At 62.4% G+C, this 55,385-nt stretch carries 39 protein-coding genes and 1 tRNA gene; 23 read left to right on the forward strand and 17 right to left on the reverse strand.

All coding sequences use genetic code 11. The features are described 5' to 3' along the window. Positions 1-1,962, forward strand: a 1,962-nt coding sequence (locus Q0367_RS13910) for a multiheme c-type cytochrome (RefSeq protein ID WP_298982933.1), incomplete at its 5' end; no start/stop codon positions are given. A 20-nt stretch (positions 1,963-1,982) separates the two neighbouring features. Here the strand turns inward: Q0367_RS13910 and mscL are convergent. Continuing rightward, a complete protein-coding gene (gene mscL, locus Q0367_RS13915) occupies positions 1,983-2,366 on the reverse strand; it encodes a large-conductance mechanosensitive channel protein MscL (protein WP_297640947.1) in 384 nt (127 codons plus the stop codon). 233 nt (positions 2,367-2,599) lie between these two features. Further along, complete coding sequence (locus Q0367_RS13920) at positions 2,600-3,787, reverse strand: polysaccharide deacetylase family protein (protein ID WP_298982935.1); 1,188 nt, start codon at positions 3,785-3,787, stop codon at positions 2,600-2,602. 626 nt (positions 3,788-4,413) lie between these two features. Between Q0367_RS13920 and Q0367_RS13925 the strand changes: the two genes are divergently transcribed. Both Q0367_RS13925 and Q0367_RS13930 read left to right on the forward strand, forming a co-directional pair. Continuing rightward, entirely contained in the window at positions 4,414-5,016 is a 603-nt protein-coding gene (locus Q0367_RS13925; RefSeq protein WP_297640951.1) for a CDP-alcohol phosphatidyltransferase family protein, read from the forward strand. Further along, on the forward strand, positions 5,013-5,582 hold the full coding sequence (locus Q0367_RS13930) for a dual specificity protein phosphatase family protein (RefSeq protein WP_297640952.1): 570 nt from the start codon (positions 5,013-5,015) through the stop codon (positions 5,580-5,582). Before Q0367_RS13925 ends, Q0367_RS13930 begins: the two co-directional genes overlap by 4 nt. Before the next feature lie 178 nt (positions 5,583-5,760). Here Q0367_RS13930 and Q0367_RS13935 read toward each other — a convergent pair whose 3' ends face one another. After that, entirely contained in the window at positions 5,761-10,182 is a 4,422-nt protein-coding gene (locus tag Q0367_RS13935) for a flippase (protein WP_298982938.1), read from the reverse strand. Positions 10,183-10,211: 29 nt separating this feature from the next. Then, the gene (locus Q0367_RS13940; RefSeq protein WP_298982940.1) at positions 10,212-11,087 is read right to left on the reverse strand and encodes a polyprenol monophosphomannose synthase; all 876 of its coding nucleotides are present in this window, start codon (positions 11,085-11,087) and stop codon (positions 10,212-10,214) included. A 288-nt stretch (positions 11,088-11,375) separates the two neighbouring features. Here Q0367_RS13940 and Q0367_RS13945 point away from each other — a divergent pair, with 288 nt between their 5' ends. Further along, on the forward strand, positions 11,376-11,717 hold the full coding sequence (locus tag Q0367_RS13945) for an ATP-dependent Clp protease adaptor ClpS (RefSeq protein WP_298982942.1): 342 nt from the start codon (positions 11,376-11,378) through the stop codon (positions 11,715-11,717). Continuing rightward, positions 11,714-12,220 carry a molybdopterin-dependent oxidoreductase gene (locus Q0367_RS13950; protein WP_298982944.1) on the forward strand — a complete coding sequence of 169 codons (507 nt, stop codon included), beginning with the start codon at positions 11,714-11,716 and terminating at the stop codon, positions 12,218-12,220. Before Q0367_RS13945 ends, Q0367_RS13950 begins: the two co-directional genes overlap by 4 nt. A 208-nt stretch (positions 12,221-12,428) precedes the next feature. Here Q0367_RS13950 and Q0367_RS13955 read toward each other — a convergent pair whose 3' ends face one another. Next, positions 12,429-12,758, reverse strand: a complete 330-nt coding sequence (locus tag Q0367_RS13955; protein WP_297640959.1) for a translation initiation factor — start codon at positions 12,756-12,758, stop codon at positions 12,429-12,431. A gap of 24 nt (positions 12,759-12,782) precedes the next feature. Next, positions 12,783-13,832 carry an alpha/beta hydrolase gene (locus Q0367_RS13960; protein WP_298982947.1) on the reverse strand — a complete coding sequence of 350 codons (1,050 nt, stop codon included), beginning with the start codon at positions 13,830-13,832 and terminating at the stop codon, positions 12,783-12,785. Between the two features lie 38 nt (positions 13,833-13,870). On the opposite strand from Q0367_RS13960, the gene Q0367_RS13965 reads away from it, so the two are divergent. Then, complete coding sequence (locus Q0367_RS13965) at positions 13,871-14,746, forward strand: sugar phosphate isomerase/epimerase (protein ID WP_298982949.1); 876 nt, start codon at positions 13,871-13,873, stop codon at positions 14,744-14,746. 26 nt (positions 14,747-14,772) lie between these two features. Here the strand turns inward: Q0367_RS13965 and Q0367_RS13970 are convergent, their stop codons facing one another. From Q0367_RS13970 to Q0367_RS13995, 6 genes are all read right to left on the reverse strand, one after another. Then, a complete protein-coding gene (locus tag Q0367_RS13970) occupies positions 14,773-16,170 on the reverse strand; it encodes an FAD-dependent oxidoreductase (RefSeq protein WP_298982951.1) in 1,398 nt (465 codons plus the stop codon). A 32-nt stretch (positions 16,171-16,202) separates the two neighbouring features. Continuing rightward, a complete protein-coding gene (locus Q0367_RS13975) occupies positions 16,203-16,415 on the reverse strand; it encodes a hypothetical protein (RefSeq protein WP_297640968.1) in 213 nt (70 codons plus the stop codon). Then, complete coding sequence (locus Q0367_RS13980) at positions 16,412-16,726, reverse strand: hypothetical protein (protein ID WP_297640970.1); 315 nt, start codon at positions 16,724-16,726, stop codon at positions 16,412-16,414. The genes Q0367_RS13975 and Q0367_RS13980 overlap by 4 nt, the downstream gene beginning before the upstream one ends. 89 nt (positions 16,727-16,815) lie before the next feature. Then, positions 16,816-19,530: a CBS domain-containing protein gene (locus Q0367_RS13985; RefSeq protein WP_297640972.1), complete on the reverse strand. Its 2,715-nt coding sequence runs from the start codon at positions 19,528-19,530 to the stop codon at positions 16,816-16,818. A 282-nt stretch (positions 19,531-19,812) separates the two neighbouring features. Further along, on the reverse strand, positions 19,813-20,910 hold the full coding sequence (locus Q0367_RS13990) for a LysM peptidoglycan-binding domain-containing protein (RefSeq protein WP_297640973.1): 1,098 nt from the start codon (positions 20,908-20,910) through the stop codon (positions 19,813-19,815). Between the two features lie 38 nt (positions 20,911-20,948). Beyond that, positions 20,949-21,029, reverse strand: a tRNA-Leu gene (locus tag Q0367_RS13995). A 135-nt stretch (positions 21,030-21,164) separates the two neighbouring features. On the opposite strand from Q0367_RS13995, the gene Q0367_RS14000 reads away from it, so the two are divergent. Together Q0367_RS14000 and Q0367_RS14005 are read left to right on the forward strand one after the other, a co-directional pair. Then, complete coding sequence (locus tag Q0367_RS14000; protein WP_297640974.1) at positions 21,165-21,950, forward strand: nitroreductase family protein; 786 nt, start codon at positions 21,165-21,167, stop codon at positions 21,948-21,950. Continuing rightward, a complete protein-coding gene (locus Q0367_RS14005) occupies positions 21,932-23,662 on the forward strand; it encodes an NFACT family protein (RefSeq protein ID WP_298982967.1) in 1,731 nt (576 codons plus the stop codon). The genes Q0367_RS14000 and Q0367_RS14005 overlap by 19 nt, the downstream gene beginning before the upstream one ends. Before the next feature lie 10 nt (positions 23,663-23,672). Here the strand turns inward: Q0367_RS14005 and Q0367_RS14010 are convergent, their stop codons facing one another. Then, a complete protein-coding gene (locus Q0367_RS14010; RefSeq protein ID WP_298982969.1) occupies positions 23,673-24,953 on the reverse strand; it encodes a site-2 protease family protein in 1,281 nt (426 codons plus the stop codon). An 81-nt stretch (positions 24,954-25,034) separates the two neighbouring features. Here Q0367_RS14010 and Q0367_RS14015 point away from each other — a divergent pair, with 81 nt between their 5' ends. From Q0367_RS14015 to Q0367_RS14040, 6 genes are all read left to right on the forward strand, one after another. Next, a complete protein-coding gene (locus Q0367_RS14015) occupies positions 25,035-26,120 on the forward strand; it encodes a hypothetical protein (RefSeq protein ID WP_297640978.1) in 1,086 nt (361 codons plus the stop codon). Between the two features lie 97 nt (positions 26,121-26,217). Continuing rightward, positions 26,218-26,997, forward strand: a complete 780-nt coding sequence (locus tag Q0367_RS14020; protein WP_297640980.1) for an alpha/beta hydrolase family protein — start codon at positions 26,218-26,220, stop codon at positions 26,995-26,997. Continuing rightward, positions 26,994-28,247: an MFS transporter gene (locus tag Q0367_RS14025; protein WP_297640982.1), complete on the forward strand. Its 1,254-nt coding sequence runs from the start codon at positions 26,994-26,996 to the stop codon at positions 28,245-28,247. The genes Q0367_RS14020 and Q0367_RS14025 overlap by 4 nt, the downstream gene beginning before the upstream one ends. A 44-nt stretch (positions 28,248-28,291) precedes the next feature. Continuing rightward, positions 28,292-29,659, forward strand: coding sequence for a methylenetetrahydrofolate--tRNA-(uracil(54)-C(5))-methyltransferase (FADH(2)-oxidizing) TrmFO (gene trmFO / locus Q0367_RS14030; RefSeq protein ID WP_297640984.1), 1,368 nt, complete (start codon positions 28,292-28,294; stop codon positions 29,657-29,659). Positions 29,660-29,666: 7 nt separating this feature from the next. Then, the gene (locus tag Q0367_RS14035) at positions 29,667-30,515 is read left to right on the forward strand and encodes an amino acid ABC transporter permease (RefSeq protein ID WP_297640986.1); all 849 of its coding nucleotides are present in this window, start codon (positions 29,667-29,669) and stop codon (positions 30,513-30,515) included. 501 nt (positions 30,516-31,016) lie between these two features. Next, positions 31,017-34,556, forward strand: a complete 3,540-nt coding sequence (locus Q0367_RS14040; protein ID WP_298982971.1) for an META domain-containing protein — start codon at positions 31,017-31,019, stop codon at positions 34,554-34,556. A gap of 155 nt (positions 34,557-34,711) precedes the next feature. Here the strand turns inward: Q0367_RS14040 and Q0367_RS14045 are convergent, their stop codons facing one another. Genes Q0367_RS14045 through Q0367_RS14055 form a run of 3 tightly spaced genes read right to left on the reverse strand, consistent with a single transcriptional unit; the run spans position 34,712 to position 36,921 of the window. Beyond that, entirely contained in the window at positions 34,712-35,965 is a 1,254-nt protein-coding gene (locus Q0367_RS14045; protein ID WP_298982973.1) for a cytochrome-c peroxidase, read from the reverse strand. A gap of 7 nt (positions 35,966-35,972) precedes the next feature. Beyond that, on the reverse strand, positions 35,973-36,416 hold the full coding sequence (locus tag Q0367_RS14050; protein WP_298982975.1) for a FixH family protein: 444 nt from the start codon (positions 36,414-36,416) through the stop codon (positions 35,973-35,975). Between the two features lie 58 nt (positions 36,417-36,474). Beyond that, positions 36,475-36,921 (reverse strand): rhodanese-like domain-containing protein, encoded by a 447-nt coding sequence (locus Q0367_RS14055; RefSeq protein WP_298982977.1) that lies wholly within the window; start codon positions 36,919-36,921, stop codon positions 36,475-36,477. A 463-nt stretch (positions 36,922-37,384) separates the two neighbouring features. On the opposite strand from Q0367_RS14055, the gene Q0367_RS14060 reads away from it, so the two are divergent. The 4 genes from Q0367_RS14060 to Q0367_RS14075 all read left to right on the forward strand — a co-directional run bounded on the left by Q0367_RS14060 (position 37,385) and on the right by Q0367_RS14075 (position 44,130). Beyond that, positions 37,385-38,308, forward strand: coding sequence for a 4Fe-4S dicluster domain-containing protein (locus Q0367_RS14060; RefSeq protein ID WP_298982979.1), 924 nt, complete (start codon positions 37,385-37,387; stop codon positions 38,306-38,308). 84 nt (positions 38,309-38,392) lie between these two features. Next, positions 38,393-39,604: an NrfD/PsrC family molybdoenzyme membrane anchor subunit gene (gene nrfD, locus Q0367_RS14065; protein WP_298982982.1), complete on the forward strand. Its 1,212-nt coding sequence runs from the start codon at positions 38,393-38,395 to the stop codon at positions 39,602-39,604. A gap of 23 nt (positions 39,605-39,627) precedes the next feature. Further along, the gene (locus Q0367_RS14070) at positions 39,628-42,837 is read left to right on the forward strand and encodes a molybdopterin-dependent oxidoreductase (protein ID WP_298982984.1); all 3,210 of its coding nucleotides are present in this window, start codon (positions 39,628-39,630) and stop codon (positions 42,835-42,837) included. Between the two features lie 231 nt (positions 42,838-43,068). Further along, a complete protein-coding gene (locus tag Q0367_RS14075; protein WP_298982986.1) occupies positions 43,069-44,130 on the forward strand; it encodes a trans-acting enoyl reductase family protein in 1,062 nt (353 codons plus the stop codon). A 53-nt stretch (positions 44,131-44,183) separates the two neighbouring features. On the opposite strand, the gene Q0367_RS14080 is transcribed toward Q0367_RS14075, so the two are convergent. Next, complete coding sequence (locus Q0367_RS14080) at positions 44,184-44,960, reverse strand: LUD domain-containing protein (RefSeq protein ID WP_298982988.1); 777 nt, start codon at positions 44,958-44,960, stop codon at positions 44,184-44,186. Positions 44,961-45,398: 438 nt separating this feature from the next. Between Q0367_RS14080 and Q0367_RS14085 the strand changes: the two genes are divergently transcribed. From Q0367_RS14085 to Q0367_RS14105, 5 genes are all read left to right on the forward strand, one after another. Further along, the gene (locus Q0367_RS14085) at positions 45,399-46,733 is read left to right on the forward strand and encodes an amylo-alpha-1,6-glucosidase (RefSeq protein WP_298982990.1); all 1,335 of its coding nucleotides are present in this window, start codon (positions 45,399-45,401) and stop codon (positions 46,731-46,733) included. A 141-nt stretch (positions 46,734-46,874) separates the two neighbouring features. Then, the gene (locus Q0367_RS14090) at positions 46,875-47,708 is read left to right on the forward strand and encodes a PEP-CTERM sorting domain-containing protein (RefSeq protein ID WP_298982992.1); all 834 of its coding nucleotides are present in this window, start codon (positions 46,875-46,877) and stop codon (positions 47,706-47,708) included. A gap of 371 nt (positions 47,709-48,079) precedes the next feature. Continuing rightward, the gene (locus Q0367_RS14095; RefSeq protein WP_298982994.1) at positions 48,080-51,058 is read left to right on the forward strand and encodes a C25 family cysteine peptidase; all 2,979 of its coding nucleotides are present in this window, start codon (positions 48,080-48,082) and stop codon (positions 51,056-51,058) included. A gap of 370 nt (positions 51,059-51,428) precedes the next feature. Beyond that, entirely contained in the window at positions 51,429-53,867 is a 2,439-nt protein-coding gene (locus tag Q0367_RS14100; protein WP_298982997.1) for a 3-hydroxyacyl-CoA dehydrogenase/enoyl-CoA hydratase family protein, read from the forward strand. Between the two features lie 58 nt (positions 53,868-53,925). After that, the gene (locus Q0367_RS14105; RefSeq protein ID WP_298983000.1) at positions 53,926-55,101 is read left to right on the forward strand and encodes an acetyl-CoA C-acyltransferase; all 1,176 of its coding nucleotides are present in this window, start codon (positions 53,926-53,928) and stop codon (positions 55,099-55,101) included. The last annotated feature ends 284 nt before the right edge of the window (positions 55,102-55,385 follow it).

The raw sequence follows: 55,385 nt of genomic DNA on the forward strand, positions 1-55,385 counted from the left end.
GTCCCCGGCGATGTGGTCACCTATCATCTGACGTTGCGCAACAGCGGCGGCGCAATCAACGGAACCGTGCAAGCCGATATCTCCGTCCCCAGCGCTTTGACCTATCTCCCGCGATCCTTGCAGGCGACTGCGGGCGCCGTCGATGACGCAGCTGCGCCGCTGCTGCGCTGGCAAGGAGCGATCGGGGCCGGCCAGGTTGTGACTGTCGCCTATCAAATCACGGTGAACAGCGGCGTCTCTGGCGTGGCGACGACGACTGCACAGGTGAACGCGCCGAATCTGCCAGCCTTGACGCGCAGCGCCTTGCTCACGATTCGCACCTCTGGCGGCGGCGTCGCCGACCCGGACTTTTTCCTGCCGGGCACACAGCCCGAGCACCTGATCGACCCGATCGTCGACCCGACAAGCTGCCAGAGCTGTCATACGACGCCGATCTACGGCGCCTGGCGCGGAAGCATGAAGAGCCAGGCCGGCCGCGACCCGCTCTTCTGGGCGGCGCTGCACATCGCCAACCAGGACGTGGAGAACGCCGGCGATTTCTGTCTGCGCTGTCACACCCCTCGCGGCTGGTTCGGCGGGCGCAGCCATCCCGCCGACGGCAGCGCGTTAGAAAGCTCCGATCTTTCGGCGGGCGTTGCCTGCGAGACCTGCCATCGCATGGTCGATCCGGAGCCGAGCGGCGGCGACGCGGCCGCCGTGGCGCGAGACGCCGCCATCCGCAGCGTCCTCTCCCCCACCCTGCCGGCCGATCATGTCGGTTCGGCCATGCTCATCCTCGATCCAGAGGACAATCGCCGCGGCCCCTTCTCCATTTCACCCGCGCCTCCGCACCCCAAGGCGACGTGGCGCACCGATCTGCTCGGTCAAGGCGGCGATCCGGTGACCGAGGCGCGCGTCTGCGGCGTCTGTCATAACCTCGACAACCCAACGCTGAGCTGGAATCCTCTCACCAACCGTTATGAGCCCAACGCCGAAGACGCTCCTGCGCCCTCCTTTGCCAAAGGCGAGCTGTTCCCGATTGAGCGCACCTTCGACGAATGGCTTTACAGCGCCTACGCCACGGCGGAGGGCGTCTATGCGCCGCAGTTCGCCGGCGCCAAGCCGGACGGCGTCGTGCGCACCTGCCAGGACTGTCACATGCCGCGGACAACCGGCGTCGCCGCCACAGGCGGCGTGCAGCGCGATTGCGTCAGCAACGGCTGCCTGCCGGAGCACAGCTTCGCCGGGGCCAACACCTGGGCGCCCCAGTTGCTGCAAGACCCGCGCTGGCGGCTCAACGCCGCCGGAGATGCGCTGCATCTGAACGCAACTGTCGAGTCGGCGCGCTCAATGTTGCGCCGCGCCGCCACGCTGACGATTGAGTTCGACCCGAACGTCACGCCCAAGCAAGCGCGTGTGCGCGTCATCAATGAAACCGGCCACAAGCTGCCGACCGGCTATCCGGAAGGCCGACGCATCTGGCTCAACGTGCGCGCCTACGACGCCGCCGGCCGTCTCATTTTCGAGTCAGGGGCCTATGATCCGCTCACCGGCGTTTTGCAGCAGGACCCGCAGATCAAAGTCTACGAAGCGAAACTGGGCATTGATGACGGCGCCACCGTCACCGAGAGCTTCCACTTTATCCGTAACAATACGGTGCTCAAGGACAATCGCATCCCGCCGCGCGGCTACACAGTCGCCGCCTACGACCAGCCTGGGCTGCGTCCTGTGGGCGCCGTGTATGTTGACGGCCAGCACTGGGATGAGACGCTCTACGCGCTGCCGGACGAGGCCGCCTCCGTGGTTGCCGTCCTCTACTATCAGACGGCGTCCAAAGAATATATTGACTTTCTCCGCACGCGCGGAGGCGCGGACGGCGCTGTGCTCGGCCAGATGTGGGACGACCTCAAAAGCCCTCCGGAAGCGATGGCGACAGCGATGGCTCCGGCGCGAAAACAGTATTTCCCGCTGATCGTGCGCTGAAGCGCCGTGCGACCGGCGATTCACCTCGTAGACTGCTCTTTCAGGAGGTCTCGAATTTCGCTCAGCAGCTGCACCTCAGGCGAAGGCGCAGGCGGGGGCGCCGGCGTTTCCTGCTTCTGTCTCATCATGGCGTTGGCGCTTTTCACCACAAAGAAGAGCGCCGCTGCAATGATCAGAAAATTGACGATCGCCTGAATGAAGTTGCCGTACTGAATGCGCGCGTCGCCCACCGTGATCGCCAGGCCGGTGAAGTCCAGACCGCCGATGATGACGCCGATGATGGGCATGAGAATGTCGTTGACGAGAGAGTTGACAATTGCGCCGAACGCGCCGCCGATGACGACCGCCACGGCCAAGTCGAGCACATTGCCGCGGCTGATGAATTGTTTGAATTCGTTCCACATAGAGGATGCTCCTTGATCTGTGCGCTGATGAACCGATGCTGGGAAGTTGCAAGTCGGGCGAGGCGCCTCGCCTTCGACTTGAACGATACACGGACGAGAGAGAGACGTCAAGGGCGCTTGAAGCGGCCTGAGAAGAGCAATGTTGAGGCGAGGGTAGAAAACGCGTCAAGGCGGCGCCGATCCTCCCGGCGCCGCCCCTATAGAGTGCTATCGCTGACCGCAGCCGATCCGCTTCACTGGCCGAGGATATTCAAGAACCGATACCCTCTGGCCGAAAGTTCGCTCAAGATGATTTCCAGCGCCGCCACGGTTTGGGAGCGTTCGCCGCCGCCGTCATGTAAAAGCACGATGGCACCTGGGAACACATGGTTCAGGACATGGCCGGCGATCGCATCGACGCCGGGGCGTCGCCAGTCCTGTGGATCAATGTCCCAAAGCACGGAAGTGAGCCCCATCTCCGCCAGCCACTGGCGATTTTCTGCACTGATGGCGCCGTAGGGGGGGCGCACATAGAATACATCGCCGTCGAGCGTAAAGAGGTCTCCGGCTGCGTTGACCAACTCGTTGCGCGTGCGTTGCACCTGGTCGTAGAACTCCTCGCGGCTGATCTGATCCAAATAGACGTGATCCCAGGTGTGGTTGGCGATGTAATGGCCGTCTGCAGCTGCGCTGCGCACCAGATCGACGCCGTCGCGCACCTGGCGCCCCACCACGAAAAAGGTGGCGCGAGCGTTGTACTGCCTCAGCAACTCCAGAGTCCGTTGGGTGTAGTCGCCGTTTGGGCCGTCGTCAAAGGTCAGGTACACGATGGGCGCGCCGTCAGGCGTGGTGGCGGGAAGATTGTCCAACAGCGGCTGAGCGGCGGTCGCAGCCGTTGGCTCCGGCGGCAGCTCTTCAGAGGGCACGATGCGCACCAGGCCCAGCTCACCGCTGATTGCGCCCAGGTCGCTGCGAATCCAGGCGACGCCGCCGTCCAGGCAACAGACCTGCAGCCAAATGTTGCGCGGCGCCCCGACGCCGATGCGACCGATGACCTCTAGCGTGTCGCCACGATAGACGCGATAGAGCACAGGATAATTGGTGCTAGGGCCGCTCCGCGCGTTGATCGCATCGCCGGCCACCGTGAATTGAACGCGGCTCAAATCCAGGCGCGCACGCGTCGGCGTCGCCAATGCCAACAGCGTGCGCAGGTCGATCAAACCGGTGGGCATGAGGCCTTCCGCCGCCTGGAAACGACTGACGCTTCTGCGCACATTTTCTGAATACAAGCGATCGTCCGCCGGAGAGGCGTAGTTCAGGTAAGGAATTTGGGAGAGCAACCCATTCACCTCCCGCACCAGGGGATGACGTTGACCGGCGCCGAGCGTCAGCTCCAGGTCTTCTCGATCGTAGCTCAGCTGGTTTAGCCCGACTGAAGTCATGGAGAACTCTCCATTCTGGATGATCCCCTCAAGCAAGATGGTTTGCGTCAAAGCAACGCCGTTTTCATCCATCGTGAGACGAATTGTAATAAGATCGCCCCCTTGCGTCCACAGGCCGCTCCAACTTCGCACCATCTCAGAGTCGGGAGGAGCGGTTTCTATCAATCTTGCATATCCGTTCGGACGCAAAACGAGCTGAAATGCGCCGCCCTGAACGGGGAGAAGCCGATCTTCGGACTGGGTCTGCACACTCTGCGCAAGGGCCCGGTTGGGAGCTGCGCCTACAACGCTCATCGCCAGCAGCCATGCTCCCAAGATGAACAAAAAGACAAAAGCGGGTTGCAACCTTGATCTGTTCACGGTTCATCCCTTTCTGTTGGAGCACAGTTTACACCCACAACGTCGTCGCGTCGCCGCCGGTTCCCTGTCCAGCCGATCACCAGCGTCTTCCCAGGCTTCCCTCGTCCGCCCCTGCAAGGAGCTTCCTGGGAGTTGCGCGAGGCGATGCTCCTGGTTTCACCATGTATTTCCTTCAGACTTCACCGTCTGATTTTTGGTTTCCAGTCTGCTGGTCGATAATCCTTGTAACATCGATTGATTCCTCATGACAAATTCGGAGCAACACGATGAATCTGGCAAACTGGATTACGCTGGCCCGATTCCCGTTGCTCATTCTCCTGGTGGGGGTGATCTACTTCGGAGATGCAACAGGACGTTTTCTGGTCGTGCCAGGCGTATTGTTGTTGATTGCGCTCGACGCTGTAGACGGCATCGTCGCACGGCGGCGAGAAGAAACGACGCTGCTCGGCAGCGTGCTCGACATCGCCGCCGATCGCGCCGTGGAGCTGGTGCTGTGGGTAGTCTTCGCCAATCTGGCGCTAATTTCGCTGGCAATTCCTATCACTTTCATCATCCGCGGGGCGCTCACCGACTCGGTGCGCGAGCTGGGGTACGCTGGCGGCAAGACGGCGCACGACCAGATGAACAGCGACTGGGGCTACTGGCTGGTCGCCGGCCGACCGATGCGCGCCGGCTACGGCGCCGCCAAGGCGATCGCCTTTGCGCTTCTCGCCCTGACGCTGGCGCTGCAGACCGCCGCTTCGCCTGCGCTGCAGCCAGTCTGGATCGCCGCCGTGACGATGAGCTGGATCGCCACGGTGCTTTGCGTGGTGCGCGGCGCGCCTGTGGTCATTGAGGCGTTTCGCGGGGAAGAGAAAGGAAGACCATGAAGCTGCTCGACGAGATTCGCAAAGGTTGGCGCATCTTCTGGCGGCGTCTGCGCAAGCAAGGCGCATGGGTGACGCTGCAATGGATGTGGGGCCGCGGTCTTTCTTACATCACCGGCGTGCCGATGCTGCGTTACAGTCGGGTGACGCCCCAGCTTTACGTCGGCCCTCAGTTCAATCGGCTCGGCAAGCGCCGCCTGGAAAAGGAGGGGGTCACCGCCGTGGTCAATTTGCGCACCGAGTTCGACGACGCGGCGCACGGCCTCGCCTTCCCCCAATATTGCTATTTGCCCACCGTCGACGATGAGGCGCCCAGCGTCGAGCACTTTCAAAAAGGCGTCGATTTCATTCATTCGGTGATCGAGCAAGGCGGCAAGGTGTACATCCACTGCAAGGCGGGCGTGGGTCGGGCGCCCACGCTGGCCGCCGCCTATCTCATTTCACGCGGCCACAGCCTCGACGACGCGCTGGCCTTGATCGAGCGCGCGCGCCCCTTCATCGCCATCACCCCGCCGCAGATGGAGGCGCTGCGGAAGTATGAGAGGGCGCGTGAGGGCGGGAGAGGGTGAGAGCGGGAGAGGGTGAGGGCGGGAGAGGGGGAGAGCGGGAGAGGGTGAGGGCGGGAGAGGGTGAGAGCGGGAGAGGGTGAGAGCGGGAGAGGGTGAGAGCGGGAGAGGGTGAGAGCGGGAGAGATGGATTTTCCACGTTGCACTTGATTTGCAGCGTGCTGGAGCTTCCCCCTTGTTTTTATCCCGTGGGCAGCAGCCGTCGCAACGGGCCAACGGGCAGCGAACGCACAATCACCGCCATATCTTCTCCACGGAAGGCGCCGGTCAACGGCAGGCTGACCATGTAGACCAGCAGGCCAATTCCCACCGCAGGCCATGCGTTGACGCCGGCCTGGATGAGAGCGTAGGCGACGGCGCCCATCGCCGCAGTGGAGAGCAGCGGCGGCGCATAGACCTGCAGCCACGGCACAACGCCCACATGACGCCGCACGATCCAGTAGAAAGGGATGAGCAGGCTGAACTCGCTTAGGATGGTGGCGACGGCGGCGCCGACGTACCCAAAGCCGGGGATCAAGATCAAATTGCCCACAATGTTGAAGACGACGCCCAGCACAAAGGCGCGCGTGAGGGTGCGCTGCTGATTGACGGCGATCAACACATACTGTGTGACGCTGTTGACGAAGCCGATCGGGATGCTCCAGATGATCACGCGAAAGGCGAGGTCGGCGCCGCCAACGTAAGGGACGGTCTGTCCGAAGAAGCGAAATTCCCCGGCCACGCTGAGATATTGCGCGCCGCCCACCAGGTAGACCAGCGGCGAGGCCAAAAACGTCACACCCATGGCAATGGGCAGGCTGACCATCGTGAGCAGGCGCAGACTGATGACGTAGGAACGCAGCAGGTTGTTGCTGTCGCTGCGCGCAAAGCGGCTCATCAACGGGAAGACCGCCATCGTGAACATGCTGGGGATGATGTTGAGGCCGTCCAGATACTTCAGGCCGATGCTGTAGAGGCCAACCGCCGCCGCGCCGGCGATCGGGCGCAGAATCCACACGTCGATGCGCCAGAAGATTGTCGCCAGCAGATGGTTGAGCATCAACGGCCCGCTGGTGGCGACCATCCACCGCTGCAGCGACCAATCCCAATGCCACTGCGGCTTAAAGAGCGTCGAACGCAAGAGTGCATAGAGCCAGAGCACCTGCAGGATGTTGACGAGCAGCGCCACTGCGGCCAGCCCCACGTAGCCCCACCCCAGCAGCAGCGCCAGCGCGCCCAATGTCACCTTGAGCAGCGCCACGGCATTGGTCAGACCGGCCGGATATTCCATCTTCTCAAAGGCCATGAACATGCTGCTCAGCGCGTCGGCGTAATTGGCGAAAAGCATCGCCAGCGCCAGCAGAATCAACGCCTGCACCTCCTGGACGTTGATCGACTGCAGCTCCGGCCAGACGGCGCCGACGGTCCAGTAGCCGGCCACGACCAGCCCCATCAGCGGCAGGCTTGCGGCCCAGAGCAGCGTGCGCAGCGCCAACACGTTGGTCAAATAGCGACTGGACTGATTTTTGTCGGCGGCGACGTCGCGCGTGAGCAGGGTGCCCAGTCCGTAGCGGCTGATAATCTCGAAAAAGCCGTAGATCGCCACCACAAAATACCATTCGCCCGTGCCCGCCGGCCCCAGCAGGCGCACGTACAGCATGGCGAAGGCGAAATCCACCGCCTTGTTGAAGAGGCTCAACCCCATCGGCACCAGCGAATTCTTGGCCACGCGCTTGACGTCGTGCTCCTCGATCTCCGGTCGATAGTAGCGCCCCCACGCCCAGAAGATCAGCAGCATCAACAGCGTCATCGCCGAGAGAAAGCTGACGTACAGCCCGAGTTTGAAACTCATCGGGCTGTAGACAAAACGCACCGTCCACTGGCCGTCCCTGGGCAGATAGACGGCGCGGAAGGCGCTGTTGGCGCGCAGCAGCTCCAGCTCGATCTCGTCGCTCTCGTCGCCGCCGAAGGGGCGCAGATACGCCTTCCAGCCGGGAAAGTAAGCGTCGGTGAAAAGCAGCCAGCCGCGGTCGCTGATGTTGACGTCGACGAACGCTTCATTGGCCGTATAGCGGCTGAGGCGCGCCTCGCGCAGCTGCGGGCTGGCCGGAATGAGCGCATTCGGGTCGGAGGGCGGCTGCTCGATGAAGAGCACCTGACGGAGATCGACCTCCGTGAGCGGCTGCTCCGCCGGCGCGGCGACGCGCGCCTCCGGCACGATCGAGACCCGCGGGATGACTTCCAGATTCTCGTAGACGCGCACGGCGTCATCTTGGTAGATTTCTCGCCAGCCCGGGTTGGGGACGGCGTGCTCGGTGATCAAGTATTTGACGTTGAGGAGGTCGAGCAGCGGATTGTCGAGCGCGGCGTAGACGTCGCCGCCCACCTGCGCGTAGATGGGCGCAATGCGGTTGTAGAGCAGCTCATTCTCCTGCGGCTGGATGCGGTCCATGAATTCGACGTACTGCCGCGGGATGATCGAGTCGTAGCCGCGCACGTCGTGCCAGCCGTAGTACATGCCGACGTTGGCGTTGAAGGTCTTCTCTCCCGGCGCGTTGAAGGTCGTGAAGCGCCAATCCGGGGCAAGCGTCGCCGCACGCGCGGGGTCGAAGCCTTCGCGCGCGTGGATGAACTTCACCACGGGCGGCGTCCCTTCCTCCGTCCACGGGGAAAGCGCCGGATCGCTGGCCGGGTTGAACTGGCCGTGCGCCAGGTGGAGATCGAGCGCCGTGACGCCGATCAGAAGCAGCGGCAGCAGGTGACGACGGAAATGGAGAACAGAGAAAGAAGTAGGGGACGGTGCAAGCGAAAACGACTCCTGCTCTCTGCCTCTCCTCATCTCCCGGCCCCTCCTGGCCATCGCCCAGAGGATCAGCCCGGCAAGAAGCCCGATGGCGCCGAAGTGCACGAGGTTGGCGGCCTGATAGCTCCAGAACATGCGCCCGTCGGCGAAGGCCATGCGCGCCAGGTCGCTGCCGTCCACAATGCGCTGGCCGAACGCAATGAACGGCGCTGGGACGAGCACGCTGACGAACACGAGCAGCAGCGCCATGAAACCCGCTGTCGCCAGCAGAAGACTGAGAACCCGTGCGAGGAAGGGAAGAGGAAGTCTGAAACCGGCGCCCTCTTCTTTCCCCTTTTCTCTCCAGCGCAGCAGGCTATTCAACCCGATGGCGCTCAGGGTCGCCATGCTCAACGTGAAGGGAAAGACCCAGCGAAACGGGCTGTGAAGCTGGTTCCAGCCCGGCAGCCCATAGAACAAGAGCGCGTAGAGCGGCGTGCCAAAGGCGAAGAGCAGCGAAATCACCGCCAAGCCGGTGAAAAACAAAGTGTGGAGCCAGGGGGGCGCCTGCCCCGGAGAAGGCGCAACCGGCTGCGAATCGCCGGCTTCCGCAACGTTTGTCTCTCGACGCCCCGCCCGTTTCTTTAGAACGATCCACGTCGCCTCCACGACCGCGATAGCCGCCAGCAGCCAGGTCGCCAGGCCGAGGTAGTTGCCGCCTTCGACGTAGTTCTTGATCCCCCAGAAGATGGTGTGCGTAGACTCTCCCAGGGCGTTGACGGTCGCCGGCGTCCAGGTGCGCGTCCAGATGTCGAACCATGCATGATGGCTGGGGTTGCCGAAGACGTTGGGCAAGACGAAGGTCAAAACGTGCCGGGCGGGCCATGCCCAGCCCAACACCTGCGCCAGCGAAGCGGAGCCTTCTCGAAAGTTAAGCGGCAGCAGCTCGAGCATCGGGATCAGCTGCACAGCGCCCAACCCGACGCCCAACGCCGCCATCGCCAGCAGCCAGCCGCCCAGCTTCAGGGTGCGCAGCAGCGGCGTCCCATGTTTCGTCCTGGCGGAGCCGTTGGCTGCGCCGCGCATGCGAAGATAGAGGGCGATCAGCCGCGCCAGCGTAAATGCGCCGGCCGTGAGCATCGTGTAGTAGATCAGCTCCGGGTGGCCGGCCAGCGCCACCAGTCCGATGACGCCGGCGCCGACCAGCACGTAGGGAATCGGTCGGAAGCTGCGCGCGCCCTTTTCCTCCTGCTTGCGGACGATGAACTCGATCACCGCCAGCAACAACGGCAGCCAGGGGACGGCGGCCACAAACATGGTGAAAACCACGCTGACGATCAGAAAGCCGCTGAACATGTACACAACGGCGCCGTACAGCGCCGCCAGGGGACGCAGACGCAACACGCGGGCGAAAAGATACATGTTGACGCCGGCGACGGCGATCTGCAACGCCGTAAACCAGCCATACGCCAGGTCGAGCGGCAACGCGTAGAACAGAACGTTGAGCGGATAAAAGGTGCTGGCCTGACCGGCGGCTAAAAACGGAATGCCGGTGAGGATCTTCGGGTTCCACAGCGGGAACTCGCCGACCGCGAACGCCTCGCGAATATGCGCTTTCCAGACGGCGTTCTCCAACACCAGGTCGGAGAGCAGGTCGTTGTGGGGGATCAGGCCGGGCTGCAAGGAGCGCCACGGCTCGAAAGTGTACAGGTTGTCATAGGGCAGCAACGTCGCCCGCGTCAGGCCGGGCGCCAGCACCGGTGCAAACCAGAGCAACGCCAGCAGCGCTATCGCCAGCAACGCCAGAAGGTCGGAGCGAAAATCACGAAGTCGCGATCGCATGAGCAGTCAATCCAGCCGAAGGGCGGCGGTCACCCGCGGCCATCTGCGTTCATCTGCGATTCTCGCCACAGCAGCGGCGTGCGGCCGCGCTGCTGCAGATGGCGGTAACGCCAGCGAATTTGCCAGGTGCGCCACGCCGACTCCAGCTTGACCGGAATATCCAGCTTGCTCTGGCCGATGCGCCGATCCTCAAAGTGGATGGGGATCTCGATCAGGTGAAAGCCCAGTTTCTCACACAAATAGGCCATTTCGACTTGAAAGCTGTAGCCGTTGCTGCGGATGGCTTCCAGGTCGATCGCCTCCAGCGCAGTGCGACGCCACATCTTGAAACCGGCGGTCATGTCGCGAATGCGCAGTCCCAGGATGGCGCGACTGTAGAGATTGGCCCACCAGCTCAACAGGCGACGACTCCACTCCCATCGTTCGTCGAGCGTGCCGCCCGGCACGTACCGGCTTCCGATCACCACGTCGGCGCCCGTCGCCAGCATCACGCCCAACATCTGTGGAATGTAGCGCGGCGAATGGCTGAAATCGGCGTCCATCTGCACGATAAAATCGGCGCCTTCTTCAAGCGCCCGCCGCATCCCTGCTACGTACGCTGTGCCCAGCCCCCCTTTGCCGGCGCGATGAATCACCGTCATGCGCCGATGCACCGGCGGCGTGGCGGAGGAAATCGTTTCCGACGCCGCCTGATTGTAACGAGCAGCCAGTTCATCGGCGATGCGCCCGGTGCCATCGGGCGAATTGTCGTCAACCACCAGCAGATGAAGCGAAGGCAGAGGCAAGGCGAAGAGCGCCTCCGCCATGGCGGGAAGATTGTCCGCCTCATTGTAGGTGGGGATCACGACCGTGATCTGGGCGTTGTCCGCCTGCGCCTTCCAACTGTCGCTAATTGCCTGAGCCATAACCCAAACTCTCTTCGGTTTGAAGCGGCCAACCGGCGCGCCGACACGCCATTGTAGCACGGGGCGAACGAAGCGTGTAATCTGAAAGGCGCTGCAACATCCTGAGCCTTCTACACCTGTCTGCAAAAATTCTCGTTTTTCCACTTTGAACTTTGTAGCATAGCTTGTATAACTCGAAGAATCTGTATAGTATAAGTATAAGAAAAACGCTTTGAATACAATCAGTGTGCCGATCCTGGAGCGTCATCTTCTGACAACAGATGAAGCTGGACGGAGAGAAGCGCAATTATGAGTGATGTGACGCAGGAAGCCCAAGTTGTGGAAGCGCCTACAGCGCCCATCGAAAAAGAGAGTGGAAGGGAGCAGCTGAGCCAGGAGCCGCGCTGGCGCGTGCTCATCCACAACGATGACGTAACGCCTTTCGACTATGTGATCCGCATCCTGTTGCATTTCTTTTTGGTCTCGGAGGAGATCGCCGAGCACATTGCACAGGTGGCGCATAACGAAGGGCAGGCTGTGGTCGTCGTGCGGCCGCGCACCGAGGCTGAACGATTGGTGAAGGTCGCGCGCGCCCGGGCGCGGCTCGATGGCTATCCCTTGACATTCAGCATGGAGCCGGAAGGGCAATGACGCCTGCCCACCCCGAGGCAACACAGGAGCCTGCATGGGTGCATGGCCATCCTCATGAGCCGAATCCAACGCCTCCGCCCGGAGACGGCGTCTTCCTGTTGCTCTCCCCCAAGGGAACGCAGGAATGGATTGCAGTGGAAAGGCTGCGGACGCTGCCCTACACGGAGGTGGCGGAATGTTACATCGTGAGCACCGGACACGGAAAATCCGGGCCGTTTGTCTTCGGCGGGGTGGCGCTCCACGATCTCTTGAGCGCCTGTCTGCCGAAAGCCGAGCGGTGGCGTCACATCGACGTCATCAGCGCCGATGGCTTTGGCGCCCGCCTGCAACCTGAAGAGGTGCTCACCGCTCCTCCCCAGCGTCCCATCTTGCTGGCCTACGCCAGGGACGGCGCCCTGATGACCCGACAGGCCGGCCTTGTTCGCCTCATCGTTCCGTCAGAAACCAACGACGCGCTGAAGCAGGTGAAATGGATCGAGCGCATCGTCGTAGCCCCTCTATGATCGCTGCGATGCACTTTAACAAGAGAAACGCTGCGCAGCCCTCCGGGGATCGATGTCTTTTTACAGCAGAATCCGGCAATGATGGTAGCTGCAGCTCGCAGCCGCAGTAGCCGTAGGTTTGACATCCGGTCGCGTCACGCCAGAGGCGATGATCGATACGCGCAACCGTGGGTTCAGCCTCCAGCCAGACGCTTCGGGTCGAACAGCCTCATCCTCCGGCTTTTTTAGCCTGATAGCCCATCTCCTGCAGAAGGGCAACAATCTTGTCTCGCTGATCGCCCTGGATTTCGATGACGGCGCCCTTCACAGCGCCGCCTGCGCCGAGCCGATTTTTCAACGTCTTGCAGAGCGCTTCCAGTTCGGCCGGCGCAGCGACGACGCCGGTGATCACCGAGACGCTTTTGCCTCCGCGGCCTTTGCGCTCCAACGCCACGCGCACCTGTTGCTGTCGTGGCGGCGGCGACTTGGGACGGGGCTGGGGGGCGGGTTCTGGTTCAGGCTCCGTCGAGTAGACGAGGCGACGATTGCGGTCCGTCATCTCTGCTCCTTGACCAGGATGGTTTCAATGGACAAGCGCATGCGCCTGGCGCGCGGCGGCGACGCGCTCTCGCACAAAGCGGCCCACCTGGCGAAGCGCCTGCCGCGCTTGGGGTTCAATCAGCCAGGTGAAGTGCCAGACGTGCACCATGTTTTCCCAGATTTCCAACCGGACATCGACGCCGGCGGCGCAGGCGCGTTCGGCGAAGCGACGGCTGTCGTCGAGCAACATCTCCGCCGAACCGACCTGAATCAACAGCGGCGGCAGCCCGCTCAAGTCGGCGTAGAGCGGCGAGATCAGCGGGTGACGCGGGTCATAGCCGTCGCAGTACATGCGGGCGGCCGTGCGCAGCACGTCAAGGTTCAGGAAATCGGTCGGCGCATTCGTGCGCAGCGTCTCGCCGGAGAGGGCGAGGTCGAGCCAGGGGGAGAGGCCCACGCCGCCTGCAGGCAAAGGGACATGGGCGTCGCGCAGGGCGAGCAACAGAGCCATCGTCAAGCCGCCGCCCGCAGAGTCGCCGGCGACGACGATCTGCGCCGGGCTGTAGCCCTGTTCGGTGATCAGCCACCAGTAGGCGGCCCACGCATCCTCGATCTGCGCCGGGAATGGATGCTCGGGCGCCAGACGATAATCCAGGGCGAAGAGCCGCGCTCGCGCCTCATGCGCCAGCCGCGTCGTCACAGCCAGATGGGTCCTGGGAGAGCCGGACACATAGCCGCCGCCGTGCAGGTAGAGAATGAGACGTTCGTCCGTCGAGGCTCGCGTTGCGACCCACTCCCCGCGGAAGGGGGTTCTGTTCACCGGCGTGCGTTTGACGCCGAACGGGCGCATCACATGGGTGAGTCGGTCCAGAGGACGGCGAATCTCGTCGGCGCTCTGGATCGAGCCGCCGGGCGTGCCCAGCGTCATCATTTCGACGATGCTCTCATAGGCAAGCGACCACCCGGGCGCGCGCGGGGAACGACGAACGCGATGCGCAACGGCGCGCAGGCCGCCGCGCATCAGGATGCGGTTGATCTCCCAATAAGTGCGCGTACGTTGTGTGAGATTGGTGAGGGGAAGCCCCGGCGCCATTGCGACAACTCCTGTGACCGTGCGAAAGGAAGCAAACGATGCTTGCGCTGACCAGCGATTACGTGACCGATCGCGGCGATCCTGAACCTTATCTACGCAGGATGGCGGAGGCGGGTTTCACTCACGTGCATTGGTGCCATCATTGGCGCTCCGACTTTCTCTACGCCGACAGTGAGATGATGCAGATCGGCCGCTGGCTCGATGCATACAACCTGCGGCTTATCGATGTGCACGGCTCCGAAGGCGTCGAAAAATTCTGGTATGCGCCGCAGGAATACGCCCGGCTGGCGGGCGTGGAGTTGGTGAAAAATCGCATCGACCTTGCGGCCCGCCTGGGCGGCGACGCCGTCGTGATGCACGTCTACCCGCCGACGCAGCATCCTGACTTCGCCCGCTTCAACGAATTTCTCTTCGACCAGATCCGCCGCTCGCTCGACGACCTCGAGGCCTACGCTCGGGCGCGCAATATTCGCATTGCGCTCGAGAATCTGATCGATTTCCCCGCCATCGAAGCAGGCGTCGTCGAAGCAACGCACGCCGCCGACAACGCTGAACTGATTGGAAGGCTGCTGGCGACCTATGCACCGGACTTCCTCGGCTTCTGCTTTGATTCAGGCCACGCCATGCTTGGCCAGGATCGCGTCGAGCGCTTTGCGCCTTTCTTCGAGCGTCTGGTTGCGCTGCATCTCAACGACAACGACGGCGCCAGCGACCAACATCTTCCTCTTTATATGGGCGTCGTCGATTGGGAGCGCATTGCACAACTGATCGCCGCCTCCCCCTACGCCAAACCGCTCAGTTTCGAGCTGTCAATCCGTCACACCGCTTTTCAGGCGCCCGAGCCCTTTTTGCGTTACAGCGTCGAAGGCTGTCGCCGGTTCGCCGAACGCGTGCGGACGCTGCGCAGTCCGTGATGCAGGTTTTCAGCGCTCAGGCGTCGTCAGGATGCGCCGTTGAGCAGCGCCAGCATGGCCTCGCGTTCTACAATCTTGACGCGTGGCCTGCAGCGCGCTTTGCCTTCCTCGATCTCCTTGGCGTCGATGAGCTTCCACTCGTCTTTGGTCACGTAGCGGACGCCGCGCGCTTTCAAAAGCGCCGGTGTGGCATCGGGGTCTGGCTCCGGCGCCGGCGTGAGCTTCCCTTTCTGCAGGTCCTCGAACATGCTGTTGACCGACTCGATGGCGTCCGGCTTGTTGGTGCCGATGACGCCTGTGGGGCCGCGCTTGATCCAACCGGCGACATACTCGCCTGTCACGACCTTTCCGGTCTCCGGGTCGATCACGCGTCCGACTTCATTGGGGATGACGCCGCTGCGCTTGTCGAAGGGCACGCCCTCGATCGGCACACCCTTGTAACCGACGGAGCGCAGCACCAGCCCCGCCTCGATCGTTTCATATTTGCCTGTGCCCGTGGCCTTGATGTCGCCGCTGACCGAGGGGCGCAGCTCATTTTTCTCCATTTTGACGGCGACGATCTTCCCATCTTGACCGATAATTTCGACCGGAGAGAGCAGGAAGCGGAAATGCACGCGGCGAGGTTTGCCGGTGGCGCCGATCTCCGCATAGGCGCGCAGGTAGTCAAGATTCTTTTGCATGGCGATGTCGCCCTCGATGGCGGCGCTGCTGGCGCGATCGAGCTTCAACTCCTGCTCAAGCACGATCGGATCGGCGATCTCTAGATGCCCCATCTCACGGATCTCGGCGTTCGTGAATTTCACCTGCGCCGGCCCGCGTCGCGCGATGATGTAGATGTCTTTGATGTTGCTCTTCGCCAGCGCCGCCAACGCATGGTCGGCGATGTCGGTGCATTCCAGCTCCTTGACCGACTTGGCCAGAATGCGCGCCACGTCCATCGCCACGTTGCCGACGCCGACCACGATCGCCGCTTCACAGCTTAGATCGACCGGAAGATCCTTAAAATCTGGATGGCCGTTGTACCAGGCCACGAATTCAGTGGCGGAGAGGCTGTTGGGCAAATCCTCGCCGGGGATGCCAAGCCTGCGGTCCGACTGGGCGCCGGTGGCGTAGAAGATGACGTCGTAGTGGCGCTTCAGCTCATCGTGCGTGATGTCTTTGCCCACTTCGACGTTGCCAAAATAGCGAACGGCGGGATTTGCAACCGTGCGGTCGTAGACTTTGGACACCGCTTTGATGTTCTGGTGGTCCGGCGCCACGCCGTAGCGCACCAGGCCATGGGGTGCAATCAGCCGCTCGAAGATGTCGATTGTGACGACATAGCCTTCTTTCAACATGGCTTCGGCGGCGTAGAAACCGGCTGGCCCGGCTCCGATGACGGCGACGCGCAGCGGGCGCTCTGCAGTTCCCAGCTTTTCTGACATCGGGACGCTCCTTTGCGGGGTGAATAAGTAATTTACGATTTATGCAACATGCCGCCGAACTGGCGCGCCAGGTTCAGGATGGCGATGCCGAGCGCAAAATAATCCATCGGGCCGAGGCGTTTGAGCGCAGTGACGGCGTCGACTTCTCCGTCTGCGTCGGCGTCGCTGGCGACCCAGGCGAAGGCCGCGCCCAACAGCGCGCCGGCGACGGCGCCAATCAACAGCGAGCGCATGCGATGGCTCATTGCAAGGACTCCTTCGTTTGATCAGTGGGTGGGTGACCCGGTCGCAGGGCGCGCGTCACTGCAACCCCGCGGGCGAACTGGGCGTGCATCCGAATCAGCGGCGTTGCGGCTTTGTCGGCGAGTTGGAGGCTCCGGTCGTGGGCGACGCCGACATATTTACGCGCAAGCTGAACGCCGCCGGTCGCCTTCCGGCGCATGGCGACGACTGCGCGCAGAAGAAAGTAGAGCGCAAGCGCCATGAGCAACGTGACGATCAGTTGCATCGTGAGCAGATAAAAGAGCGACAGATCGCGCCAGAATGCCAGGTCCATCGATCCCATTTCCTTTACAAAGCTCCGTCAATCGCTATGTCATTGTAACAAATCGACGGTTGTGCAAACGAACGCAACTTCGTCGCAGATCACATTATCGCCGCAAGCTGCTTCGCCAGTTCTCTCTCTTCCTCCAGCGTATGAAGCTCGCCATCGATGCGCGCCATGCGCAACGCCATGAGAATCTGGCGATAGAGCGGGCCGCGTGGGACGCCCATGCGCCGCAGGTCATCGCCGGTCAGCAGGGGGCGTATCTGGCTCCATTCAGTGCGATAGCGCTGCACGCGCTCGAGCGCCGTCGCATCGCGCGAGACAATGGGAAAGAGCGCCAGACAAACCGGCGGAACCTGATCGAGAATCTGCGCCACCTGGCTGGGTTTGGCGCCTGGGTCGGAAAGCGTCGGCAGATGACGGTGCAAGATCGCCATTCCGCTCAGAATCCGCTGCGTTTCCTGGCGCAGCCCCAGTCGTTCTTTCAGCGCGTCGAGCTCCTCCTGGCTGAGGCCATATGTCAGAATCGCCAGATAGAGACGCTCTACAGGCTCTTTGCGCAGCAGCGGATCGGCGTCTTCCGCCTGCAGCGCCTCGCGCAGCGCCGCAAACTGGCGCGCAATCTCTTGCGTCATGCAGAGCGAAGGATGAATCTTGCGCAGGATGCCCAGCTCGTCGAGACGCAACATCGCCTTTTCCGGCTTTTCCTCCTGAAGGATACGCTCCAGCTCGTGGCGGATGCGCGCCGGCGTGACGCGATCGAGCAGGTCCAGCGCGTCGAGCAGCAGCTCCAGCGTGCGCGGTTCAATGGTGAAATCGAAGCGCTGTTCGTAGCGCACGGCGCGCAAGATGCGCGTGGGGTCATCGACGAAACTGAGGCTGTGCAACACGCGCACCAGCCCGGCGCGCAAGTCGGCGAGACCGCCCCACGCATCGAGCAGTTCGCCCCAGCGGTCGGGGTTGAGGCAGAGCGCCAGCGTGTTGATGGTGAAATCGCGGCGATGGAGATCGAGCTTGATGCTGCTCTGTTGCACCGTCGGCAGGACGGTCGGCGCCGTGTAGAACTCCGTGCGCGCGGTCACGAAGTCGAGATGGGGCGGCAAGTCGGCGGGGTTGGCGCCTTCGAGGCCGGCCAGCAGCTTATCGACGTCGACCGGCGCGTCTCGGCGCGTAAGCAGCCATTTGGCGGTGCCGAAACGCTTATGTTCGACGACGCGCCCGCCATATTTTTCCTGCATGCGCCGCGCAAAGGCGATAGCGTCGCCCTCAATGACGATGTCGACGTCGAGCGTGAGCGCGCGTTTGCTTGCAACGCCCAGCATCAGGTCGCGCACGAAGCCGCCGACGACGTAGACGTTGTAGTTCATGGCGTCGACCTCGCGACCGATCAGCGCCAGCAGATGGAGCTGCACCGGCGTCAGCGTCTGGCGGAGCCGCGCCGCCAGTTCATTGCTGCGACGGCCGGGCAGATTGGCGTCGTCCCAAAGCTTGATCAGATCGGTGCGCGTGACGATGCCGACGATGTTCCCCTCGTTGTCGACGACCGGGATCTGCCCCCAGTTGCTCTCGATCATGCGACGACGCAAGACGGTGATCGAGTCGTCGGGGCGCACGGTGAACTGACCGGCGCGCATAAAGCGGCGCACAGGCTGGTCGCCCATGCCATGGCCCAGCGCTTTATCCACCTCGCGGCGCGTCAGGACGCCCAGCAGCACGTCCTTCCCGTGTTCGTCGGTCGTCACCACCGGGAAGCCTTCGTGACCGTAACGACGCATCAGGGCGTCGGCCTCGGCGATCGTCATATCGGGCTGGAGCATGTGCGGGCGACCTGCGCTCATAATCTGGCCGACGGTGACCGCCACGCGCGCGTAAGTGCGCACCAAATGCTCGATGCGGGCGCGCACGGCACTCAGGCTGACGTCGCGCAGATGCGCCGCCGCCGCGCGACTGTGGCCGCCGCCGCCCAGCGCGTGGGCGATGCGGCCCACGTCGATGGCCTCCGTGGTGCTGCGGGCCACGACCTGAATCATGTCGCCGAGATCGACCACCAGGAAGAGCGCATCCGGCTCGTGAAAGTCGCGCAGGCGGGCCGCCAGCGTGCTCAGTTCATCGCTGAAGCCGGGCGCGCTGGCCATCGTGATAATGATCGTGTGTCCCTCGATCTCGAGAAACTCACAGGCGTCCATCAACACCTGCAACAGCTTGCGCTGCTCCTCGGTGACAGGATGGTGCAAAAATTCGTTGACTTCGCCGAGATTGACCCCGCGCTGCGGCTCCAGCAGCCAGGCGAGCGCACCCGCATCGCGGTGGGTGGTGGACGCGTAGGTCAGGTTGCCGGTGTCTTCATAGATGCCCAGCGCCAGCAGCGTCGCTTCCACCGGCGAAACGTCGATGGCGTGCTCGATCAGCTTTTCGACGAGGAGCGTGGTGTTGGCGCCCGTGGGGCCGCACCAGAGCTCGTGCGCCTGCGGCAGCGCCTTGCGCGGTTCGTGCATCAGGTTCTTCTCGGCAAGCGCCGCATGGTGGTCGATCACGATGGTTTCGGTGTCCGCCTGCATGCCTCTGGGCGAGTTAGCCGCCCGCGTGTCGACGAGGATGGCGCGACGCACCTTCCCGCGCGGGACGTCGTCAGGGGAAACAAAGCGAAAATGGTTGCGATAAAGCGCCAGAAAATCGCGCACGTTGCGATTCAACTGGCGCGGCAACACCGGGATGGCGTCGGGGAAGAGCAGCGATGCGGCGAGCAGCGAGGCCAATGCGTCGAAGTCGGTGCGCTCATGGGTCAGGATGATATCGAATTCACGGCCAGCCATGTCTGGAGTATCGCAGCAAAGCGGGAAAGATGCAAAGCCGGCGCCGCCTTTCCGAACAGAAGCCGACGCGGACGCTGGGGTTTCACAGGGGGAATGCGACTTGATGACCTTTCACAAAACATTCTGACCACCCTGCATACGTGCGACCGGAAGCCGAACGCCTTGGACGGGTCGAGATGCCCGCCCAAGGCGATGACCTGCGTGCGCAAGCGAAGGCGGATTTGCAGCTGGCTGCTTCAGATGAGGCGGCATGGTGCGCAGGAGACGAATCGTCGTTTTCCTTCAATAATGCACGTAGACTTCGGTGCCCACCGGCGCCCAGTTGTAGAGCATCTCCGCCTCGCTGGGCCGCATGTTGACGCAGCCATGGCTCATCGGCGCGCCAAAATTGTTGTGCCAGTAGGCGCCATGAATGGCGTAGCCCTGGTAAAAATACATCACCCAGGGCACATTGGGCAGGTCATAGCCCGGCCCCACCATGCGCTGCGACTTGTACTTGGTCCCGATCGTAAAGCGCCCGGTCACCGTCGGCGTGCCGGCGCGGCCGCTGCTGATGCGGGTGATCATGACGGGCACGTCTCCCTGCCAGGCTGTCAGCGTCTGGGTGGTGAGGTTGATCTCGATCCAGCGTTTGCCGTCTGCGGGCGCCGCCGCCAAGTTGAGCGTCGTCTGCGGCAGGGTGTTGGCGCGCACGCGCAGCCGCTGGCCGACCCAGATGAAATTGGGGTTCGGCAACCCATTGGCCGCCAACAGCGCCTGCACGGTGGTCTTGTATTTTTGAGCGATGCCCGCCAGTGTATCGCCGGGCTGCACGATGTAGATTTCATCGGCCACCGCCGGCCTGGCTGTGTTGGCGCCGCTCGCTGCGACCGGCGCCACGCGCGCACTGACGCGCAGCTTCTGCCCCACCCAGATGAAATTGGGATCGGTGAGGCCGTTGAGCCGCATCAGATCGCCGGTGGTCATGCCATAGCGTTTGGCGATCTCCGACAGCGTCTGCCCCCGCGCCACGACGTGGTAGCCGCCGTCGCCCGGCAATTGCCCCTGGCCGGCGGAGGTCAGCGTCTGCGGCGAACCGCCGCGGCCTGGAATCTGGAGTTTCTGTCCAACGAAGACGAGATCGGGATTGACGATGCCGTTGTAGGCGGCAAGCTCCTGCATCGACACACCGTAGCGACGGGCGATGGTGGAGAGGTTTTCACCGCCGGCAACGGTGTGGACGGCTCCTTGCGCCTGCGCCGCGGGCGCAGCCAACCACAACCATATCGCCGTCGCCATCAGGGCCGCCGTCAGCCGCACGCCGAGGCGCATACCCTGCCAGAGGAGGGAAGTGGACGGCCTCCGCACAAGGCCGTCCGAGTGACTGCTCGGGTGTTTCATAAACATCCTTTCTGTTCACTCGACTGGCCCTCCCTCAGTAGGTCGGGTGGGATTCGAACCCACAAGGGTTGCCCCGGCGGATTTTAAGTCCGCTGCGTCTGCCATTCCGCCACCGACCCAAATGACCCGCCTTCGATTAGGTCGAAATGCGAATCATCCATATCATATCTGCAGGTGCGCTTATTGTCAACCATTTTTATTACGATTCACGCAGAATTTTCCTAGAAAAATTGCGAACCCTTCGGAGTAGATCGATGAATGATTCAACTTTTGTAGCGTTTCCTTCGGAGTTGGCCGTGTTCGGAAAACATCGGTCGGTGCGTTATTTTTTGCGCGAGCCATTGGCGCCCGGCCACCTGGACTTGATCATCGAAGCGGGGCGACGCGCGCCGACCGACGCGCAGGGGCATATGTACGCCTTCGTGCGCATCACCGACGTTGCGCTGCGCGACCGCCTGGCGACGCTCTGCGCCGATCAGCAACATATCCGCGACGCCGCCGAATTTTTCATCGTCTGCCTGGACGTCCACCGGCTGCGGCGCCTGGTCGAGCATCGCGGGGGCGGGTGGGGAATGCGCGAGCGCATCTCGCTGCTTTACGGCGCCACGGACGCCACGATGGTGGCGCAGAACATGGTTGTGGCTGCGGAGGCGCTCGGCTATGGCACCTGTTACATCGGCGCAGTGCAGAACAACGTCGATCGCATCGCCGAAGCGTTGGCGCTGCCTCCGGGCGTGCTGCCGCTCTACGGCCTCTGCATCGGCGTGATCGACCCGGCGCATTATCCGCCGACCGTCAAGCCGCGCATTCCGCGCGCGCTCTGCTTTTTTGAAAATCGCTACCCTGCAGACTTCACGCCGGAGCAATTGGACTCCGCCTACGCTGCGATGAGCGTCAAGCGCGACTGGTGGGAAAGCATCGGCGCCTATTTTGCAGCGGGAGGCACCATGGAGCGCCGCGAGCCGGTGATGGCGCGCGCCTGGCGTCAGCAGGGGCTTGACCCGCAACCGGTGGAGCAGCCGTGCACTTCGACGCATTGACGCTGGCCTGTATCACCGCCGAGCTGAAACAGACGCTCTGCCCGGGGCGCATCCAGCAGGTGACGCCGGTGGATGAACACGCGCTCGGCTTTGAAGTCTACGCAGGCGGCGCGCGTCATCCGCTTCTGGTTGCGCTGCATCCGAACAGCGCACGCGTGCACACCGTCTCCTACAAGCTGCGTCGCGGGGTCGAAGGCGAGACGCCGTTGCTCTTGCTGCTGCGCAAATATGCGCGGGGAGCGCTGCTGAGCGATGTGGTGCAGCCGGATCCCGTCGAACGCGTGCTGCACCTGCACTTCGAGCATCCCGAACACGGGACGACGAGCCTCATCGTCGAGCTGATCGGACGCCAGCCCAATGCCGTGCTCGTGGGGCCGGGCGGGCGCATCCTGGAGGCGTTGCGCCGCGTGCGAGCCGGAGAGGGCGAGCGCACGCTCTCGCCCGGTCATCTCTATGCTCCGCCGCCTGCTCCCGCCAAACTCCCGCCGTTGGACGACGGCGCCGAAGATTACTACGACCGGCTCGCCCAGGTGATCGCTCAGCCGGGGCCGCTGTGGAAGGCGCTGGTTGCGGGCGTCGCCGGCCTCAGCCCCACCGCTGCGCGAGAGATCGCGTTTCGCGTGACGGGAAACGCCGGGGCGAGCAGCGAAGGCGTGACGGTGATCGCCCTGGCGCAGGCGTTGCAAGAGCTATGGTCACCGCTGCAGACGGGCGACTGGCAGCCGGGCCTGATCGAAGACGAGGGGTGGATCGGGGGTTTCGCACCTTATCCGGTGCAGTTTCGCGGGCGCTTTTTGCCGCAGCCGTCGATGAGCGAGGCGCTGGAGCGTTTCTTTGCGCAGCCGACGGCGACGCACGCGCCCGACGCCTATGCAGCGCTGCGCAGTCAGGTGTTGGCGCAGGTCAAACGGGCGCAAGCGCAGGTGGAGCGCAGGCTGGCTGCGCTGGCAGGCGATGCGCCGGCCCCGGGCGAGGTGGAGCGCTTGCGCACCCAGGCCAGCTGGCTGCTGGCGTTCTCCGGCCAGATTGCACCCGGACAGACCTTGCTCACGGTGGATGCGGGCGGCGAAACACTGCACATTCCGCTGGAGCCGCACCTTTCTCCCATCGAGCAGGCGCAGCGCCTGTTCAAACGCGCGGCGAAGCTGGAACGCGCCGCCGAGATTATTCCTCAGCGTCGCGCCCAACTGCTGGCCGACCTCGACCTGCTGGCGCAGCTGGCGCTGGACGCCGAACGCGCGGCCAATCAACCGGAGCTGGCCGCCGTGTTGGATGAGCTGCGCCGGGCAGGGCTGCTCTCCTCCCCGAAAGCGCGCGCGACCCAAACTGCGCCCGCCGCAGGCGGCCCGCTGCGCTATCGCACATCTCGGGGCGTCGAGATCGTGGTGGGGCGCAACGCGCGCCAGAACGAACAGGTGACCTTTAAGCTGGCGCGGCCCTCGGATCTGTGGCTGCACGTGCGCGGCGCGCCCGGCGCGCATGTGGTGGTGCGCAGTTCAGAGCAGGCGCCCGCAGAGGAAGATGTGCTCGCCGCTGCACAGCTCGCCGCGTACCATTCCAATCAGCGCGGGGAGCGCAAGGTGGACGTGATCGTGACCGAACGTCGCTGGGTGAGTCGCGCGCCGGGGGGACGCACGGGGCAAGTTGTAGTGAGCAAAGAGCGCGTCGTACGCGTTCCGGCGGTGGAGCCGGAGGACGTCTCGGCGGTTTGATGGAATTTTATCACATCCAAAAGCGATAGAACGTCAATCCGGCGTCGATCAGCACAGGCGAAATGTTCAGCTCCCCCAGCATCACCAGGACAATGCGCCAAAAGACGGTGCGAAAGCCTTCGACGTACCAGAACAGCAGGATCAACAACAGAAAGCCAAACGAGTAGAAGGGCGCCAGCGCGCGATGGAGGCTGTCTGGCAGCCAGGGGGCCAGGATGCCGAATCCATCCAGTCCGGGGACGGGCAGCAGGTTGAAGACGATAGCGGTCGCCTGCAAAAAGACGAGCAGCGCCATCGCCGCCCAGAAATGGAAATGCTCGATCCATAAGGTGGGGTCGGAGATCAAGAGGAAAGGGAGCGCCAACAACACTGCGAACAGTGCGTTGGCGGCTGGACCGGCCGCCGCCACCACGCTCTGCATCCAGCGGCTTCGAATGGCGCCCATATTGACGTAGACGGCGCCGCCCGGCAGCCCAATCCCACCCAGCAGCAGAAAAAGCACCGGCATCAGGATGCTCAGCACAGGGTGCGTGTATTTGAGCGGGTTGAGGGTGAGATAGCCGCGCTCGGCGACGCTGAAATCCCCGCCAAAGTAGGCCATCAAGGCGTGGCCGAACTCGTGCAGGGCCAGAGAGATCACCCAACCGATCGTGACGAAGGCGAAGAAGAGAACCGGCTCCGGCTCAGGCGTGGAATACAGATAGACGCCGAGGGCGACCATGATCGCCGCCAGCCCCAGGAAGACGGAGCTGAGGCGCCAATGGCTGCGTTGGGCTTCGGCGCGCGCAGCCGCATCCTGATATTGTTGCGCTGCCTGTGCGACCGATTGCTCGTAAACGCGCACCGGCGCCTGCCGGACGGCGTCGACGTCGATGCGCCATGCGTTCTGCCATTCGGCGATTTCTGCAGTCGGGTTGGCGAGCGCACTCACCAGCAGGTCGCGCGTGCTGACAAAGGGTGCGCCGGCGGCGTTTGCTTCGGCGAGCGCACCGTGCAAGACTCGCTCCAGCGCCGGGTCCATGCGTTCTTGTTGCTGTGCGCCGCTCGTGCGCCAGCGCACCATCTGGCGAGAGCCAAGCTGCGCCTTCAGCTCACGCAACATCTTCTCGGTGTCGTGGCCTAGCGCAGTCAGGACCCCTACGGCGTCCGCCTCGCGCTGCGCCAGCAGCCCATAGAGCACATGAGAGGGCGACAGCGAGAGCGATCGCGTGCGCGAGGCAAACTCCCCTGCCTGTTGAAGGGCGTGGATGGCCTGCACGGAGAATTGTTCAGGTGAGAATGTCTGCTCCATGACGCTATTATAGCTTGGGGCCGTTCGAGGTCGAAGAAACCGATCGAGTATAATCGTTGCATGAAGGCGAGCAAGCGGAGCGTGAAGAATCGTTCTTCGGAGCGCAAGGGGCGGGCGCCAGAGAGTCATCCGCTCTCTCTGTGGGCGCCTTTGTTGCATGCCGCCCTCGTTTGGCTCGTTCTCCTGACGCTTGCCTCCTGGCTGCAACGCGGCGATTGGACAGCTTGGGTGGGCCAAGTTGCCTGGGTGACTATGCTCTTCGGCGTTTCCGCTGCGCTGACCTGGCTCGTCTTCTTTCGACGTTCGCTTTCGCCCCTCAAGGTTGCGCCGGGACGTCGGTTGGGGGGCGTGGCGATCCTGGGCGTTGGATTTGTTCTATATACGGGGCTTTTTGCGACCTGGATTGCCTCAGGCGAGATGAGCGTTTCGACGAGTTGGCGTCAACAGTTGCTGGCGGGGACGGCGGTGGCTTCCCCCATCTTGTTTAGCGGGGCGACGCAGCAGGCATTCGCCCTTTCAGCAACAAACTTTTCCACAACAAACGCCTGGAATGCGCGTCGCCTGCAGCTGGGCGAGATCGCTCTGCTATTGTTGTTTTCGTTGATGGCGTTTCCGCTCCTTTCCGCCGCATTGGGGACGGATTCGTCGGATGGCGGAGCCGCGCAGCGGTGGATGTGGATGGCGACAGCGCTGGCGATCGGGGCGGCGCTCTTCTTAGGCCAGATGGCGTTGCAGGCGCTGCGTCGCCCTGGCGCGGCGATGCTGATCTTTGCAGCGGCGCTTTTTTACCAGGCGTTGGTGAACTTCGCATACGCACGTGCACATGGCGAAAGCGGACCGGGCGCCGCCGTCCATTTGTTGGCGTTGGCTGCTGCGGCGGCGATGGACGTGATGTACATGCTGCGCCTGCCTGACGCCGACTCCAAGGCCTCGCTGCGCAGCGCGTTGGGCGTTGCGACTCTTGCTGCGTTCACCCTCGCGGCTTTCTTCAGAATGCAGATGTTTGGCGTCCCTTCGCTTGACCCGCCTCTCGCTCTCGTAGGGTTAGGTGCAGGCGCAGTGTTGGGCCTGTGGTGTGGATGGCGCGGTGCAGAGATCGGACGATGGCTCGCCGCTTCAGCCCACTTGTGCAGACAAAATGTTGCAAAAAAGCGAAAACAACCATAAAGACGCAAAGCGACAATGTGTTACAGACTTTGCGTCTTGGCGACGTTGTGGTCATGAAATTTCCAATCACACAACAAAATGAAGCAGGAGATGCTAAATGGCTTTATTTCATTGCAATTTTTACTCAAGCGTCCTCAATCTTTCCGTCTCGATGGACGTCATCTTGCCGCAACCTCCGCCAGGCGAGCAGCGCAATCACAAACTTCCCGTGCTCTGGCTGCTGCACGGCCTCTCCGACGACCATACGATCTGGCAACGGCGCACCTCGATCGAACGCTACGTCGAGCCGATGAACCTGGCCGTAGTGATGCCGGCGGTCGACCGCAGCTTCTACACCGACATGGCGCAGGGAAACCGCTACTGGACCTACATCAGCGAGGAGCTGCCGACGCTGGCGCGCAGCTTCTTTCCGCTCTCCGAACGCCGCGCAGAGAACTTCGTGGCGGGGCTGTCGATGGGCGGCTACGGCGCTTTCAAGCTGGCGCTCACCTTTCCGGAGCGTTACGCCGCGGCGGCCAGTCTTTCCGGCGCGCTGCGCAATTTCGCCGAAGACGCCAACAGCGAAGACCCGGCCTGGGTGGCGGAGATGACGCGCATCTTCGGCGATCTGCGCTGCTTCCCCGGCAGCCCCAACGACGTCTATTTTTTAGCGGAGCAGGTCGCCCGTCGAGGCGCGCCCATCCCCAGGCTGTATCAATGTTGCGGCACAGAAGATTTCCTCTATTCGGACAATCTGCGCTTCAAGGCGCACGCCGAGACGCTGGGGCTGCCGCTCACCTACGAAGAAGGGCCGGGCGACCACGTGTGGAGCTATTGGGACGCCATGATCCAGCGCGTGCTGGCCTGGCTGCCGCTTCAGAACGGAGATGAATCATGACGACGGAATCCCTGGATGCGGCGACGTCGTCGCATCGTTATCCGCGCAACGTCTATGTGACTGCGGTCGGCTCGCTGTTGACCGACATTTCCACCGAAATGGTCGTCTATCTCGTGCCGTTGTTTCTGGCGGGCGTGCTCAAGACCTCGACGCCGCTGATCGGGTTGATCGAAGGCGTGGCGGAGACGACGGCGGCGCTGAGCAAGCTTGTCTCCGGCTATGTTTCCGATCGCATCGGCAACCGCAAATGGGTGGCGGTGAGCGGCTACACGCTTTCCCTGCTGGTCAAGCCGCTGCTGGCGCTGGCGACGACCTGGAGCATGGTCTTCGCCGCGCGCTTCGGCGATCGCCTGGGTAAGGGCATCCGCACTGCGCCGCGCGACGCGCTCATCGCCGACAGCATCGACGTTCGACGACGGGGAGCCGCTTTTGGCTTTCAACGCGCCGGCGACACCCTGGGCGCGTTCCTGGGGCTGGCGATCGCAATCGTCGTCATCTTCTGGTTCCAGCGAAACAGCCTCGAGCTGGAGCGCAGCACCTTCACGACGATCGTCTGGCTGTCGATGATTCCGGCCGCGATGGCGGTGCTGGTGTTGGCCTTCGGCCTGGAAGAACGTCGCAGACCGAAGGCTGCAACGCCGACTGCGCCCCAAGCCAACGTCAGCCTCTCCCTGTCCTCCTTCGACCCGCGCTTTCGGCTGGCGCTCCTGAGCGTTGCGCTGTTTACGCTCGGCAACTCTGCGGACGCCTTCATCGTCCTGTTGGCGCAGGATCGAGGCGCCAGCGTGCTGACGACGCTGTTGATGATCTTGCTTTTCAACGGCGTGTACACGATCTTCGCACAGCCTTTCGGCAAGTGGTCGGACCGCGTGGGGCGGCTGCGCATCATCAGGCTGGGCTGGAGCTTCTATGCGCTGCTGTATCTAGGCTTTGCGCTGAGCAACGCAGTATGGCAGATCGCCGTGTTGTGGGCGCTTTATGGGCTATACTATGCAATGACGGAAGGCGCGCTGAAGTCGCTCGTGGCCGACCTCGTGCCCAGCGCCCAGCGCGGGGCCGGCTATGGTTGGCTGAACGGCACCATCGGATTGATGGCTCTGCCTGCGTCGTTGATCGCCGGCCTGCTCTGGCAGGCGATTGCCCCGTCGGCGGCCTTCCTCTTCGGCGCAGGGATGGCGGGCGTGGCGCTGGGGCTCCTGGCGCGCATCAAACCGATTTCGCAGGCGGAGTTGATGGAGAACAGCGTTTAACGCGGCAGGGCGTCTGTTACGCTGGGGAATGAGCTATTTGAGAGATGAAGCAGATAAGACCGACCAAACCAACTGTCACCATCATCGGCGGAGGACTGGCCGGCAGCGAAGCGGCCTGGCAGATCGCCAACCGGGGGCTGCATGTCGATCTCTTCGAGATGCGGCCGGTGCGCACGACCGAGGCGCACGTCACCGATCGACTGGCGGAGCTGGTGTGCAGCAACTCGATGGGCTCCACCTTGCCCGACCGCGCCCTGGGCATCCTGAAAAATGAGCTATTGCGCATGGGCAGCCTCATCATTCGCACCGCCTTCAAGCATGCGTTGCCTGCGGGCGCTGCGCTGGCGGTCAGCCGCGAGGAGTTCTCCGAGGAGATCACGCAGCGCATCCACAGTCACCCGAACATCACCGTGCATCGCAGCGAGGTGACGGAGATTCCTGACGGCCCGACGATCATCGCCACCGGCCCGCTGACGAGCGCGGCCCTGACCGAAAGCATCCAGGCGCTCACCGGTCAGCAGCACCTTTATTTTTATGACGCCATGGCGCCGATCGTCGTCGCCGACAGCATCGACATGAGCATCGCCTTTCGTCAGAGCCGCTACGATCGCGAGAGCGCGCTGGGGAGCGAGGAGGGCGACTATATCAACTGCCCGCTCAACAAAGAGGAGTATGAGCGCTTTGTGCAGGCGTTGCTGGCCGCGCCGCGCATCGAGCTGAAGGGGGCGGACAAGGAGTTGGAGCGCTACTTCGAGGGGTGCATGCCGATCGAGGTGTTGGCGGCGCGCGATCCGAAGGCGCTGGCCTTCGGCCCCATGCGGCCAGTTGGCCTGCGCGATCCGCGCACAGGTCGACGCCCCTACGCCGCCGTGCAGCTGCGTCAGGACAACGTCGCCGGAACGCTCTACAACATGGTGGGCTTCCAGACCAACATCAAATGGGGCGCGCAGGAGCAGGTGCTGCGCCTGATTCCCGGCCTGGAGCACGCCGAGTTTGTGCGGCTGGGCCAGATGCACCGCAACACCTTTATCAACAGCCCCACGCTGCTGCGACCTACGCTCCAGTTCAAAACGCGCGACGACCTCTTCTTTGCAGGGCAGATCACAGGCACGGAAGGCTACGTCGGCAGCACCATGGGCGGTCTGATCGCCGGCGTCAACATGGCGCGCCTGCTGTGCGGCCAGCCGTTGCTCGTCCTTCCCCGCGAGACGATGATCGGCGCACTGCTCTATTACATCACCCACGCCGACCCGAAGACCTTCCAGCCGATGAAGGCGACGATGGGCTTGCTGCCGCCGCTGGAGGAGGAGGTGCGCGGCAAACGCGCACGTTACGCTGGCTATGCGGAGCGCGCCGAGGCTGCGCTCGATGCATATTTACGTCAAGTCGGCTTTGAAGCCGTAGGGGAGTAGTTCATTCATGAGCCTTGCATCGATGCCGGCCCCGCGACGTCACGCAGCCTATGGCTTCTTCAGCCGATTGCCGTACTGGCTGTTGGTGGCGTTGTTGTTGGGCGTGCTCATTGTTTGGAGAACGCTGACCAACGAAAGCTACGCCGTGATCTTTTCCGCCGTGTCGCGCGGGCTGGGCGTCACCATCTACGTCACGCTTGTCGCCTACGCCGGTGCGCTGGTGGTAGGGTTGTTCATCGGCATTGCGCGCGTCTCCAAAAATCGCATCCTCTACGAGGCGGCGACCTTCTACGTCGAGATTATCCGCGGCGCGCCGATGCTCGTGCTGCTGCTCTACATCGCCTTCGTCGGCGCGCCGGCGCTCGTCTATGCTGTCAATTGGCTAGGCGAACAGTTGTCATTTCTGGGGCCGGCGGCGCGTCCTCTGCTCGAATTCCGCGTGCGCGATTTTGATTTCACCACGCGCGCCATCCTTGCGCTCATCATCGGCTACAGCGCCTTCCTCAGCGAAATCTTTCGCGCCGGCATCGAAAGCATCGAGCACGGACAGATCGAAGCGGCGCAGAGCCTGGGCATGTCGCGCTGGCAGGTGTTGCGACTGGTCGTGCTCCCCCAGGCGATCCGTCGCGTGCTTCCGCCTTTGGGCAACGACTTCATCGCCATGCTGAAAGACTCCTCGCTCGTCTCCGTGCTCGGCGTGCCCGACATCACGCAGATGGGCAAGGTCTATGCTGCGAGCACCTTTCTCTACTTCGAGACCTACAACATTGTCGCTTTCCTCTATCTTTCGATGACGATCGTGCTTTCGCTGGGCGTGCGCTGGATGGAGCATCGCATGCCGCAAAATGTGCGCTGATCCGGCGGAACTGCACGTTCGCTCATATCGTTTTCAGCTTGCGCAGCGCGCTTGCTTTTGGCATGATTGCACAGTGCTTAAAACTGCCCTATTGGAAGAGCCTGACGCTCTTCCGCAAAGGCGCAAAGTAAGATAGTTCTATTCAAAAATAGGAGTTGCACAGTCGGTTCATCTTCCAGGAAGCTCCATGATTTTTAACACAATCTTCTGGCAGGGATGATGGCTGCGACCGTAGGTGCGGCTCTCAGCCGCACGCTCTCGATGTCCCGCCGGTGAGCCCTCACCCTCTCTCCCAATGCTGGGAGAGGGGGAGAAGGCAGCTGCGAGCTGCGCCTACGGATTGCCAGAATCCTTTGTGAAATTCCATCCAACTTCCTGAAAGGTTGCATTGTACGCAAAGGGCGTCATCGAACTGTGTCCCATGAGCCGCGAAATTCCATCAAGCTTCCCGGAAGACCGGGTCAACTGCGCAACGCCTGAACAACTGGAAAGGAGTGCAAATTGAAAAACACATTGCTGAAATTTCTCACACCAATTCTGGTGGTTGCTCTGTCGCTTTCGGCGCTGCCTGCGTCCTCACTGGCAGCCCCTCTGGCTATATCTCTTCAACAAGAACAGCTTGCTTCGGACGTCTTGACCCTGGAGGCGCTCGCCAATCTGACCTATCGCTCCCAGTTGACGCCCTCCGGAGAGATCACGCTGGTCGATGGCCGCTATGAAGACCCCGCCAATCGCGTCTTTGCGGTGTTGGCGGCGGCGCCGATGGCCTTCGGAACGCTGAACGGCCAGGATGCCGCAGCCGTCTTGCTGGCGGAAAGCAGCGGCGCCAGCAGCGTCTTTGTCACTTTGGCGATCGTCGTCGATCAGAACGGCGAGCCGGTCAACGTCGCCAGTGCGCTGCTGGGCGACCGCGTGGACGTCTACGCGCTGGAGATGGATGGGAGCCGCATCCTTGTCGATATGGTGCGCCACGGCCCCAACGACCCCATGTGCTGCCCAACCGAAGTCGTGCGCCTGATCTATGGGCTTGGCGATGAGGGGCTTGTGCTGGCCGGCGTCAACCTCGTCGGCAGCGGCGTGCAGGCGACGCTGGACGTTGCGCCGGAGGGCGGCTATCAGACGAAGGTCATGCCGGCGACGCCTTACGAGGTTTCCGCGCTGATCCCGACCGGCGCCCCCATCCATACGCTGTTGACCTTCGGAGACGACGATCCTGCCACGGTCTTTGCGGACGGCGGCCCGTACATCGCTATCTACCCCGTTCAGGAGTATATCCGCCTGTGGGAAGGGGCTGGCGACCTGACGATCGCCAACCTGGTTGAGGAGCTGAAGCGCATCCTGAGCGAGCAGCCTGCATCCCTCGGGGCGCCGCTGCCGATTGTCCCGCCGGCGGACGTCGACGATCTGGTCGCCCAAGTCCGTTATCTGGAGGGAGAAGATTTCAGCGGCGTGCGCTTCATCGCCCGATCGGTGCGCAACGGCGTCGTCTCCGCCGACGATCAACTTGCCTACCACTTCACCGGCCTGACCGACGACGGCCGCTATCTGATTTCCGCCCAGTGGCCGGTGGAGACGACCGCCGCTCTCAACGCGCTCGACGCCGCCCAAGATGCGGCCTGGACGCCGACGCTCTCCTCGCTGGACGCCATCATTGCGTCGCTGACCATTCAGCGCCCCGAGTGGGTGACGGTGGAGGAGCTCGGGAACCTGACCTATGATTCGGTCATGTTGGAGAAACCGGTGACGCTGAGCAGCGGCGTCTACACCGAGACGGTCATCCCCGACGTTCCTGCGAGCGTCGTCACCGTGCAATTGCTCGGCGAGCCGATCGCCTACGGCAAGATCAACGGGTTGGACTCCGCAGCCGCGCTGATTGTGGAATACAGCGGCGGCACCGGCCAATACTATTCCCTGGAACTGGTGCAACGGATCGACGGCGAGGCGGTGAACACCGCCAGCGCCTTCCTCGGCGACCGTTCGCACATCCAGAGCATCGTCATCAACGAGGACGGCAGCATCACCGTCGACATGATCGCAGTCGGCCCCAACGACGCCTTCTGCTGCGCCAACACGCCGTCGACCATTGATTTCGTCAAGGTGGGCGACCGTCTGGTGGCGCAGGAGGAGATCTCGGCCACCATCGATCTTTCCGGCCTTGAACTTCCGTTCACAGCGGCTGTGAAACAGGCCACCGCCTACGACGCTACCATGCCGCCGGGCGACCAGGGCCAGCCCAAGCATTTCTCTTGGATGTTGATGGACGGCGATACGGCCACCGGCTACATTTCCGTCTATCCTGTGGGCGCCTATCAGGCGATTTGGGAGGACGCCGGCGATCCCTTTGTGGCGGAGACGCTTGCCCAACTGCAGACGCTGCTCGAAGAACAGCCAGCCAACCCTACGCCGCCCTTGCCCTTCCTGCCACCGGTCCCCGCCAGCAACGACTTTGCTGCGCAGGTGCGTTATCTGGAGCTGGCCGACGGCGGCGTTGGCGTGCGTTTTGTCGGGCGCTTCGTGCAGGATGTGGCGCCGATCGAAAATTACCAGTTGCGCTATCTCTTCCAGGGTTTGAGCGCCGATGGCGAGTTCCTAATCGTCGCCAACCTGCCGGTGACCACCTCTGCGCTGCCTGCAGAGCCTCAGCCACTGAGCGGCGAGGAGTATGACCAGTTCGTCGCCGTCTACACGACTTATCTTGCCGAGATGGCGACGCTCTTCAACGGGCTGACCGGCGCCGACTTTACGCCCGACCTCGAAGCGCTCGACGCCGCCTTGCAGTCGGTGACGCCGGCGAGAACCGTCAACCCGCTGGCGCCGATCTCGCTGGCGAACATGACAATCAACTCCGAGCTGGCGTCCGACGGCGTGGCGCCGCTGACGAACGGCGTCTACACAGAAACGGTGGCACCGGGCAGCCCCGGCTTGATCGAAGTGCGGCTGCTGCCCGAGCCAATGGCCTACGGCGTTATCAACGAACAGGAAGCGGTCGCCACCATCGTCACGGAGAGCGACGGCGGCAGCGGACTCTTCGTCAACCTGGCGTTGATCGTCGCACAGGAGGGCGCCCCGGTCCATGTGGCGAGCGCGCCGCTCGGCGACCGCGTCGAGGTGCAGAACCTGTCCATCGCCGATAATCAGATCGCACTGACGATGCTCACGCTGGGGCCGGACGACCCGATCTGCTGTCCGTCGCAACGGGTGAGCCAGACCTACGCCTGGGAGAACGACGCCCTCGTGCTTGTAGAAGAAAGCGTCGAGACTGCGCCGCCCCTCAGCGGCGCCTCCTGGGTGTGGGTGGAGACGGTGTTCAACGACGGCACGCGCATCACGCCGGCGACCGAAGGCGCCTTCACGCTCACCTTCACCGCCGAAGGCAGAGTGAGCGCCACGACCGACTGCAACACCTTCACCGGCAGCTATCGCGCCGAGGAAGGCCAGCTCAGCATTGAATTCCTCATCTCCACTGCAATGGCCTGTCCGGAGGACGCGCAGGAGCAGGAATTCATCGCCGATGTGGCTGCGGCCAACGGCTATTTCATCACCGAGGACGGGCGTCTGGCGCTGTCGCTGCCGTTCGACAGCGGTTCGGTGATCTTTGCGCCGGCCACCGGAGAACAGACGGGCGAGGTCGCACCCGCCGAGGATGCGGCTGCGGCGGACGCAGCGACAGCCGAAACCGTCGTCGAAGCGCCCACTGCGCTTCCGGGCACGTCCTGGAACTGGGTGCGGACGCAATACAGCAACGGCGCGGTCGTAGCGCCCGTCGATCCCACCCTCTACGTGCTCACCTTCGGCGAAGATGGGACGGTCAATGTGCGCGATGACTGCAACGTGCTTAACGGCGCCTTCACGACGGATGAGGAGCAGAGGCTGACCATCGACCTTCAGACTTCGACGATGGCGGCCTGTGCGCCGGACTCGCTCCACTATCAGTTCATCCTCGACCTGTCGGCGACCGCCTTCTACTTCTTCCAGGAGGGACGGCTCTTCATCGATCTGAAGTTCGACACAGGCGTGATGGAGTTTGCGCCGGCGAACTGAGGGTTGCGAGCGTTTGGCAGCGAGGATAGGCGTTCCGAATTGGAGAACTTTTCTCGTGAGGTGAACCTTCCAGGAAGCTTCGAGCTTCCTGGAAGGTTTTTCGTTAAGCAAACCTCCGCGAGCCTCTGATGAAATTGCTGCGCGAGCGGTTTCCTCTACGGCTCTTCCGTCAGCGTATGGAGAAATGCTTCGAGCTGCTTCGCCTCCGTCGGGGTGAGGTTGAGGGGCTGGTGCAGCTCATTGTGGCCGATCAAGGCAAAGCCGCCGCCGGCGTTGTAGTGCTCGATCACCTCAGCCAGCGTGGCGAATTGGCCGGTGTGCATGTAAGGCCCGGTTTCGGCCACGTTGCGCAGCGTAGGGGTCTTCATGGCGCCGGGCAGAGTATCCCCTTCCGTCACGATGAAGCGCAACGCCGTGCACGCCTCCGGCGCCGCATCGCTATAAGGCCCCAGACAGTTGAAAAGATCGGACTGGACGATAGCGACCCCGTCGATGCGCCCCCGATGCACCGGATAGCCGGGCGCTGCAGGCACGCCTGTGTTGTGAAAAGCATCGTTCGTGAAGCGCGGGCCGTTGTGACAGTTGATGCACTGCCCCTTGCCGATGAAAATGCGCAGGCCGGCGATCTCGTCCTCGCTCAGGACGCCGGGCCGGGAAGGGCGCCCGTCGTCGCCTAAAGATGCGACGTAGCGATCGAAGCGCGCCGGTTTCGGCAGCAGGGTGCGCTGATATGCGGCCAGCGCTTTGCCCATGTTGGCGAAGATGCGGTTGATGGCGTCCTGCTCCTCCGGCGTCATCGCCCCCCAGGCTGCGGCGGCGTCCGGATCATCGACCGGGCCGGCGCGGCGCGGAAAACGGCTGAGATCGGGCAACGGACCGAAGAGAGCTTCGTACTCCGCCGCATAATGTTCGGCGATGAGATGAGCGTAGAAGGTGCGGTCGCCGCCGTGCTCGACGGCGTTTTCCAGCGGCAGAAGCGCCTGCGCCCACTGGCTGTCGGCCTTGCCGTCCCAGGTGAACCAGGGGCTGTAGGCTGCGCCGACGAGCGTCATCGTGTTGAGCGGAATCACGCCTACGCCCACGCCAAAGGGGCGACCGTCGGTGAAATAACGCTCCGGCATGTGACAGGAGGCGCACGACACGGCGCCGTTGGCGCTGAAACGTGCATCAAAAAAGAGGCGTTCGCCCAGCGCAGCGGCGCCTGGATGGTCGGCCACGCGGTTGGAAGGGTCCGGAGGCAACGGCTCCAGTGCGTCGAGCGCAAGGCTGCGCAGCAGCGCCACCTCGTCGACGCTCCATCTCGGCGAGTCGGTCAGAAAGGCGATGGCGCCGGCCGCAAGCAGCAGCGCCATTGCGGCGCCGACCATAAGTAAGAACAGGCGCGCGTTCCGGGTTGCACTGCGTTGCATCTCCCCGCTACCTCAACAGGAGATTGAAGACGACGCGGTCCTTCTCGCCGTTCGCTTCAATCTCGAACACCACTTCCCACCAGCCGCCCATTTGAAAGCGCATTCCTTCGACCCGGTAATTTCCATCCCCCAGATATTGCGTCACCTTGGGCGCCGTTGGCATGCCGTGACGATGCTCCGGCATGTCGCCGTGCACCTGAATCACGGCGTTCTCGACCGGCGCGCCGTCCGGCGTCTCGACATGGAGCGTCCAGGTGTGAAGCCGGTTGATGGCGATCGGGTTCAGCTCGCTGGTGAAGCTCACGCGATAGCGGCCCGCCTCGCTCAGGCGCGTCGTGCTGAAATCCAGGTTCGCAGGAGCGCTTGCGGAGGTCGTTGAAGAGGCGGGAGAAGAGAAGCAACCTACAAGTATGAGCACAGCCAGAATCAGGAGAGGATAGAGGCGATGCATGGCGATATTCCATTGCTTCGGTGTTGCGTGTTGCGTGTTGCGTAGGGCTGGGCGGGATTCATTGGATCGGATACCCTTGTTGCGCCCAGGTGATGATGCCGCCCAGGTCATAGATCTGCGCATAGCCTGCGCGCTCCAAAATCTGCGCCGCCTGATTGCTGCGGTTGCCGCTGCGACAGTAGAGCACAACGGGCTTGTCCTTCGGGATTTCGCTCAGGCGCTGCGCCAGCTGGTCGACGGAGATGTTCACGGCGCCTGGAATATGGCCGCCGGCGAACTCTTCCGGCGTGCGCACGTCGATCAGAACATGGTCGGCGTTGGCGCCGAATCTGGCCTGGTATTCCGCCGGCGTGATTTTAGCTTTCACCTTCACTGCCGCGGCGACCGGTTGAGAGGCAGCCGCCGCCGGTTGGCCGGCGGAGCAGGCATTCAAGCTCCAGAGCAACCCGATTGCGATCAGGATCAGAACGACATAGCGACGAAAATCTGTCTGTGACATTGACATATCGAACTTCCTATTTCATCTTCTGCGCCATTTCTGGCGTCCGTTGCAAAAAGTGCAGCCTTCTTTTAATTCCATAGCCCTTAACAGTGTAATCGATTTGCAATGCAATTCAGTCTTGTGGCTTCCTTATTGAAGAAATAAGAAAAATCTTATACCCCATTGGGTGGAAACCTTCATTAGAACCCCCTATCTTCATCCTGTGAACAGGGGCGAAGTCGGTGAATTCCCTGACAGGGTTTTTACCAATTTTCAAGCTTCACCCGACACAAGTGTCGGGTTTTACCGCTCTCCAGGCGTCTGCTCCTCATATAAACTCCTCTTGCAAGGCAAAACGTCGATTGCCAACAGTTATGTGATTTAGCGTTGTCGTCCGGCGGCATGCAACCTCTATCGGTTGGCGAATTGCGAGCGTCCTGATGAATGTTTGGAGACGGAACGCATGTGATGGAAAGGAGAGCATGGCATGAAGAGGGATCGGAGCGATCTGGCCTCCACGAAAACCGCCGAGGTTGAAGAAATGAGCGTCCTTCCGGCTGACGAAGCATCGAGGCGTTCGTTTCTGCGCAAATTTGCCAGCAGCATTTTTGCCGGGCTGGTTGCTCCGGCAGTGCTGGCGAGCGGTGCAACCCTACAGGCGGCTTCGTCGGAAGAGCAAACCATCGAGTCGCCTTCGCAGGCCAAAGGCGGCGATACAATTTTCAAACGCATGATGGCGGAGCTGCACAAGGCGATGCAAAAGCCGGTGGAGCAGCGCAGATGGGTCATGGTGATCGATCTGCGCAAGTGCACAGGCTGTCAGGCGTGCAACGTGGCCTGCATCGCCGAAAATCAACTGCCGCCCGGCGTCGTCTATCGACCGGTGATCGATGAAGAACTTGGGACCTATCCGAACGTATCGATCCGCTCCATGCCGCGGCCGTGCATGCAATGCGAGAACCCTCCCTGTGTGCCTGTTTGTCCGGTCACGGCCACCTGGCAACGCCCTGACGGCATCGTGGACATCGACTATGAGCAGTGCATCGGCTGTCGGTATTGCATGACCGCCTGCCCTTACCACGCGCGCACCTTTGACTTTGGCTACAAATACACGGAAGAGACGCCCGCGGTTCAACCCTATGAAGAGCAGGCCAATTTTGAGTACGGACAGCGCTGGGCGCGCGAAGGGCGCAACTCTCCAATCGGCAATGTGCGCAAGTGTCATTTCTGCCGCCATAAGCTGGAAGCGGGGATGTTGCCCTCCTGTGTGACGACTTGCATCGGTCACGCCACCTACTTTGGCGATGCAAACGATCCGGAAAGTCTGGTCTCCGAGCTGATTTCGAGACCGAATGTCATGCGGCTGAAAGAGGAAGCCGGCACCAAACCGCGTGTGTACTATTTGTTGTGAGCTTGTCCTCATCTTGCGACTCCGTGGCGCCACACCTGGGTCGGCGTCATGGCGCCGCAAACGATGGAAAAAGGAGAGAGTTCTATGACCACAGCACAAATTGCGCACGGTTTTCGGATGGACCGTCGCGTCGATTTTATCATCTCGCTCGCCCTGGCGATCCTGGCGTTGGCCGTCGGCTCGTGGGGCGTCTTTCGGGTCTTGTTCATAGGCGATCACGGAGCCGTGACCAGCTATGTGCCGTGGGGGCTTTGGGTGGGCGTCTACGTCTATTTGGTCTGGCTGGAAGTCGGCACGATGCTCGCCTACACGGCCCTGCGCTATGGATTTCGTGTGGAGGGATTGGAGAAGCTAGGCCCCGTCGTGGCGCTGGCAGCTCTGGCCGCTCTGATCGGCGCCCTGTTCATCATCGGCATGGACCTTGGTCATCCTTTCCGCTTCTGGAAGGCTTATCTGCAGCCGAACTTTGGCTCCTTGATGACCTGGATGATCTGGCTGCACACCCTCTACCTCTTGCTCCTGGTGGGGGAGCTCTACGCCTACCGACGCGGCAAGGACGCTTTGGCTAAAAGGCTTACGCTGATCGGAGCGCCGGTGGGCGTGGCGCTCATCGGCGTCATCGGCGGGCTCTTTGGCGTCATTGCAGCTCGTCCGTATTGGAACGCCTCCGTGCTGCCTCTGATGTTTTTCGTTTCGTCTCTAGTGGCCGGCATCGGGCTGCTCATCCTGTTGCATCTTCTGTTTTCGCCGACGGCCGGCGCTCCGCAATATGCTTCCACGGCCCAGGAGCTGGCGCGCATCTTTTTGGTGGGCATCATCATCGGGCTGTTCGCCGCCGGCGCCAACGCACTGGTGATCGCCTATCCCGGTGTGCCCGCCTATTCCGAAGGGCTGCGGCTGGTGCTCTTTGGCCCTTACTGGTGGACGATCTGGATTGTACACTTGTTGTTCGGCGTGCTCGTTCCATTAGGGCTCCTTCTCTGGAACCGACGCAATCTTCTGGTGATCGGCGTCGCTGCGGCCCTGATGGTGTGGACTTTTGTGATGGTGCCGTTGAACATCGTGATTCCCGGCCTGGCCTATCCTACGCCGGAGCTGGAAGGGCTGAAGCGCGCCGCCGTGCACCATCGCCTTTCCTTCGACTACTTCCCCTCGTTGATTGAGTGGTTGGTTGTCATCTTTGCAGTCGGCATTGCGCTGGCGATTTTTACCGTCGGCTACAAAATCGTTCTCGAACCGTATCAACGCCGCGTCCTTGGATTATCCGGCGAGCAACTTTCCGGAGGTGATGCATGAAACCGTCAAGCGTGGATGTTCAAATGCAAGAGATCGGAGCCGTGAACCATGCGGCATCCCGAGCGGAAGAACCCCAAGATCGCTCTCGCCGCAATTTTCTGCGCAACTCTGCATTGCTGGGCGGCGCTGCGCTCTTCGCCGGTCACCTGAGTCAGCGCGAGGCGCTGGCGCAGACGGCCAGCCTCGACGATGGTCGTTTTTACAAGCTGGCGGACCCACGCAATATTCTGTACACCAGTTGCCAGAATTGCAACACAGGTTGCGGCATCAAGGTGAAATTGCTCGACGGCGTGGTGGTCAAAGTGGACGGCAACCCCTTCAATCCCTGGACGATGACCCCGCACATCGACTACGACAACTCGCCGCTCGATCCCAACGTCGCTCGTCTGGACGGCGCCATCTGCCCTCGCGGGCAGGCCGGCATCCAGATTTTGTATGACCCCTATCGCATCCGCACAGTTTTGAAGCGTGCAGGCAAGCGCGGTGAGAACAAATGGCAGTCGATCTCTTTTGAACAGGCTGTCACCGAGATTGTCGAGGGGGGCCGCCTCTTCGCCCATGTTCCGGGCGAGGAGAACCGAGAGGTGGAAGGGTTGCGCGACCTCTATGCGCTGCGCGACCCGGAGCTGGCCGCCGCCATGAGCGCAGACGTCGCTCTGATCCGCTCCAAGAAGATGACCGTCGCCGAATTTCAAGAGAAATATCGAGAACATCTGGACGCATTGATCGATCCGGATCATCCCGATCTGGGGCCGAAGAACAATCAGCTCGTCTTCATGTGGGGGCGCATGAAAGCCGGCCGCTCCCAGATGGTGCAACGCTTCATCACCAACAGCTTCGGCAGCCTGAATCGTCATGGACACACGACGGTCTGTCAAGGCTCGCTCTATTTCGCCTGCAAGGCGATGAGCGAGCAATATGCGGACGGCAAATGGAGCGGGGGGCAAAAATTCTACTGGCAGGCGGACACCGGCAACAGCGAGTTCATCATCTTTGTCGGCGCCAACATCTTCGAGGGTGGGTATGGGCCGCCGCTGCGCACCGGCAAGGTGACCGACGGCCTGACCGAGCGCGGCCTCAAGATCGCTGTGGTGGACCCGCGCCACTCCAAGACGGCGGCGAAGGCGTGGAAATGGATCCCCGCCGCCCCCGGCGCAGAGGGCGCCCTGGCGTTGGCGATGATTCAGTGGATCATCGAGAATCAGCGCTACGACGCGCGCTATCTGGCTGCAGCGAACAAGGCGGCGGCGGCGGAGATCGGCGAGTCCACCTGGAGCAACGCCGCCTGGCTGGTTCGTATCGAAAAAGACGGCCCCGGCGCCTTCCTGCGCGTGCGCGACCTGCCGCCGGAGCTTCAACCGGACGATGTAGCGGAGAAAGACGATCGGTTTGTCGTCCTGCAAGAGGGCAAACCGACGGCGGTTGCGCCCGCCGACGCCGAGACGCCGGTGCATGGCGACCTCTTCGTGGACACGACGATCGGCGGCATACGCGTCAAAAGCGCCATGCAGCTGCTGTTTGAATCCGCCAACGAACACACGCTCGAAGAGTGGGCGCAGATTTGCGATGTCCGCGCGCAGGACATCGTTGAGCTGGCGCGTGAGTTCACCAGCCATGGTAAGAAGGCCGCCGCAGACATCCATCGCGGCGTTTCACAGCACACGAACGGCTACTACAATGTGGCCGCCTGGATGAGCCTCAACCTACTGATCGGAAACTACGACTGGAAGGGCGGGATGGTCAAGCCCACCACCTACGACGCAACGGGCGCCAAGAACGGTCAACCGTTTCCGGTGATGAGCATGCATCCAAACGCCATGCCCACCTTCGGCGTCTCGATCATCCGCCACGAGACCGAATACGAAAAGTCGACCCTGTTTGAAGGATATCCCGCCAAACGCCCCTGGTATCCACTGGCGTCCGACATCTACCAGGAGACGATTCCCTCGGCGGGCGACGCCTATCCGTATCCTATCAAGGCGCTCATCCTTTATATGGGGGCGCCGACTTACGCCCTGCCCGCCGGGCACACCAATATCCAGATTCTTGCAGACGTGGAGAAGATTCCGCTCTTCATCGCCAACGACATCACAATCGGCGAGACCTCCCTGTACGCCGATTACATCTTCCCCGATCTGAGCTACATGGAGCGCTGGGAGTTTCACGGCTCCCATCCATCCGTGACGCCCAAAGTCCAGCCGATTCGCAACCCGGTGGCTGCGCCGATGGTCGAAACGGTGCGGGTTTTCGGCGAAGAGGTTCCGATCTGTTTGGAATCGATGTTGATGGCGTTCGCCGAAAAGCTGGGCAGCACCGGTTTTGGGCCGAACGGCTTCGGCGAAGGACAGAAATTGACGCATCCTGACGACTTTTATCTCAAAATGGTGGCGAACGTGGCCGCCGAAGACACGCCCGTGCCCGACGCTTCGGACGAAGAGTTGGCGCTCTTTACAGAGGCGAGACGCCATCTTCCGGAGAGCGTTTTCAGCGTCGACCGCTGGCGAGAAGCCGTCGGCGAGGAGTGGTGGCGCAAAGTCGTCTATGTGCTCAACCGCGGCGGTCGTTTCCAGGGCTATGCAGAAGCCTATGACGGCGAGAGACTGCGCAACCGCTACGGACGCCAGATCAACCTTTATCACGAGAAAACGGCGTTGCTGCGCAACAGCATGACAGGGGAGCGCTATCTGGGCTATCCAAAGCATTTGCCGATCGCCGACAGCCTGGGGCGCTCTTTGGAAGAGGATCGACAACAGGGCTATCCTTTGTTGCTGAGCACCTATCGCCAGAGCACGCAGACCAAATCGCGCACCAACGGTTGCTATTGGCTCCTGACGATCAGCCCGGAAAATGAGGTGCTGATCAACCGCGTCGACGCCGAGCGTCTGGGGCTGGCGCCCGGCGATACGGTGCGCATCAAGAGCGCCTCCAATCCCGACGGTGTCTGGAACCTCGGCCCTCTGGGACGCAAACCCGTGGAAGGCCGCGTCAAGGTGATCGAAGGCATCAGGCCCGGCGTGGTCAGCTTCTCACTCGGCTTCGGTCACTGGGCCAACGGCGCCAGCGCCTTTACGATCGACGGCGAAACCATTCCGGCGGATCCGCGGCGCGCTGCAGGATTTCACGCCAATGCGATCATGCGCGTCGATCCATATCTCGGCAACACCTGCCTGTCCGACATTGTAGGCGGCAGCGCCGTCTTCTATGACACATGGGTGAAACTGGAAAAGGTGTAACGATTCGTCAGCCGCCGTTCAACTGTCGCCGGACCGACGCCGGTTGAACGGCGGTTTTCTTCTGCCCGCATTCGTTTTTCGGTCTCTTGCGCCTCTTCTTGGACAATCCCCTGCTTTTTCCCTACACCCTTGTCGAAGGGCTTGAGCAAAGTCCATGTGTGTCCAGACGCGCAACGGTTCTGTGAAGTTTTTCTGATGTACAATAGGGGGCGATAGGAGCAGCAAACCAAGATGACTCATCCATTTTTAATCTACGGCGCCAATGGTTACACCGGCGCGCTGATCGCCCGCACGGCGGTCACCCAAGGGTTGCAGCCGATGCTGGCCGGCCGCAACGAAACGCAGGTGGCGACGCTGGCCAGGCAACTCCAGCTCCCGTATCGAATCGCACCGTTGGATGACGCATCTGCGCTCGACGCCGCGCTTTCCGGAGTGACGGTGGCGTTGCACTGCGCCGGCCCTTTCGTCTATACGGCGGCGCCCATGGTGGAAGCCTGTCTGCGCAACGGGGTGCACTATCTCGACGTCACCGGCGAAATCGCTGTGTTCGAGGCGCTGGCCCAACGCAACGAGGAGGCGCAACGTGCGGGCGTGATGCTTCTGCCCGGCGTCGGCTTCGACGTGGCTCCTTCGGATTGCCTGGCAGTGCACCTCCACCGCAGGCTGCCCACCGCCGTCCGGCTTTTGCTCGGCGTTTGCGCACTGGGCAAAATTTCGCGCGGCACGGCGACGACGATGCTGGAGGCGCTTCTGCGTGGGGAGGGCGGCATGGTGCGTCGAGATGGCAAGTTGACGCCCGTTCCTATCGCCTGGAAGACGCGCTCGATCGACTTCGGCAAGGGGCCGCGCCTGGCCGTCACCGTTCCCTGGGGCGATGTGGCGACGGCCTATTACAGCACCGGCGTCCCCAACATCGAAGTGTACATGTGCTTCTCCAAGGCGATGGTGCGCGCCTTGCAGGCCGGTCGCTGCTTCGGTTGGCTGCTGCGTGCGCCCGGCGTGGCGAAGGAGTTGCGTCGCCGCATTCGCTCCGCAACTCCTGGTCCGACCGACGAAGAACGCTTGCGCGGCGTCAGCTTGTTATGGGGGCGCGCCGAAGACGACTTGGGCCATGTCGTGGAGGCGCGCATGCGCACGCCGGAAGCCTACACACTGACGGCGCTGGCGTCGCTTCGCCTCGTGCAGAAAGTGTTGGCAGGCGACGTCAAACCGGGTTTTCAAACCCCGGCCGGCGCATATGGCGCCGATTGGATTCTCGCCATCGAAGGCGTGGAGCGAATCGATTTGAGTTGAACGGCTGAAGCTTCGAGAATGAAGGACGGTCGCCGCTCGCTTCCTCTTTTGGCCTATTCACCGCCGTCGCCCAGGTCGTTGAACAAAATTGCGTGCACAAATTTCGGGCCGTGCACCCCCAGCGTGAGGTTCATCTCGATGTCGCCGGACTTGCTGGGCCCGGTGATCAGGTTCCAGCCGGCGCGGCTGCGCAGCAGGTCAACCAGCTCGCCGGCGGCGCGGCGTTCGGCAAGCCAGGATTCGATGGTTGGATAGAGGCGGCTGAAAGGGATGATCGCAACATGGCGGAAGGGCAGCAGGCTGGCGGCGCGGCTTTGCCCCGGGCCGGCGATCACCAGCATCGAGGCGGTGGCAGCGAAGGCGGCCTCGACGCCGGTGACGCCGAAGCGAATGAAACGCACCGCTTCCAATGCCTCCGGCGTCGTGAGCTGGCGGGGGGCGACCAGTTTCCAGCCGGTGTCGGCGAGCGCCTCATGCAATCCCTCCACGGGCAGTTTGTCCGCCGCCCAGCTCAAGACCATACGCTCTTGGCCGCGCAGATCGGGCTTTGGCCCCTTGCGCGCCGCCTCCTCTTCGGCGGCCCAGTCGTTTAACCGGTTGATCAGCGCCAGCCGCACCTCGATGGCGGATTCGAGAATCTCGTAGCTTCCGTATAGCTTGGTCAGCTCCTGCCCGAAACGTTCCGCCAGCTGGCGTTTGCCGCCTTCGGCGTGCGTCACCGTCATGCGCTCTTCGGCGGTGAGGGGCGGCGCCTCGCGCGGGGGAAAGGGCAAATCAGGGCGATCCAGAATTGTGCGAATGCGAGTGAGGATTTCGTTGCGTGCGTCCATGGCCGTTTCTCTGACTCCAACGCAAGAGGCTATATCTCTCTGGCCCACGGAGAGCCCGGGGTGCAGAGCCATCAAATTTATCCACTCGTGTTACGCAGTTCGATGGCGCCTTCTCATAGAATGCAACCTTGCAGGAAGCTAGAAGGAATTTCACAAAGGATTCTGGCAACCCGTAGGCGCAGCTGCGCATGCTCGAATTCTTCCAGACTTTGCAGCTCATCAAGCGCGTGCGGCTGAGAGCCGCACCTACGAGGAAACCGGCGCTGCGCGTTGGTTAAAAATCCAGAGCTCCCCAGAAACAAAGCCAACTGCATAAGGTGGATTCATTATACAGCGGTCATTCAGCCTTGTGCGAAAGCTCAGCTGCGCAGCAAACAATCGCTTGACCAAATTCTTCAAAGAATAGACGCAACACGGGAGTGCGGATACAATATCGCTATGCTACACGTCAAGTTGATCCAGGAGGCTCATTTCCGAGCCGTCAACATTCTTCACGAGTGCTCCACGCCCTATGGCTTTCGCGCTTCGGCGCAGGCGGCCGGCTATCCGCAGATTTGGGCGCGCGATTCCGCCATCACCTTCCTGGGCGCCGTCTGCACGGGCAACGAGAACCTGATCCGCGCCGGCAGAGCGTCGCTGGAGACGCTGGGCCGACATCAGAGCCGTCGCGGGCTGATTCCACTCAACGTCAACCCGGACACCGGCTATGTCAGCACCGAAAACGCCGGCGCCGTCGATTCCAACCTCTGGTTCATCCTCGCCCATTATCTGCATTTCCACTACACGCGCGACCAGGAGTTTCTGCTGCGCCACTGGCCCACGATCGACAAGGCGATGCGTTGGCTCGACTATCAGGACATGAACGAGTGCGGCCTCTTGGAGGTGCCGGAGGCGGGCGACTGGATGGACCTGCTGGCGGTGCGCTACAACGTGTTGTATGACAACGTGCTCTATTACGCCGCCAAGCTGGCGCATCAGGAGCTGGCGGCGCACCTGCCGGAGGGGACGGAAGTCTATCAAGGCGAGGTGGACGCCGCCGGCGTGCATGAGCGCGTCAACCTGTTGATGTGGGTGGATCGCTGCTGGGTGGCCGAACACTTTGCGGAGCACCTGGAGAAGCTCAAGGCGATCCGGCTGGAATGGTTCATGCTCTATCACAACGTCGGCACCATTTCCAGCCGACCGTTTTATCTGCCGTTCGTCGCCTTCCGCGAATACGGCGACTGGTGCGATAGCCTGGGCAACTTGCTGGCCGTGCTCACCGGCATCGCCGACGGCCATCGTCGCGAGCATATTCTGCGCTACATGTTGCAGGTGGGCATGGCGGAGCCCTACCCGACCAAGGCCATCTATCCACCGATCTTCCCCGGCGAAAGCCACTGGCGCGAGTATTACCGCAGCCGCAATTTGAATCTGCCGCATCAATACCACAACGGCGGTATCTGGCCGATGATCGGGGGCTTCCATGTGGCTGCGCTGATGCGCCATGGCTGGCGGCATCAGGCGGAGCAAATGCTCGTCGCCCTGGCCGAAGCCAACCGCCAGGGCACGACCTACGAATGGAGCTTCAACGAGTGGCTGCACGGCGCCAGCGGCCATCCGATGGGCTACGAGCAGCAGGCGTGGTCCGCCGCCATGTTTCTCTACGCCGAGCACGCCGTGCGCACAGGGACGCTGCCTCTGTTCGATGAGCTGCTCGCCGCCAAGCCCGCCTCCGCGGTCGCACGCGAAAACAACGAATTTCATATCGCCGCGGGCGGAGGGCCGGTTTAGAGGTATGGAACGCGAGATTTTTGTTTTTTGCATACTTTGCGCAGAACGAAGAAAAATGTTATAGTCTGCAAACCATGTCTTGATGCTTTGAAGAAAGGTCTAGACACCTGCATCACACTCTGCCTGAGGGGAGCCGCCATCATGAAAAGATTGAAAATTGCTGCTGCGCTGCTAGGCGCTGTTTTGCTTGCCGTAGGGTTTCTGGCGCTGATGGGCGGTGCAACGATCTTCGCCCAGGAAGAACCTGCCGTCATCGGCGATCTGGCTTTGGTGAAGTACGTCTGTCCGGTGGACGTCGGCGAGACCGGCTCGTCCATCCCCTCTGGATGCGCCGACGCCAACGATCCAAACGGCGGCGATGTGCCTGTGATCCCGGTGGGAGGCCCTGTCTCCTTCTTGTATCAGGTCACCTACAGTTGTCCTCCCAGCGTTGTCTGCGAACCGTTGAATCCAATTTCAGTCACCATCAGCGACAATCAGTTGCCCAGCGCGGTTCCTTCCGTCTTCGGCCCCTTGAACGACGCAAACACCAATGGCCTGCTCGATCCAGGCGACGTCTGGCTCTACAAAGTGCGCGGCCTGCAGGCGATTGACCTCGCTCAACCGGGCGTGACGCTGCCGGGCGGCGGGCCGGTTCAAGGGTGCGCCAATGCCGGCGACGGCGCCGGCTCGCGACCCACGTACGTCAACCGCGCGCGCGTGACAGGTCCTTCGGTGTCGGACGAAGACCCGGCTGCGTATTGCAACCCGCCTGCGACGCCCACCCCCACGCCGACGGTCGTGCAGCAAACCCCCACCGACACACCCACCAGCACGCCAACACAAGTGATCGTCACTCCGATCGCCACGCCGACGCCAGGTCCAACGCCGACGCCGGTGCCCATTCCTGAGCCTGTGACCGTTGTGCTCTTTGGCGCCGGGTTGGCGGCGCTCTCCGCAGCTCTGGCGGCGCGCAGACGCAGCGGCGATCAATAGGCGATGGTTTTGTGAAACAACTGAACAGAGACCGGTGCGCGAGGTGGCCGCTTGGCCGCCTCGTTTTTTCGCAACGGATCGGCCCGAAGTCAAGCGTATGCAAGCCGTAGCGCAGTCGTATCGATCACGCGGGGGTGTCGTCGTGTGAAGCAGGCGAAGCGCCGTCACACTGAGCAAGGCGGTGCGACCGCTGAAGGCGCTGCGCGTGTCGGGGCGAGGGGGCAACCACAAAGTGTAACATCTAAATACCACAATTGGGGAGCGATTTTATGTCGTTTTGAGGGTGATCTCTATACTGGTTCTGTGAAAATTGGATTCAGAGCGATTGCGGCAGGATTTTCTAACATCTGGAGTTAAAGGATAGGCTCAGCATGCACACACCAATGAAGACGACATCGCAGCTACTTCTGCTGATCCTTTGGCTGTTCGCCTACGTTCCCCCTGCGATGGCGCAACCTGAGACGCCGATGGGCCTCTCTGTGACAGCGGAGGGCGACGGCGTGCGCGTGGCATGGACGGCGCCAGAGGTCGGCGCCGCCACCCTTGAAACGCTTCGCGCCCTTCTCCCCACTGCACGCCATCAAGGTTATGATCTCCCGATCCAGACGATTGCGCTGGCGATTCCACCCCATGGGGCGCCTTCGATCGTCGTGGAACAGATTGCGTCTGCGCCGCTCGTGGGAGAAGTCGAACCCGGGGCGCCGATTCCGCCGCCGGTGTTGGACTGGACGCCGCCCGCCGACGCGCCGGACGTCGAAACAGCGCAGCTTCCCTCCACCCCTGTTTTCATCTTACGCGAGGGCGTCGTCAAAGGCCAACGTTTCGCCGTGCTCGCCGTCAGCCCCATCTATCAGGCGCACGACGGCGTGAAGGTCGCGACATCGCTCCGGGCGTTCATCCCCGGCGCAACGCCCCTGGAGCAGAGCATGGAGCAGATCGCAGCCGCCGCGTCTCCGGAGATTGCCCAGGCGGAAGCGATCAACGTTCCGATCAATCAGGCTGCGCTCCAGAACGGCTACAAATTGATCGTCAGCCAACCCGGCGTGCAAGAAGTGCCCTTCAGCGCGCTCGCCAACGGCTACGATGCGAATAAGCTTCACCTGACGCACCGGGGCGAAACCGTCGCCGTCGAAGTGCTGGCCGACCGTTTCCGCTTCTATGCGCCCACCGTGGGCGACCGCTGGAATCAGACCTCCATCTACTGGTTGACCTTCGACGCCGTCGGCGCGCGCATGGCGGACGGCGAGAACATTGCAGCGTCCGCTCCGCCCGGACAGGCGTATGAACAGGGCGTCTGGCGGGAGAACAAGCTCTACGTCTCGCTCCACCCCGGCGTCGACGACGATCACTGGTTCCACGGCTCGCTCACCGTGGCAGGGAACGCCGCAGATTCCTTCCCGAGCGTCACACTGCCGCTTGCGACCCGGCTGCCGGACGCCTCGGGGCAATCGATCTACACGGCTACGGTCACGGTGATCGGCGCCGCCCCGATGGGGGAGTGCCCCACTGCGAACGGCTATAAATTGCAATTCATCGCGTTAAGCGGCGCCGGTCAGACCCTCGACGCTCAGGTGAGCGACTGGAACCCCTGGAATAAGGTGGGCCATCTTTGTCGCATCTCTCAGCGAGACTGGCAACTCGGCGTCGCCACGACGGCCAAACCCGCCAGCCTGCGCCTCACATTGCTGCCGAGCGGCTATCCCACCTACACGACCAGCATCCTGCTCGACAGCGTCGAATGGATGCGTCCGGTGGCGCTCAATTTTGGCGGCGCAGGTGCGGAATTCTGGACGCCCGCCGGCGCCTGGAGCTTCACGCTCTCCAACCTGCCCGCCAATCGCACGCTTTATGACGTCACCGATCCGCTGCGCCCCGTGAAAATTCCCTTGAACGCCGGCGCAACCGCGACCCTGCATCAGTCTGCAAGCGTCGCCCCGCGCCGCTATGCACTGGCCCGGCTGGACGCCCTGCCGCAGCCGACCGTAGTTGCACACACCGCCGTGAATTTTGGAAACGTCGAAGCCGCCAACGCCCTTTACATCGGTCCGGCGCAGTGGCGCAGTCTCGTGCAGCCGCTGCTCGACCTGCGCGCCGGGCAAGGCTATGCACCGCTCTTTGTCGATGTACAGGCGATTTTCGACGTCTATGGCTACGGCTACGTTTCGGCTCCGGCCATACGCAACTTCCTGCGCCATCGCACGGACTGGCAAAACCCCAACCGAACGATCTCCGTCGTGCTGGTGGGCGATGGGACATACGACCCGCACAACTATGAAAATCGCACGCCGGTGGGCGCCATCCATCCCATCCCGCCCTACATGGCGAATGTAGACCTCTATATCAACGAGGTTCCCTGCGAGACGTGCTTCGCCCAGCTGAACGGCGATGACCCGGTCACCGGCGACGATCCGAACGCAATTAATCCCAAGACGAACGTCTTTGTCCCGGATGTATGGCTGGGGCGCCTCCCTGTGCGCAATGAAACGGAGCTGAGCGGCGTCGTCAACAAAATTGTGGCGTATGAGCGCGCGGGCGGCATTGCAGGCTGGGGAGCGACGCAGGTCTTCCTGGCGGACAATTTCATCGTCAGCATCAACGACCAGCATCAGGTGCGGGTCGATCCCGCCGGCGACTTCGCCTATTTCTCCGACGAAGTGGTGGCCCTGACCGGCTACGGAGCGAACCCTCAACGCATCTATTATGATCATTCGCCCTCCCGCATCGTGACCGGCACGGTCGCCGCCAATGGGCTGATCAACACGGTTGCGCGTTCCACGGCGGAGCCGTGGCGCATCCCGTCGATCACAGAGGCGCAGCAGAAGGCGTTCAACGCGCTCAACGACGGCGCCGGCCTGGTGATCTACAACGGCCATGGCAACTGGTGGAACTACGCCAAGCTGGAGGATCGCAACGGCTTGGGCGAGGCCCCGATCTTCAGCGTGGTCGGGGCGGTGACGCTCGCCAACCGTGACAAATTGTTCGTCAACCTGGCGATGACCTGCATGTCTTCGCAGTTCGCCAAGCCCGCCGTCGGCGGCACGCTCGACGAGTTGCTCATCCGCAACCCGAACGGCGGCGCAGTGGCGACCTGGGGGCCGACCGGTCAGAGCGTGGCGCACGGGCATGACTATCTGCAGAAGGGCTTCGTGAGCAAACTGCGCAATTCCCCTCCCGGCAGCCAGCGCATCGGCGACCTGGTCGAGGCCGGTTATCAGAACTTGCTCACCTCCCCCCTGACCGGCGCACTCGATTCGTTGAAAACCTTCGCCGTCTTCGGCGATCCACTGACCAGGCCGCGCATCACCGCCGGCTTCGACAACGGCATCTTCCTGCCGCTCGTGCAACGCTAAATCCGGGCTGGGGGAATGGGGCAAAGTCAGCCCCATTCCCCCAGCCCCAATTTGATAGATGTTGCGCAGTCGGTGCATCTTCCAGGACGCCCCAATGATTTTTCAACAAAATCATCTGGCAATTGAGTAGCTGCGGCTCGCAGCCGCAGGCCCTCTGCACCTACCAACCGCCAATTCCATCGGACCTTCTGCAAGATTGCGCTCTACAAGAGAGACCTTCACGTGACTCGCAACTTCGTTCGCTTCCGCTTATACAATCATCTCAAAACGATCTCGCAACATTGCAATGTCAAACTACCTCCGTAGCACACTGCATTAACCGAATCGTTTGCCTCGTTATCCCGTTTGAAGTGTAAGGAGCACATTCGTCATGCCATACGGAATTGACACCGTCACCGTGATCGGCGCGGGGACGATGGGGGCCGCCATCGCCGGACATCTGGCGAACGCCGGGATTCGCTCCTGGCTGCTGGACATCGTCCCCACGGAGCTGACCGCTGAAGAGCAGGCGGCGGGGCTCACCCTTGCCGATCGCAAGGTGCGCAATCGCATTGTCCAGGCGGGCTTTGACCGCATGGTCAAGGCCAAACCCGCCAACCTCTTCACGCCCGCTCTTGCCAGTCTGATTCAGCTCGGCAACCTCGAAGACGATTTCGAGGCGGCGGTCGGCGCCAGCGACTGGGTGATCGAGGCGATCATCGAGCGGCCGGAGCCTAAGCAACAACTGATGGAGCGGCTCGAAAAAGTCGCCCGGCCCGAAACCATCATCAGCAGCAACACCTCCGGCATCCCGATTCGCATCATCGCTCAGGGGCGCACGCCCGAATTCAAGCGCCGCTTTTTGGGCACGCACTTTTTCAACCCGCCGCGCTATCTTCACCTGCTGGAGATTATCCCGACGGCGGACACCGATCCGGCTGTCGTTCAACGCATGAAGCACTTCGCCGAAAACGTCCTCGGCAAGGGCGTTGTCATCTGCAAGGACACGCCCAACTTCGTCGCCAACCGCATGATCAGCTTCATCCAGAGCGACATCATGGAGTTTGCGATCGAGAACGGCTACACGGTCGAGGAGGTGGACGCGCTGACCGGCCAACTGCTGGGGCGGCCCAAAACCGGCACCTTCCGCCTCAACGACATTGTCGGCATCGACGTGATGGCGCTCGTCAGCGAAAATCTGTACAGCCTGATTCCGCACGACGAGGATCGCGAGGCGCTGCGCGGACAATACACGACCGCCGTGATGAAGGCGTTGATTGAGAATAAACTGCTCGGCGCCAAGACCGGCCAGGGGTTCTACAAGACGGTCGTCGATGAAAAAGGGAACAAATCGTTCTGGGGGCTTGACCTGCAGGCGGCGGCCGAGGACGGGAAAATCGAATACATCCCGCCGAAGAAGCCGCGCTGGAGCAGCGTCGGCGAAGCGCGCAATCTTCCGCTGGCCGACCGTCTGCGCAGGCTGGTTGAAGCGGACGACGAGGCCGGCGAGCTGATCTGGCACACCCTCTCGCGCACGATGGCCTACGCCTCCAAACGCATTCCCGAGATCGCCGACAGCCTGGTGGACATCGACAACGCCATGAAGTGGGGCTTCGCCTGGGAGATGGGGCCGTTCGAGACATGGGATGAGCTGGGCGTGCGCAAGACCGTCGCCCGCATGGAAGGCGAAGGCGTCAGCGTGGCGCCCTGGGTCAAGGAGATGCTGGCGTCGGGCAAGGAGACCTTCTACACCTACGCCAACGGCAAGCAGATGGTCTATGACCCGGCTTGCAAAGAGTACGTGGAAGCAGCGCGCAGCCCCAAGGCGTTGAGCATCAAGGACATTCGCCGCACGCGCAAGAAGCTGGCGGGCAACGACATGGCCAGCCTGTGGGACATCGGCGACGACGTCATGTTGCTGGAGTGGCACACGCGCGTCAATGCGCTCGACGGCCCGATGTTCGACATCATGCAGGAGGCGCTCGAGCGGCTGCACGGCAACGCCGCCGGGCTGGTCATCGCCAACGACGGCAAGAACTTTGCGGTCGGCGCCAACATCTTCGCCATCATGCTGGCCGTGCAGAGCAACCTGTGGAATGAGCTGGAGATGATGATCAAGTTCGGCCAGGACACCTTCATGGGCTTCCGCACCGCGCCCAAGCCGGTGGTCGCCGCGCCCCATCAGATGGCGCTGGGCGGCGGCTGCGAGATCTGCCTGCATGCAGATCGCATCGTCGCCGACGCCGAAACCTACATGGGCCTGGTGGAAGTCGGCATCGGCGTCATTCCTGGGTGGGGCGGCTGCAAGGAGATGGTGCGGCGCCACGTCAGCCCGCACATGCACGCCACCAACGTCAACCCGACGCCCTATCTGCGCAAAATCTTCGAGACCGTCGGCTTCGCCAAAGTCTCCACCTCCGCCGAAGAGGCGCGCGAGCTGGGCTTCCTGACGCCCAACGACCGCGTCATCCTCAACCCGGACCATCGCATCGCCGAGGCGAAACAGACGGTGCTCGCCATGAACGACGCCGGCTACCGCCCGCCGACGGTGAAGAACAACGTGTACGCCGCCGGTCGCGACGTCGTGGCCGCCGTCAACGTCGAAATCTACGGTTTGATTCAGGGCGGCTTCATCAGCGAGTATGACGGCGTCGTAGCGCGCAAACTGGGCTACGTCCTCGCCGGCGGCGACCTCAGCCAGGGGCAGTGGATGGACGAGCAATATTTCCTCGACCTGGAGCGCGAGGCCTTCCTGAGCCTGGTCGGCGAGAAGAAGACGCAGGAGCGCATTCAATACATGTTGGAGCACAACAAGCCGCTTCGCAATTGAGCCGGGGCCCGCTTCGCACGCTGCGCCCTTAGAACCTGTCTAGAAGGAGAATCAGAACATGCGCAATGCAGTGATCGTTTCCGCCGTGCGGACGGCGGTGGGGAAAGCTCCGAAAGGGACGCTGCGCACGACGCGGCCGGACGAAATGGCGGCCGCCGTGATCGGCGCCGTTGTCGAGCGCGCCGGCGTCGACAAAAACGAAATCGAGGATGTGATCCTCGGCTGCGCCTTTCCAGAGGCGGAGCAGGGCATGAACGTAGCCCGCATCGCCTCGCTGCGCGCCGGCCTGCCGGTGACCGCCGCAGGCCAGACGGTCAACCGCTTCTGTTCGAGCGGCCTGCAGACCATCGCCACCGCTGCGCAGCAGATCATGGCCGGCATGGGCGACGTGATCATCGCCGGCGGCGTCGAGAGCATGTCGATGGTGCCGATGGTCGGCAACAAATTTGTCCCCAATCCCTATCTCGCCAGCGAATATCCGGGCGTTTACCTCGGCATGGGGTTGACGGCTGAAAACGTGGCGCGGCAGTATGAGATCGGTCGCGAGGAGCAGGACGCCTTTGCGCTGCGCAGCCATCAGCGCGCCGCTGCGGCGCAGGACGCCGGCAAGTTCGACGCCGAGATCGTCCCGCTCGACGTGCACATCAAATACGGTGAAGGGAGCGAGGTCAAAGAATTGCGCACGACCTTCACGCGCGACGAAGGCGTCCGCCGCGACACCAGCATGGAGGCGTTGGCGAAGCTCAAGCCGGTCTTCGCCGTCAACGGCACCGTCACCGCCGGCAACAGCTCGCAGACCAGCGACGGCGGGGCCGCCGTGCTGCTGATGAGCGAGGAGAAAGCGAAAGCGCTCGGCCTCAAGCCGCTGGCGCGCTTCGTCAGCTTCGCCGTGGGGGGCGTCCCGCCGGAGGTGATGGGCATCGGCCCGGTGGCGGCCGTGCCCAAGGCGCTCAAATACGCCGGCCTGGAGCTGAAAGACATCGACCTGATCGAGCTGAACGAGGCCTTCGCGGCGCAGGCGCTGGCCGTCATCCGCGAGCTGGGCATGGACGAAGAGAAGGTCAACGTCAACGGCGGCGCCATTGCGTTGGGCCATCCGCTCGGCTGCACCGGCGCCAAGCTGACGGTGCAGATCATCCATGAATTGCGGCGCCAGGGCAAAGAATTCGGGCTGGTGACGATGTGCATCGGCGGCGGCATGGGCGCTGCGGGGGTCATTCAGATGTTGAATTAGCGGGGTTTAAATGCTGCGCCTGCGGAGAAAGGGGCGTCCTCTTCGCAGGCGCAGCGCTTCACGTTTGTGCACTTCCATTCTCCGAAGCGTTGTCGCATCCCCGTCCCGAGAGTCAGCGAGGCTGATGCGTGTTCTTTCCTCGAAAAGTTTCCTGTTGTTCTCCTTGGCGTCATAACCTGCACATCTGAAAAGGCAGAAAAAATTCGCATTGACTGCGCAGCGGCTTTGTTCTATAGTTTGGAGAAGGTGTCCAATGCAGGCTTTGATTTAGCACGTTATACGGA

The sequence above is a fragment of the uncultured Caldilinea sp. genome (genome assembly GCF_937128415.1).
In the GTDB taxonomy this organism is placed as follows: Bacteria; Chloroflexota; Anaerolineae; order Caldilineales; family Caldilineaceae; genus Caldilinea.

Excerpts from the sequence above, each read along its gene's own strand:
- Q0367_RS13930 (WP_297640952.1), top strand. The coding sequence starts at position 5,013 with ATGAAGCTGCTCGACGAGATTCGCAAAGGTTGGCGCATCTTCTGGCGG.
- Q0367_RS14055 (WP_298982977.1), bottom strand. The coding sequence starts at position 36,921 with ATGTCAATGTCACAGACAGATTTTCGTCGCTATGTCGTTCTGATCCTG.
- Q0367_RS13925 (WP_297640951.1), top strand. The coding sequence starts at position 4,414 with ATGAATCTGGCAAACTGGATTACGCTGGCCCGATTCCCGTTGCTCATT.
- Q0367_RS13970 (WP_298982951.1), bottom strand. The coding sequence starts at position 16,170 with ATGTCAGAAAAGCTGGGAACTGCAGAGCGCCCGCTGCGCGTCGCCGTC.
- trmFO (WP_297640984.1), top strand. The coding sequence starts at position 28,292 with ATGAAGCAGATAAGACCGACCAAACCAACTGTCACCATCATCGGCGGA.
- Q0367_RS13965 (WP_298982949.1), top strand. The coding sequence starts at position 13,871 with ATGCTTGCGCTGACCAGCGATTACGTGACCGATCGCGGCGATCCTGAA.
- Q0367_RS14035 (WP_297640986.1), top strand. The coding sequence starts at position 29,667 with ATGAGCCTTGCATCGATGCCGGCCCCGCGACGTCACGCAGCCTATGGC.
- Q0367_RS13940 (WP_298982940.1), bottom strand. The coding sequence starts at position 11,087 with ATGGCTCAGGCAATTAGCGACAGTTGGAAGGCGCAGGCGGACAACGCC.
- nrfD (WP_298982982.1), top strand. The coding sequence starts at position 38,393 with ATGACCACAGCACAAATTGCGCACGGTTTTCGGATGGACCGTCGCGTC.
- Q0367_RS13980 (WP_297640970.1), bottom strand. The coding sequence starts at position 16,726 with ATGGACCTGGCATTCTGGCGCGATCTGTCGCTCTTTTATCTGCTCACG.
- Q0367_RS13950 (WP_298982944.1), top strand. The coding sequence starts at position 11,714 with ATGACGCCTGCCCACCCCGAGGCAACACAGGAGCCTGCATGGGTGCAT.
- Q0367_RS14070 (WP_298982984.1), top strand. The coding sequence starts at position 39,628 with ATGCAAGAGATCGGAGCCGTGAACCATGCGGCATCCCGAGCGGAAGAA.
- Q0367_RS13955 (WP_297640959.1), bottom strand. The coding sequence starts at position 12,758 with ATGACGGACCGCAATCGTCGCCTCGTCTACTCGACGGAGCCTGAACCA.
- Q0367_RS14080 (WP_298982988.1), bottom strand. The coding sequence starts at position 44,960 with ATGGACGCACGCAACGAAATCCTCACTCGCATTCGCACAATTCTGGAT.
- Q0367_RS14045 (WP_298982973.1), bottom strand. The coding sequence starts at position 35,965 with ATGCAACGCAGTGCAACCCGGAACGCGCGCCTGTTCTTACTTATGGTC.
- Q0367_RS13935 (WP_298982938.1), bottom strand. The coding sequence starts at position 10,182 with ATGCGATCGCGACTTCGTGATTTTCGCTCCGACCTTCTGGCGTTGCTG.
- Q0367_RS13945 (WP_298982942.1), top strand. The coding sequence starts at position 11,376 with ATGAGTGATGTGACGCAGGAAGCCCAAGTTGTGGAAGCGCCTACAGCG.
- Q0367_RS14100 (WP_298982997.1), top strand. The coding sequence starts at position 51,429 with ATGCCATACGGAATTGACACCGTCACCGTGATCGGCGCGGGGACGATG.
- Q0367_RS14060 (WP_298982979.1), top strand. The coding sequence starts at position 37,385 with ATGAAGAGGGATCGGAGCGATCTGGCCTCCACGAAAACCGCCGAGGTT.
- Q0367_RS14090 (WP_298982992.1), top strand. The coding sequence starts at position 46,875 with ATGAAAAGATTGAAAATTGCTGCTGCGCTGCTAGGCGCTGTTTTGCTT.
- Q0367_RS14025 (WP_297640982.1), top strand. The coding sequence starts at position 26,994 with ATGACGACGGAATCCCTGGATGCGGCGACGTCGTCGCATCGTTATCCG.
- Q0367_RS14085 (WP_298982990.1), top strand. The coding sequence starts at position 45,399 with ATGCTACACGTCAAGTTGATCCAGGAGGCTCATTTCCGAGCCGTCAAC.
- Q0367_RS13990 (WP_297640973.1), bottom strand. The coding sequence starts at position 20,910 with ATGAAACACCCGAGCAGTCACTCGGACGGCCTTGTGCGGAGGCCGTCC.
- Q0367_RS13920 (WP_298982935.1), bottom strand. The coding sequence starts at position 3,787 with ATGACTTCAGTCGGGCTAAACCAGCTGAGCTACGATCGAGAAGACCTG.
- Q0367_RS14105 (WP_298983000.1), top strand. The coding sequence starts at position 53,926 with ATGCGCAATGCAGTGATCGTTTCCGCCGTGCGGACGGCGGTGGGGAAA.
- Q0367_RS14000 (WP_297640974.1), top strand. The coding sequence starts at position 21,165 with ATGAATGATTCAACTTTTGTAGCGTTTCCTTCGGAGTTGGCCGTGTTC.
- Q0367_RS13985 (WP_297640972.1), bottom strand. The coding sequence starts at position 19,530 with ATGGCTGGCCGTGAATTCGATATCATCCTGACCCATGAGCGCACCGAC.
- Q0367_RS14095 (WP_298982994.1), top strand. The coding sequence starts at position 48,080 with ATGCACACACCAATGAAGACGACATCGCAGCTACTTCTGCTGATCCTT.
- Q0367_RS14050 (WP_298982975.1), bottom strand. The coding sequence starts at position 36,416 with ATGCATCGCCTCTATCCTCTCCTGATTCTGGCTGTGCTCATACTTGTA.
- Q0367_RS14020 (WP_297640980.1), top strand. The coding sequence starts at position 26,218 with ATGGCTTTATTTCATTGCAATTTTTACTCAAGCGTCCTCAATCTTTCC.
- Q0367_RS14010 (WP_298982969.1), bottom strand. The coding sequence starts at position 24,953 with ATGGAGCAGACATTCTCACCTGAACAATTCTCCGTGCAGGCCATCCAC.
- Q0367_RS14075 (WP_298982986.1), top strand. The coding sequence starts at position 43,069 with ATGACTCATCCATTTTTAATCTACGGCGCCAATGGTTACACCGGCGCG.
- Q0367_RS13975 (WP_297640968.1), bottom strand. The coding sequence starts at position 16,415 with ATGAGCCATCGCATGCGCTCGCTGTTGATTGGCGCCGTCGCCGGCGCG.
- Q0367_RS13960 (WP_298982947.1), bottom strand. The coding sequence starts at position 13,832 with ATGGCGCCGGGGCTTCCCCTCACCAATCTCACACAACGTACGCGCACT.
- mscL (WP_297640947.1), bottom strand. The coding sequence starts at position 2,366 with ATGTGGAACGAATTCAAACAATTCATCAGCCGCGGCAATGTGCTCGAC.